This window comes from Coprococcus sp. AF102-57 (assembly GCF_027686195.1).
Lineage (GTDB): Bacteria > Bacillota > Clostridia > Lachnospirales > Lachnospiraceae > Allocoprococcus > Allocoprococcus comes.
On record NZ_JAQCSY010000015.1, the window covers coordinates 1 to 54133 of the forward strand.

General features: G+C 41.8%; 77 protein-coding genes, 1 tRNA gene and 1 pseudogene (1 of these 79 cut by a window edge). 67 read left to right on the forward strand and 12 right to left on the reverse strand.

Annotated features, from left to right (window positions below; genetic code table 11):
* Positions 1-224 precede the first annotated feature (224 nt).
* The 3 genes from PGZ10_RS10345 to PGZ10_RS10355 all read left to right on the forward strand — a co-directional run bounded on the left by PGZ10_RS10345 (position 225) and on the right by PGZ10_RS10355 (position 4502).
* Positions 225-1607 carry an NCS2 family permease gene (locus PGZ10_RS10345; RefSeq protein WP_055261967.1) on the forward strand — a complete coding sequence of 461 codons (1383 nt, stop codon included), beginning with the start codon at positions 225-227 and terminating at the stop codon, positions 1605-1607.
* A gap of 287 nt (positions 1608-1894) precedes the next feature.
* The gene (locus tag PGZ10_RS10350; RefSeq protein WP_270541350.1) at positions 1895-3718 is read left to right on the forward strand and encodes an ABC-F family ATP-binding cassette domain-containing protein; all 1824 of its coding nucleotides are present in this window, start codon (positions 1895-1897) and stop codon (positions 3716-3718) included.
* A gap of 79 nt (positions 3719-3797) precedes the next feature.
* Positions 3798-4502, forward strand: coding sequence for a DUF975 family protein (locus PGZ10_RS10355; protein WP_270541439.1), 705 nt, complete (start codon positions 3798-3800; stop codon positions 4500-4502).
* Between the two features lie 78 nt (positions 4503-4580).
* Here the strand turns inward: PGZ10_RS10355 and PGZ10_RS10360 are convergent.
* From PGZ10_RS10360 to PGZ10_RS10385, 6 genes and pseudogenes are all read right to left on the reverse strand, one after another.
* Positions 4581-5384: pseudogene (locus PGZ10_RS10360) on the reverse strand (ABC transporter substrate-binding protein); the annotation flags it as partial.
* 17 nt (positions 5385-5401) lie between these two features.
* Positions 5402-6793, reverse strand: coding sequence for a recombinase family protein (locus tag PGZ10_RS10365; protein WP_270541351.1), 1392 nt, complete (start codon positions 6791-6793; stop codon positions 5402-5404).
* A gap of 201 nt (positions 6794-6994) precedes the next feature.
* Positions 6995-7660: an NYN domain-containing protein gene (locus tag PGZ10_RS10370; RefSeq protein ID WP_173826528.1), complete on the reverse strand. Its 666-nt coding sequence runs from the start codon at positions 7658-7660 to the stop codon at positions 6995-6997.
* Between the two features lie 330 nt (positions 7661-7990).
* Positions 7991-8488: a hypothetical protein gene (locus tag PGZ10_RS10375; protein WP_270541354.1), complete on the reverse strand. Its 498-nt coding sequence runs from the start codon at positions 8486-8488 to the stop codon at positions 7991-7993.
* A 125-nt stretch (positions 8489-8613) separates the two neighbouring features.
* A complete protein-coding gene (locus PGZ10_RS10380; RefSeq protein WP_117835732.1) occupies positions 8614-9138 on the reverse strand; it encodes an NINE protein in 525 nt (174 codons plus the stop codon).
* A gap of 54 nt (positions 9139-9192) precedes the next feature.
* Complete coding sequence (locus PGZ10_RS10385; protein ID WP_082424145.1) at positions 9193-9822, reverse strand: LexA family protein; 630 nt, start codon at positions 9820-9822, stop codon at positions 9193-9195.
* 157 nt (positions 9823-9979) lie between these two features.
* Between PGZ10_RS10385 and PGZ10_RS10390 the strand changes: the two genes are divergently transcribed.
* Genes PGZ10_RS10390 through PGZ10_RS10400 form a run of 3 tightly spaced genes read left to right on the forward strand, consistent with a single transcriptional unit; the run spans position 9980 to position 10638 of the window.
* Complete coding sequence (locus PGZ10_RS10390) at positions 9980-10204, forward strand: helix-turn-helix transcriptional regulator (protein WP_118219649.1); 225 nt, start codon at positions 9980-9982, stop codon at positions 10202-10204.
* Between the two features lie 22 nt (positions 10205-10226).
* A complete protein-coding gene (locus PGZ10_RS10395; RefSeq protein ID WP_118219651.1) occupies positions 10227-10445 on the forward strand; it encodes a hypothetical protein in 219 nt (72 codons plus the stop codon).
* Between the two features lie 4 nt (positions 10446-10449).
* Entirely contained in the window at positions 10450-10638 is a 189-nt protein-coding gene (locus PGZ10_RS10400; protein ID WP_118219653.1) for a hypothetical protein, read from the forward strand.
* Here the strand turns inward: PGZ10_RS10400 and PGZ10_RS10405 are convergent.
* Both PGZ10_RS10405 and PGZ10_RS10410 read right to left on the reverse strand, forming a co-directional pair.
* A complete protein-coding gene (locus PGZ10_RS10405; protein ID WP_243034482.1) occupies positions 10635-10961 on the reverse strand; it encodes a hypothetical protein in 327 nt (108 codons plus the stop codon). The genes PGZ10_RS10400 and PGZ10_RS10405 overlap by 4 nt on opposite strands.
* 261 nt (positions 10962-11222) lie before the next feature.
* On the reverse strand, positions 11223-11831 hold the full coding sequence (locus tag PGZ10_RS10410; RefSeq protein WP_270541356.1) for a hypothetical protein: 609 nt from the start codon (positions 11829-11831) through the stop codon (positions 11223-11225).
* A gap of 245 nt (positions 11832-12076) precedes the next feature.
* Here PGZ10_RS10410 and PGZ10_RS10415 point away from each other — a divergent pair, with 245 nt between their 5' ends.
* From PGZ10_RS10415 to PGZ10_RS10655, 49 genes are all read left to right on the forward strand, one after another.
* Positions 12077-12313, forward strand: a complete 237-nt coding sequence (locus PGZ10_RS10415) for a hypothetical protein (RefSeq protein WP_270541358.1) — start codon at positions 12077-12079, stop codon at positions 12311-12313.
* Positions 12291-12521, forward strand: coding sequence for a hypothetical protein (locus tag PGZ10_RS10420; protein WP_270541360.1), 231 nt, complete (start codon positions 12291-12293; stop codon positions 12519-12521). Before PGZ10_RS10415 ends, PGZ10_RS10420 begins: the two co-directional genes overlap by 23 nt.
* A 28-nt stretch (positions 12522-12549) precedes the next feature.
* Positions 12550-12804 carry a hypothetical protein gene (locus PGZ10_RS10425; RefSeq protein WP_270541362.1) on the forward strand — a complete coding sequence of 85 codons (255 nt, stop codon included), beginning with the start codon at positions 12550-12552 and terminating at the stop codon, positions 12802-12804.
* A 31-nt stretch (positions 12805-12835) separates the two neighbouring features.
* Positions 12836-12967: a hypothetical protein gene (locus PGZ10_RS10430; protein WP_270203930.1), complete on the forward strand. Its 132-nt coding sequence runs from the start codon at positions 12836-12838 to the stop codon at positions 12965-12967.
* A gap of 16 nt (positions 12968-12983) precedes the next feature.
* On the forward strand, positions 12984-13640 hold the full coding sequence (locus PGZ10_RS10435; RefSeq protein WP_270541363.1) for a YqaJ viral recombinase family protein: 657 nt from the start codon (positions 12984-12986) through the stop codon (positions 13638-13640).
* 17 nt (positions 13641-13657) lie between these two features.
* Positions 13658-14551 (forward strand): DUF1351 domain-containing protein, encoded by an 894-nt coding sequence (locus PGZ10_RS10440; RefSeq protein WP_270541365.1) that lies wholly within the window; start codon positions 13658-13660, stop codon positions 14549-14551.
* Between the two features lie 3 nt (positions 14552-14554).
* Positions 14555-15490, forward strand: a complete 936-nt coding sequence (locus tag PGZ10_RS10445; RefSeq protein WP_270541367.1) for a recombinase RecT — start codon at positions 14555-14557, stop codon at positions 15488-15490.
* A gap of 24 nt (positions 15491-15514) precedes the next feature.
* On the forward strand, positions 15515-15970 hold the full coding sequence (locus tag PGZ10_RS10450; RefSeq protein WP_118199388.1) for a hypothetical protein: 456 nt from the start codon (positions 15515-15517) through the stop codon (positions 15968-15970).
* A gap of 13 nt (positions 15971-15983) precedes the next feature.
* A complete protein-coding gene (locus tag PGZ10_RS10455; protein ID WP_270541369.1) occupies positions 15984-16724 on the forward strand; it encodes a hypothetical protein in 741 nt (246 codons plus the stop codon).
* A gap of 110 nt (positions 16725-16834) precedes the next feature.
* The gene (locus tag PGZ10_RS10460; protein ID WP_195196634.1) at positions 16835-17269 is read left to right on the forward strand and encodes a RusA family crossover junction endodeoxyribonuclease; all 435 of its coding nucleotides are present in this window, start codon (positions 16835-16837) and stop codon (positions 17267-17269) included.
* 20 nt (positions 17270-17289) lie between these two features.
* Entirely contained in the window at positions 17290-18135 is an 846-nt protein-coding gene (locus PGZ10_RS10465; RefSeq protein ID WP_270541370.1) for a DUF4373 domain-containing protein, read from the forward strand.
* Positions 18136-18318: 183 nt separating this feature from the next.
* Complete coding sequence (locus PGZ10_RS10470) at positions 18319-18519, forward strand: hypothetical protein (RefSeq protein ID WP_270541371.1); 201 nt, start codon at positions 18319-18321, stop codon at positions 18517-18519.
* Between the two features lie 74 nt (positions 18520-18593).
* Positions 18594-19022 carry a hypothetical protein gene (locus tag PGZ10_RS10475; protein WP_270541372.1) on the forward strand — a complete coding sequence of 143 codons (429 nt, stop codon included), beginning with the start codon at positions 18594-18596 and terminating at the stop codon, positions 19020-19022.
* Between the two features lie 20 nt (positions 19023-19042).
* Positions 19043-19228: a hypothetical protein gene (locus PGZ10_RS10480; RefSeq protein WP_270541373.1), complete on the forward strand. Its 186-nt coding sequence runs from the start codon at positions 19043-19045 to the stop codon at positions 19226-19228.
* Positions 19215-19559, forward strand: a complete 345-nt coding sequence (locus tag PGZ10_RS10485) for a hypothetical protein (protein WP_270541374.1) — start codon at positions 19215-19217, stop codon at positions 19557-19559. Before PGZ10_RS10480 ends, PGZ10_RS10485 begins: the two co-directional genes overlap by 14 nt.
* The gene (locus PGZ10_RS10490) at positions 19549-20097 is read left to right on the forward strand and encodes a hypothetical protein (protein ID WP_270541376.1); all 549 of its coding nucleotides are present in this window, start codon (positions 19549-19551) and stop codon (positions 20095-20097) included. The genes PGZ10_RS10485 and PGZ10_RS10490 overlap by 11 nt, the downstream gene beginning before the upstream one ends.
* Positions 20098-20195: 98 nt before the next feature.
* Positions 20196-20396, forward strand: coding sequence for a hypothetical protein (locus PGZ10_RS10495; RefSeq protein ID WP_270541379.1), 201 nt, complete (start codon positions 20196-20198; stop codon positions 20394-20396).
* Complete coding sequence (locus PGZ10_RS10500; RefSeq protein WP_243014507.1) at positions 20374-20856, forward strand: hypothetical protein; 483 nt, start codon at positions 20374-20376, stop codon at positions 20854-20856. The genes PGZ10_RS10495 and PGZ10_RS10500 overlap by 23 nt, the downstream gene beginning before the upstream one ends.
* 173 nt (positions 20857-21029) lie before the next feature.
* Positions 21030-22841: an NACHT domain-containing protein gene (locus PGZ10_RS10505; protein WP_270541381.1), complete on the forward strand. Its 1812-nt coding sequence runs from the start codon at positions 21030-21032 to the stop codon at positions 22839-22841.
* 54 nt (positions 22842-22895) lie between these two features.
* A tRNA-Met gene (locus tag PGZ10_RS10510) sits at positions 22896-22967 on the forward strand.
* Positions 22968-22991: 24 nt separating this feature from the next.
* The gene (locus tag PGZ10_RS10515) at positions 22992-23342 is read left to right on the forward strand and encodes a hypothetical protein (protein WP_270541382.1); all 351 of its coding nucleotides are present in this window, start codon (positions 22992-22994) and stop codon (positions 23340-23342) included.
* A 106-nt stretch (positions 23343-23448) separates the two neighbouring features.
* Entirely contained in the window at positions 23449-23718 is a 270-nt protein-coding gene (locus PGZ10_RS10520) for a hypothetical protein (protein WP_270541384.1), read from the forward strand.
* Positions 23654-25087: a hypothetical protein gene (locus PGZ10_RS10525; RefSeq protein ID WP_173684942.1), complete on the forward strand. Its 1434-nt coding sequence runs from the start codon at positions 23654-23656 to the stop codon at positions 25085-25087. The genes PGZ10_RS10520 and PGZ10_RS10525 overlap by 65 nt, the downstream gene beginning before the upstream one ends.
* Complete coding sequence (locus PGZ10_RS10530) at positions 25087-26520, forward strand: phage portal protein (protein WP_270541385.1); 1434 nt, start codon at positions 25087-25089, stop codon at positions 26518-26520. The genes PGZ10_RS10525 and PGZ10_RS10530 overlap by 1 nt, the downstream gene beginning before the upstream one ends.
* A complete protein-coding gene (locus PGZ10_RS10535; RefSeq protein ID WP_270541386.1) occupies positions 26465-27637 on the forward strand; it encodes a VG15 protein in 1173 nt (390 codons plus the stop codon). The genes PGZ10_RS10530 and PGZ10_RS10535 overlap by 56 nt, the downstream gene beginning before the upstream one ends.
* Positions 27603-27827 (forward strand): hypothetical protein, encoded by a 225-nt coding sequence (locus PGZ10_RS10540; RefSeq protein ID WP_270541388.1) that lies wholly within the window; start codon positions 27603-27605, stop codon positions 27825-27827. Before PGZ10_RS10535 ends, PGZ10_RS10540 begins: the two co-directional genes overlap by 35 nt.
* Before the next feature lie 68 nt (positions 27828-27895).
* Positions 27896-28195, forward strand: a complete 300-nt coding sequence (locus tag PGZ10_RS10545; protein ID WP_270541389.1) for a hypothetical protein — start codon at positions 27896-27898, stop codon at positions 28193-28195.
* A gap of 115 nt (positions 28196-28310) precedes the next feature.
* Positions 28311-28757 (forward strand): DUF4355 domain-containing protein, encoded by a 447-nt coding sequence (locus tag PGZ10_RS10550; RefSeq protein ID WP_270541390.1) that lies wholly within the window; start codon positions 28311-28313, stop codon positions 28755-28757.
* A 5-nt stretch (positions 28758-28762) separates the two neighbouring features.
* A complete protein-coding gene (locus PGZ10_RS10555) occupies positions 28763-29659 on the forward strand; it encodes a phage major capsid protein (RefSeq protein WP_270541391.1) in 897 nt (298 codons plus the stop codon).
* 1 nt (position 29660) lies between these two features.
* Complete coding sequence (locus tag PGZ10_RS10560) at positions 29661-29942, forward strand: hypothetical protein (RefSeq protein ID WP_270541392.1); 282 nt, start codon at positions 29661-29663, stop codon at positions 29940-29942.
* Between the two features lie 8 nt (positions 29943-29950).
* On the forward strand, positions 29951-30328 hold the full coding sequence (locus PGZ10_RS10565; protein WP_055296986.1) for a Gp19/Gp15/Gp42 family protein: 378 nt from the start codon (positions 29951-29953) through the stop codon (positions 30326-30328).
* Positions 30321-30653 carry a hypothetical protein gene (locus tag PGZ10_RS10570; RefSeq protein WP_055296988.1) on the forward strand — a complete coding sequence of 111 codons (333 nt, stop codon included), beginning with the start codon at positions 30321-30323 and terminating at the stop codon, positions 30651-30653. Before PGZ10_RS10565 ends, PGZ10_RS10570 begins: the two co-directional genes overlap by 8 nt.
* Positions 30646-30870, forward strand: a complete 225-nt coding sequence (locus tag PGZ10_RS10575) for a hypothetical protein (protein WP_270541393.1) — start codon at positions 30646-30648, stop codon at positions 30868-30870. The genes PGZ10_RS10570 and PGZ10_RS10575 overlap by 8 nt, the downstream gene beginning before the upstream one ends.
* Positions 30851-31186: a hypothetical protein gene (locus tag PGZ10_RS10580; protein ID WP_055296992.1), complete on the forward strand. Its 336-nt coding sequence runs from the start codon at positions 30851-30853 to the stop codon at positions 31184-31186. Before PGZ10_RS10575 ends, PGZ10_RS10580 begins: the two co-directional genes overlap by 20 nt.
* A 15-nt stretch (positions 31187-31201) precedes the next feature.
* Complete coding sequence (locus PGZ10_RS10585; protein ID WP_270541395.1) at positions 31202-31756, forward strand: phage tail tube protein; 555 nt, start codon at positions 31202-31204, stop codon at positions 31754-31756.
* The gene (locus PGZ10_RS10590) at positions 31756-32019 is read left to right on the forward strand and encodes a hypothetical protein (RefSeq protein WP_270541397.1); all 264 of its coding nucleotides are present in this window, start codon (positions 31756-31758) and stop codon (positions 32017-32019) included. The genes PGZ10_RS10585 and PGZ10_RS10590 overlap by 1 nt, the downstream gene beginning before the upstream one ends.
* A 143-nt stretch (positions 32020-32162) precedes the next feature.
* Positions 32163-32402, forward strand: a complete 240-nt coding sequence (locus tag PGZ10_RS10595; protein WP_270541398.1) for a DUF5361 domain-containing protein — start codon at positions 32163-32165, stop codon at positions 32400-32402.
* A gap of 1 nt (position 32403) precedes the next feature.
* A complete protein-coding gene (locus tag PGZ10_RS10600) occupies positions 32404-34272 on the forward strand; it encodes a phage tail protein (protein WP_270541399.1) in 1869 nt (622 codons plus the stop codon).
* Positions 34269-35108 (forward strand): phage tail protein, encoded by an 840-nt coding sequence (locus PGZ10_RS10605; protein WP_173684927.1) that lies wholly within the window; start codon positions 34269-34271, stop codon positions 35106-35108. Before PGZ10_RS10600 ends, PGZ10_RS10605 begins: the two co-directional genes overlap by 4 nt.
* Positions 35099-36103 (forward strand): Gp37-like protein, encoded by a 1005-nt coding sequence (locus PGZ10_RS10610; protein ID WP_173684926.1) that lies wholly within the window; start codon positions 35099-35101, stop codon positions 36101-36103. The genes PGZ10_RS10605 and PGZ10_RS10610 overlap by 10 nt, the downstream gene beginning before the upstream one ends.
* Positions 36103-36987: a hypothetical protein gene (locus tag PGZ10_RS10615; protein ID WP_270541400.1), complete on the forward strand. Its 885-nt coding sequence runs from the start codon at positions 36103-36105 to the stop codon at positions 36985-36987. The genes PGZ10_RS10610 and PGZ10_RS10615 overlap by 1 nt, the downstream gene beginning before the upstream one ends.
* A 291-nt stretch (positions 36988-37278) precedes the next feature.
* Positions 37279-37692: a hypothetical protein gene (locus PGZ10_RS10620; RefSeq protein WP_270541402.1), complete on the forward strand. Its 414-nt coding sequence runs from the start codon at positions 37279-37281 to the stop codon at positions 37690-37692.
* Between the two features lie 58 nt (positions 37693-37750).
* Entirely contained in the window at positions 37751-37891 is a 141-nt protein-coding gene (locus tag PGZ10_RS10625; protein WP_172676495.1) for a CD1375 family protein, read from the forward strand.
* A gap of 13 nt (positions 37892-37904) precedes the next feature.
* Entirely contained in the window at positions 37905-38789 is an 885-nt protein-coding gene (locus PGZ10_RS10630; protein WP_270541404.1) for an Ig-like domain-containing protein, read from the forward strand.
* Between the two features lie 11 nt (positions 38790-38800).
* Positions 38801-39184: a PF13754 domain-containing protein gene (locus tag PGZ10_RS10635; RefSeq protein WP_270541405.1), complete on the forward strand. Its 384-nt coding sequence runs from the start codon at positions 38801-38803 to the stop codon at positions 39182-39184.
* Positions 39171-39437, forward strand: a complete 267-nt coding sequence (locus tag PGZ10_RS10640) for a hypothetical protein (RefSeq protein WP_173684920.1) — start codon at positions 39171-39173, stop codon at positions 39435-39437. Before PGZ10_RS10635 ends, PGZ10_RS10640 begins: the two co-directional genes overlap by 14 nt.
* Positions 39437-39598: a hypothetical protein gene (locus PGZ10_RS10645; RefSeq protein WP_172676494.1), complete on the forward strand. Its 162-nt coding sequence runs from the start codon at positions 39437-39439 to the stop codon at positions 39596-39598. The genes PGZ10_RS10640 and PGZ10_RS10645 overlap by 1 nt, the downstream gene beginning before the upstream one ends.
* Before the next feature lie 16 nt (positions 39599-39614).
* The gene (locus PGZ10_RS10650; RefSeq protein WP_270541406.1) at positions 39615-40088 is read left to right on the forward strand and encodes a phage holin family protein; all 474 of its coding nucleotides are present in this window, start codon (positions 39615-39617) and stop codon (positions 40086-40088) included.
* 29 nt (positions 40089-40117) lie between these two features.
* The gene (locus PGZ10_RS10655) at positions 40118-41461 is read left to right on the forward strand and encodes an N-acetylmuramoyl-L-alanine amidase (RefSeq protein ID WP_270541407.1); all 1344 of its coding nucleotides are present in this window, start codon (positions 40118-40120) and stop codon (positions 41459-41461) included.
* An 87-nt stretch (positions 41462-41548) separates the two neighbouring features.
* On the opposite strand, the gene PGZ10_RS10660 is transcribed toward PGZ10_RS10655, so the two are convergent.
* Positions 41549-41830, reverse strand: coding sequence for an ABC transporter substrate-binding protein (locus tag PGZ10_RS10660; RefSeq protein WP_243277277.1), 282 nt, complete (start codon positions 41828-41830; stop codon positions 41549-41551).
* Positions 41831-41951: 121 nt separating this feature from the next.
* Positions 41952-42296, reverse strand: a complete 345-nt coding sequence (locus PGZ10_RS10665) for a hypothetical protein (protein WP_270541408.1) — start codon at positions 42294-42296, stop codon at positions 41952-41954.
* 82 nt (positions 42297-42378) lie between these two features.
* Here PGZ10_RS10665 and PGZ10_RS10670 point away from each other — a divergent pair, with 82 nt between their 5' ends.
* The 6 genes from PGZ10_RS10670 to PGZ10_RS10695 all read left to right on the forward strand — a co-directional run bounded on the left by PGZ10_RS10670 (position 42379) and on the right by PGZ10_RS10695 (position 45704).
* Positions 42379-42756, forward strand: coding sequence for an SdpI family protein (locus tag PGZ10_RS10670; RefSeq protein WP_117558887.1), 378 nt, complete (start codon positions 42379-42381; stop codon positions 42754-42756).
* A 14-nt stretch (positions 42757-42770) separates the two neighbouring features.
* The gene (locus tag PGZ10_RS10675) at positions 42771-43319 is read left to right on the forward strand and encodes an alpha/beta family hydrolase (RefSeq protein ID WP_270541409.1); all 549 of its coding nucleotides are present in this window, start codon (positions 42771-42773) and stop codon (positions 43317-43319) included.
* A 203-nt stretch (positions 43320-43522) separates the two neighbouring features.
* Complete coding sequence (locus PGZ10_RS10680; RefSeq protein WP_055262281.1) at positions 43523-43891, forward strand: VOC family protein; 369 nt, start codon at positions 43523-43525, stop codon at positions 43889-43891.
* A gap of 175 nt (positions 43892-44066) precedes the next feature.
* Positions 44067-45023, forward strand: coding sequence for a ketopantoate reductase family protein (locus PGZ10_RS10685; RefSeq protein WP_117558891.1), 957 nt, complete (start codon positions 44067-44069; stop codon positions 45021-45023).
* Between the two features lie 128 nt (positions 45024-45151).
* Positions 45152-45412, forward strand: a complete 261-nt coding sequence (locus PGZ10_RS10690) for a hypothetical protein (RefSeq protein ID WP_008369481.1) — start codon at positions 45152-45154, stop codon at positions 45410-45412.
* 31 nt (positions 45413-45443) lie between these two features.
* Positions 45444-45704, forward strand: coding sequence for a hypothetical protein (locus PGZ10_RS10695; RefSeq protein ID WP_117558893.1), 261 nt, complete (start codon positions 45444-45446; stop codon positions 45702-45704).
* Between the two features lie 77 nt (positions 45705-45781).
* Here the strand turns inward: PGZ10_RS10695 and PGZ10_RS10700 are convergent, their stop codons facing one another.
* Positions 45782-45991: a hypothetical protein gene (locus PGZ10_RS10700; RefSeq protein WP_055262275.1), complete on the reverse strand. Its 210-nt coding sequence runs from the start codon at positions 45989-45991 to the stop codon at positions 45782-45784.
* A gap of 301 nt (positions 45992-46292) precedes the next feature.
* On the opposite strand from PGZ10_RS10700, the gene PGZ10_RS10705 reads away from it, so the two are divergent.
* The 6 genes from PGZ10_RS10705 (at position 46293) to glgB (ending at position 52525) form a co-directional block, all read left to right on the forward strand.
* Entirely contained in the window at positions 46293-47633 is a 1341-nt protein-coding gene (locus tag PGZ10_RS10705) for an MATE family efflux transporter (RefSeq protein ID WP_270541410.1), read from the forward strand.
* A 97-nt stretch (positions 47634-47730) separates the two neighbouring features.
* A complete protein-coding gene (locus PGZ10_RS10710; RefSeq protein WP_270205975.1) occupies positions 47731-47988 on the forward strand; it encodes a hypothetical protein in 258 nt (85 codons plus the stop codon).
* Positions 47989-48278: 290 nt separating this feature from the next.
* Positions 48279-48656, forward strand: coding sequence for a diacylglycerol kinase family protein (locus tag PGZ10_RS10715; RefSeq protein ID WP_008369472.1), 378 nt, complete (start codon positions 48279-48281; stop codon positions 48654-48656).
* Positions 48657-48689: 33 nt separating this feature from the next.
* Entirely contained in the window at positions 48690-49133 is a 444-nt protein-coding gene (locus PGZ10_RS10720; RefSeq protein ID WP_270541411.1) for a phasin family protein, read from the forward strand.
* Entirely contained in the window at positions 49126-50721 is a 1596-nt protein-coding gene (locus PGZ10_RS10725; protein WP_270541412.1) for an ABC1 kinase family protein, read from the forward strand. Before PGZ10_RS10720 ends, PGZ10_RS10725 begins: the two co-directional genes overlap by 8 nt.
* 19 nt (positions 50722-50740) lie before the next feature.
* A complete protein-coding gene (gene glgB, locus PGZ10_RS10730; RefSeq protein WP_270541414.1) occupies positions 50741-52525 on the forward strand; it encodes a 1,4-alpha-glucan branching protein GlgB in 1785 nt (594 codons plus the stop codon).
* 641 nt (positions 52526-53166) lie between these two features.
* On the opposite strand, the gene PGZ10_RS10735 is transcribed toward glgB, so the two are convergent.
* A protein-coding gene (locus PGZ10_RS10735) for a glycoside hydrolase family 2 protein (protein WP_270247251.1) crosses the window boundary here: on the reverse strand, positions 53167-54133 show its 3' portion. The gene runs 824 nt beyond the window's last position; the window shows 967 of its 1791 coding nt (coding positions 825-1791); its start codon lies off the right edge, out of view; the stop codon is at positions 53167-53169.

Sequence of the window (54133 nt, forward strand, 5' to 3'; positions counted from 1 at the left end):
CAATGGTACTTCCGCTCAGAAAGAAGATCAGAGAGAGCAAATAGTTGCGGTATACAGCTACTATGAACAGTAATAGCGAATAAGAGTTAGAAATCAGAGAGAAAGTAATGTGTTTACTTTCTCTCTTTTTTTTGCTAAAATATTCTCTGCTACAAGAAAATTGTACGAGGATATTTTAAGGAGTGAGAGGGAATATCCGAGACAGACAGCAGGAGGAAAACAATATGTTGGAAAAGGTGTTTAAGCTTAAAGAAAATCACACCGACGTCAAAACTGAGATTCTTGCAGGTATTACGACATTTATGACGATGGCGTATATCCTGGCAGTCAATCCAAGCATTCTTTCCGCAGCGGGTATGGATCAGGGGGCAGTCTTTACTGCAACAGCACTTGCATCACTGATCGGTACGCTGTGTATGGCAGCATTCGCAAATTATCCATTTGCACTTGCACCTGGTATGGGACTGAATGCTTACTTTGCTTATACTGTAGTAATCGGTATGAACTACTCATGGCAGACTGCACTGACTGCAGTATTTGCAGAGGGTATTATCTTCATTATTCTTTCCCTGACGAATGTCAGAGAAGCGATCTTCAATGCGATCCCGGCTTGTCTTAAGACAGCAGTCAGCGTTGGTATCGGATTATTTATTGCATTTCTTGGACTTCAGAATGCCAATATCGTTGTCGGAGGATCTACTCTGGTACAGCTCTTCTCTGTAGATGCATATAATCAGGCAAATGGAGTGGAAGCAAGCTTCAATAACGTTGGAATTACTGTACTTCTTGCAATCATAGGTGTGCTGATCACAGCAATCATGGTGATTAAGAACATCAAAGGAAATATCCTTTGGGGTATCTTGATCACATGGATACTTGGAATCATCTGCCAGATAGCAGGTCTTTATGTACCGAATCCGGAGATCGGATTCTACAGTCTGCTTCCGGATTTCAGTTCCGGACTTGCAATTCCAAGCCTTGCACCGGTATTTGGAAAGCTTGATTTTAAGAATGTATTTTCACTGGAATTCGTTGTTGTAGTATTTGCATTCCTTTTCGTAGATCTTTTTGATACACTCGGAACTCTGATCGGTGTATCTACAAAGGCAGGCATGCTTGACAAAGACGGAAAGCTTCCGAGAATTAAAGGGGCACTGATGGCAGATGCAGTTGCAACTACAGTTGGAGCAGTACTCGGAACTTCTACAACAACAACATTCGTAGAGAGTGCTTCTGGTGTAACAGAAGGAGGACGTACAGGTTTAACATCCCTGACAACAGCGATCCTGTTTGGAATTTCCCTTTTCTTATCACCAATCTTTCTTGCAATTCCGTCCTTTGCAACAGCTCCGGCACTGATCATCGTCGGCTTCTATATGCTGAGCAATGTGGCAGGAATTAACTTCAGTGATTACAGCGAAGGAATTCCGTGCTTTATCTGTATCGCGGCAATGCCATTCTGCTACAGTATTTCAGAAGGTATTTCCATGGGAGTGATTTCTTATGTAGTAATCAACGTACTTACAGGAAAAGCAAAAGAAAAGAAGATCAGTGTACTGATGTATGTACTGGTGATACTGTTTATCCTGAAATATATTTTCTTATAAGATGATGATACCAGGGTCAAAAAGGCCAGAAAGCCGATGCAAGCTTGCTTAGCAATGGAGCAATCTGATTACACCAGTGAGCGGCAAAATTTATTTTTGACACTCACATCATAAGATAAAAAGAATATGGGGATATGTGAAAGCACAGGGACTGTCCGGTAACGGATAGGATTCTGTGCCTTTTGCGTGTCAGAATCGGTGCCGGGTGAGATACTTTGGATTGACTAGGACCCGTACAAATTGCTATAATGGAAAAAGACAAAACAGAGAATCACAGGGGAAAATATATGAATTTACTGACAATGGAACATGTATCCAAAGCCTATACGGATCGTGTGCTTCTGGATGATGTGGGATTTGGAATCAACAAAAATGAAAAAATCGGTGTGATCGGAGTCAACGGAATGGGTAAATCCACTTTGCTGAAAATCGTTGCCGGAATCGAAGAAAGTGATGCCGGAACGATCAGCATGGGGAATCAGGTGAAGATCTGCTATCTTCCGCAGACGCCGGTATTTGAAGCAGGAACAACAATTCTTCGCGCGGCAACAGAAGGAAATTATGATGAGCTGAACCGCTGGACGATCGAGGCAGAAGCAAAGTCTATGCTGAATCAGCTTGGATTTACCGATTATGATGAAAAGATTGAGCATATGTCCGGCGGACAGAAGAAAAGAGTGGCACTTGTCCGGGCACTTTTAACACCGGCAGACATGCTGGTCCTTGACGAACCGACGAACCATTTGGACAATGAGATGTCCGAATGGCTGGAAGAATATCTGATCCAGTTCCGGGGAGCGATCCTGATGGTTACGCATGACCGTTATTTCCTGGACCGTGTGGTAAATCGTATCGTGGAAGTTGATCATGGGAAATTATATAACTATCCAGGCAATTATTCCGAGTTTGTGCGTCTGAAAGCCGAGCGTCAGAACATGGAGCTTGCCGCAGAACGTAAGAGAAAAAGCCTTTTGCGTACGGAGCTGGAATGGCTACACCGCGGCGCAAGGGCGAGAAGTACCAAACAGAAAGCGCATATTGACCGGATTCATGCTATGCAGGAAATGAAAGATATTCAGGAAGAAAAGCGAGTAATGCTGGATTCTGTGGCTTCCCGTATGGGGAATAAAACAATCGAACTTTCCGGAATCTGCAAATCTTATGGAGAAAAGAAGCTGATCGAAGATTTCTCTTATATTTTTCTGAAGAAAGACCGAATCGGAATTATTGGACATAATGGATGTGGAAAATCGACGCTGCTCAAGATTATCAATGGGATCATAAAACCGGATGTCGGAACTATTGAAATTGGACAGACAATCAAGATTGGCTATTTCTCGCAGGAGAATGAATATATGGATGAATCCGAGCGTGTCATTGATTATGTAAAAGAAGCAGGTGAGTACATTGCAACTTCTGACGGGAAGATTACCGCGTCCCAGATGCTGGAACGATTTCTTTTTGACGGGGCAATGCAGTGGTCGAGGATCGAAAAGTTATCCGGAGGCGAGAAACGGAGACTTTATCTACTACGTGTTTTGATGGAAGCACCAAATGTACTGATCCTGGATGAGCCAACCAATGATCTGGATATCCAGACGCTGACAATCCTGGAGGATTATCTGGATCATTTTGATGGTATTATTCTGATTGTATCCCATGACCGGTACTTCCTAGATCGTACTGTCAGTCGTATTTTTGCATTTAATGGAGGTGGAAAAATCCGCCAGTCGGAAGGTGGATACTCCGATTATCTGATCCGTGTGGAGCTTGAAAAACCGAAAGACGGACAGACAATTGCAGAAAATATGTCAGATGCAGCTTCTGCACAGACCGGTGAGTCTGACAGCAAAAAGACCTGGAAGCAGCGGGAGAAAAAGCTGAAATTTTCTTATAAAGAACAGCGGGAATACGAGACGATCGATGAGGATATCGCAAAGCTGGAAGAGAAGATCGAAAAGCTGGATCGGGAGATGGTTAAGAATGCCACCAATTCCGTGAAGTTGTCCGAACTTATGAAAGAGAAGGAAGAAACAGAGACAACACTGGAAGAAAAGATGGACAGATGGGTGTACTTGAATGATCTTGCTGAGCAGATAGAAAACCAGTAAAGTGATTGACAGATTTACAGATGATAAAGTATAGGTAGTGAGAATCATATCAATGTATTCAAAGGAGGAGAGGCATATGATGTGGAATAGAGCAGAACTTAAAATGAGAGGTAATATGGCATTTAAGAAGAATTATGTGTCAGCCGTTGTAGTTGCGCTTCTGATGGGAATCTTTGGCACAGTCTCTGGCGAATCCAGTGCAAGACGGGTAAGTGAGAATTCAGATATATATAGTGGAAATTTATTTAATGTGGGAATGATTACCGGATTGCTTGCAGGAATCGCAACGGTAGTAATACTGATTGTCCTTGTGGCAAAAGTATTTGTAGGTAATCTCCTGAAAATGGGTGGATACCGGTTCTTTATCCTGAACCAGACTGCACAGCCGGGAATCGGAACATTGCTTGACGGTTTCCGTTCCGGACATTATGTTAATATTGTTCTTACCATGTTTTTAAGAGATTTATTTACTGCACTTTGGAGTCTGCTTTTGGTGGTACCTGGAATCGTTAAGCATTATGAATATCTGATGGTGCCATATATTATTGCTGAGAATCCGGAAATGGATTACAAAGAAGCATTCCAGATCAGTAAACAGATGATGGATGGAGAAAAAATGGAAGCATTTATCATGGATCTGTCATTCCTTGGATGGTATCTGCTGAGTGCGGTTACCTGTGGACTTCTTGCAATTTTTTATGTAAATCCGTATGTACAGGCATCCTTTGCGGAGATGTACACATTCAATAAGCAAAAGGCTTATCAGGAGGGATATATCCGGTAAGAGTTTCAGAAGGATAAATTTTAAAATGTAAGAATAGAGCGCAGACGCTGGCTTAAAATGAAGCGTCTGCGCTTTTATTTAGTGGGCGGCCTTCTCCGCAAAGGTAGTCGTAACTAGTTCTTCATAAGGAACACGCTCTTTCAGCTCACCGGAGTTTTCCAGAATATCCTGCAGCAGATTGAAGCTTTCTTCGTTGAAGATCAGATCCGATTTCCAGGTGTCTTGTTCGTAGTAACGGCTGACAATGGTTGTAATTGTAGCTAGATCGGTTTCCTTGAACTGTGGTGCAATGACTTTTGCAATCTCTTCCGGAGTATGGGACTGAACGAAATCCATTCCTTTTTGCAGGGCATTGGTGAATTTCTGGATGATGTTCGGATTAGCATTCAGATAACTTGTTTTGGCACTATAGGCGGTGTATGGGACATAGCCGGAATCAACGCCGAGAGAAGCAACGACATAACCGGAATTTTCCGCTTCAAGGGCAGTAGCGCTCGGTTCAAATTCGATGGTATAGTCTGCCTGCCCACCGGAAAATGCAGCAGCGGTTGAACCGAAATCAATACTCTGGTTGATAGAAAGATCCTTCTGTGGATTAATTCCGTTTTTTTTCAAAATGTATTCAAAGACCATTTCCGGCATGCCACCTTTTCTTCCGCCAAGAACGTCTTTTCCTTTCAGATCATCCCATGAAAAATCCGGCATTTCTTCACGTGCGACCAGAAAGTTTCCGGCGCGCTGCGTAAGCTGCGCGAAGTTTTTGATGACATCATTTGCACCTTCCTGGTAAGTATAAATCGAAGATTCACTTCCCATAAAGCCAATATCTGCCTCACCGGAGAGGACGGCGGTCATAACTTTATCCGCCCCAAACGGAGTCAACCAGTTAGTACAAGACGCTATAAGAAATCAACAGAGTCGACAGTATGATCAGTGTTCAGGTGAATCTCCCGGATAATAGAATGCCAGAAAGCTCTGCGGTTTTCTTGGGTTAAATTGTAGTACATTGTTCTAAAGTCTGTATTCAGCAGCTCTTCCAGATAAGCATAATCAGGTTCTAATTCCGGAGCCGCATTTAACAATTCATTCAGTTTGTTTTCAATCCGGTCATATTCTTTGCTGTAATAATCCCATTCGATTCTTCCTTTCTGGAAGAGAAGATTTAATCGTTCTAATTCTTTCTGGAGCTTTTCAGGAGTCTGAATTTTCTTCTTTTTTTCTTGTTCCTTTTCAATTTTTTCACATTTTATTTTAAATTTATTGTATTCGTATTCCAGATGATCAATCAGGTATTGTTCTATGAGATTTTGACTTACCATGTGCTTGTACGTACATTTGTGATCAATAAAAGCTTTGTTGCATCGGTAATAGCAGTATACTTTTTTTGCACCGGTTTTCCTGTTGATAATGGACGAACCGCCTCTTGCGCTAAGCCTGCGTCCACAGATCGGACAATTTATCATGCCACTGAAAAGATAAATCCGGCCAGAAGGAGCACGCTTAACATTTGCGTTCTGTATTTCCTGCAGATTGTTCCATTCAGATTCTGTCAGGTAAGCAGGGCAGTATGGAATCCCGCGATAGGTTCCTTTGTAAAATTCACTCGACAGCAGTGTTCGCATATTCGCCCATGTAAAATCCGGATCATAATTTTCCTGAATATAGCGCATGGAAAGCCCTTTTGCATGGTGCTTAAAGAAAAAACGATAAAAGGCATTTACAGTGTCTTCTCGATCAGGATCTTTTACCATGCGTTTTACGCCGTCAATGATTCCAGATTTGTAGCCGTACCCCATATTCACATCACCGAAGATCAATTTTCCCTGCCGGATAGATGCTTCGTTTACGAATTTGATACGTTCGCTGGTGGTATCGACCTCATTCTGACCGATAGATAGAACTACATTCAGCTGCAGTCGACCGTCTCTGGTTTCCATATTGATTCCGGGTTCACTGGTGCTGATCCAATGGACGTTATTATCGTCCAAGACTTCCTGTACCTTGTAAAAATCAGACAGGTTACGGAACCATCTGTCAATCCGCCAGAAGATGATCACATCAATTTTCCCGGCTTTTACGTCCTCAAGCAGGGCATGGATGGCTTTTCGCTTTTTTAATTCTTTACGGGCAGTTTTACCCTCGTCAGCATAAACTCCAGCAACGGTCATATTATGTTCTTTGGCGTAATTGGTCAGGTATTGCTTTTGTGCTTCCAAGGATTTACCATGCATCATCTGTTCAGCGGTAGACACACGGATGTAAATGGCACAGCGTTCAATTTTACTTGGCATATTATATCACCTTTCTTTTCAATATACGTAAAAATGAGTACAAAAATAACAGCCTGAGAACTTTTGTTCTCTTGCGTGGCTGCTCCGGAGATGATACAATATTATTCGGAAATCAGTGTATCTCTTCGGAGTACTGAAAGAAACATATTGGCGTATGTTTCGTCCTATGACCGTTCCTGTTGGCGCAGGAGCGGTTTTAGTTTATTTGTGTGTATGTACAGTATATCTATTATCGCATGTTCTAAGCCCATCAATATGTTCGAAAAGATCAGGTTTAATAGGAGCTCCTAGTGGATCGAGAATAAAATCAATACCTTCTCGACGAGCGAGTTTAGCAGCAGGAACAAAATCGCTATCCCCGGATATCAAAACAATTTGATCGACCTGTTTTTTATATGCCATTGAAGAAATGTCTAAACCTATTTTCATGTCAACACCCTTTTGATCAATATTTAGATAGAAGTCGGATTCTTTTAAATCAGAAAAAGAGATAGAACCATTACAAAGTTTTTTGACCGTTTTTGGGTAGATGGTATAATGTGCTTGCTCTTCAGCAAGTTTTCCGAGTCTAATAGCAAATTTTCTCTTTTTCTTTAATTCACTTAAAAAGCTCATAGTCCATGTATAAAGCTCTGTTTTCGAAAGATCAACTTGTTTTTGTGTGAATGGATGAAAGATGCGTTTGCTCGACGGTGCACAATCATAGTAAAAGATTCTGTACAGGCTATTATTTTCTCCATGAGAATTTAAGTGACGTTTACAGTAATTTGCAAGTTCTATAGCACGTTTTTCAGCTGTTTGGTCGCCTAAAACAGCTTGAGCTCTTCGACGGTAGAAACCGCCATCAACAAGTATTGCAGTTTTCATATGCACTCTCCTTTAAATATAAAAAGCCCTAGGGTTCGGTCATTCCCATATATTGAGAGACGTACAACCTAGAGCAGTATTAGTATATTTTTCTTTTGTGTCTTTTATGATAGCTCATATTTATTAAAAAGTCAACATTTTTTTGAAAAAACATTTGACAATTATATAAGTAAGTGATAAAATGAGCAATCTGTCATAAGAAATTATGAAAAATATTACTAAAAATCTTTTGGTGTAACATCATCTTTTTTTGTATAATCATTTATGCAGTTATACTAACCGCATTATTCAACTGTTCCTGTTGGTGCAGGAGCGGTTCTTTTATTTATATTATTCTGTCTGCTCAAGGGCTATAGTTTTTGTTATTCCGGAAACTGTTACCTGATAGGTAATCTGCTTGCTTGAATCGGAATAAGAAAACTCTTTTGTATCGTCCAGAGAGGCGAGAAGAGCGGAATCGGTTGCTTCCCTATCTCTGATGGATGTCCAAGTGTATTCTTCAGAATATTCTGTAGGAGCAGTATAGGTTCCAACCCAGTAAACAGCAGTCGTGTTTCCTTCATCCATAATCCAGTTTATTGTGATGGTATCCTCTGTAATATCTGCCTGCATCCAAGTACCGTCATCATCTTTGTACTCCCATTTTCCAGTAAGCACAACAGGATCTTTGACTTCTTCCTTTGCTTCCTCTTTTGGAGTTTCGGCAGATGCTTCTGTCTTCTTGGATGATTCTTTTGTTCCTTTTGATGAATCGGAGCTATTGCCACAGGCTGTAAACGACAGTGCCATGCTTCCGATCAGAATCAATGCTACAAGTTTCTTTTTCATAATTTTCCTCCTCATAAAAAGTGTTTCTATATAATCGCATATGCGGTTATACCAATTTCATCACCGATAACTGCGGTATAAAATACACTACATAATTATCCACTTGTTTACAGATCCCGTACTTATTACTTTTTTTTATAAAATGACAGAGTGATCATTACATTTCCGCAATCTATGGATTCGTATGTTGCTATTACATAACGGTTCGGAGAAAGATAATCGTGTATCATGTCCTGCAATTGACCTTTATGGATATAACCGATATTTGTATTTTTCCAAGTGAAAAAAATTGCACGGCTATCGTATTTGTTTGTTGGTTCCGGCTGAATACCAAGCGAAGAACCGAATGGAATATCGAAATAAAAAGGTTCTTTAGTGTAGAGGTTAACCTGATTATAATTGTACGCTAAGTTATAAGAATTATCATTAATATGTAATATTCCAGGAACAGAAGGCGCGATATACTGCTTTAACTGGAACGATGAAGGTGAAGAAGAAAAAGCTTTAAATATATCGTAAATCCATCCAATTCCGAATAAACCAAATGTGAAAAGGTAAAGAATCCCCATTCCAATTTTTTTATCAATAAATTTATGAAGACCAAACCATCCACCCAAAATAGTTACAATAATTCTAACTGTTTTATTCATAAAATCCTCCAATCTGCGTTAAAAATAAATACATGAATGTGTGTTTGTATCCGCTTAAAATTTTCGCCGTAGTTCTACAACTTTCCCGATAATTTTAACAGGCTTCTCGCTGATTTCTTTTTGGCTGAAATACATAGGTTCGTAATTAGGATTTAGCGAAATAAGAGCAATACTATCTGCATATTTCTTTAGCCTTTTACATACGCCATCGTTTCCGTTGATAAGAGCAATAACGATTTCGTCAGACTCGGCATCATCTTGTTTTCTAACAATTACTGTGTCTCCGTTATGAATATCTGGTTCCATTGAGTCACCACTAATTTTTAATCCAAAAAACTCACCTGTTTTTGCTAATTCTTCAGGGATTTCTTCTTCATCTACAATATCCGTAATGGCTTCTAGTGGAATGCCGGCGGCAACGCGTCCAAGAACTTTTATTATATTAGATTTAGGAAAAGGTTGCTCGGTATGTTCGTCTATTAAAAAAGATTTTTCAATATGGAAATAATCGGCAAGTCGTTGAACTTTTCCCATTCTTGGCAAAGCTATACCTTGACACCATGTATTAAATGTTTGTGGAGAAACAGATATCGCATCAGCGACTTCTTTTTGGGTTTTATTTGCTTTGGACAAATAAAAGTTTAAGTTCTTAGAAAAAATTTTTTTCTGTTCTATATCAGTCATATTTTGTCACCTCTTTCATAATCACATACTACAATATAATTTGACTAAAATCAACTAAAAATCAAAAAAAATTGTATTTTAGTGTTGACATCAAATTAAATTTGATTTATAGTATAAGCGTAACGAGGAAAAATAAGATTTGTGGGAGGTGAATAAATTGAATAAGTTAAAAATTTCCCTTGCGGCGGCTAGAGTAAATGCTGAAATGACTCAAGAAGATGTAGCAAAGGAGATGCATGTCTCGAAAAATACAGTGGTAAATTGGGAAAAAGGTAAGTCAGAGCCTACAATTTCACAAAGCAGAGAACTTAGTAAGCTTTACAATATGCCATTGGAGTATATTTTTTACCCTAATAATCAAATTAAATTTGATGCAAAATAGATAGAGGGAGAGCGGTAAGAATGTGAAACTAAGAAAAATAATTGGTTGGATACTGGTTTTTACGCCATTACTTCTTGTGACTGTTGGCGAACGTTATTTTCCAACAGATATAAGCATTATGGTGATGCGGATATTGATGGCGCTTGGTTTATTGAGCATCAGCGTTGTGGGAACGTGCCTTATATCAAATGAATTGCCGATAAGAATAATTGTTGAGAAAGATGAAGAGGGAGAGAGGTGAGAAAATGCCTGAGACAGTAGAAAGAAAACCATTCAAATCAATTCACATCAACATCGATAAAGGAATTTGCTTATTAAATGGTGAGGCGCTTTCAATGGTGAGCCGGTGCTGTTTGGAATTCAACAATGGGAAATGGTCACTTTTAATCACGAGGGATGAGCTTTACAGCCAGGAAGTAAGCGAGAAAAACTAATGTAGCATCGATACAATTTTGCTGATTATGTCAAAAATTAGATTCACTTTATTTTGTAAACGATTTTCCATGTAGATAATGGCAGAATCTTTCAGTAAAAATCCAAAATCAGAATAAAGTTTTATCAAACCGTTTGTGGATAATTCGGTAAGGGCATCAGCAATATCGTCTTCGAGAATTCCTTGAAGAAATTCTGTTTGAAGAGCAGAGGGATAAGAAAAGAGAATAGCCTCTGTTTTAGACATACCGATTTTTCTTCGGTTTTGATATTCATCGTAGATAAGACGAAGAATTCTGTATGTATCGTTTGTAAGTTGCATCATAATGTCTCCTTTTATAATTACTCAGCATGGTAGTGCCGGTATTTAAAGTATAGGAGAAAATACAATTATTTGCAACAGATGAAGAGGGAGCGCAGATTACTTCGGCGTAACCGTGGATTATTTTCTGGAAGAGTAAGGAGGGATGAGATGGAAATAGTGGTTGTCCTGTATATTGTTGGAATTGCTTTAATAATGGGATACCTGATAAATAGATATCCCAGAGAAAGAGTAGCTATTATATTCCTTTGCGCAATCGTTGTATTACAAGTTATCCAAAAATGTCTTCATCAAAAATAAAAAGAACAATGCATATGTAACAGCTAAAAGACGTGGAGATGCGAAACCGAGTAATAGGCTAAAAAATGCAATTGCTGGTAGTTCAATCCATATAAGAGCGAATATCATACGAATTTTTGAACGATATTGCTTGTAGTTAATCCGATAAGAAATACTGCGAACAGGGAGATGAGCTTGTTTACATAGTTTGTCATATGTTTTGGAAATCTGATCGCAAATTCGGAACCATTGATTATAGCCATATTTATCCTCTTGCAGAGCAGATGGTTTTTCAAGCCAGCGAATCTCTTGACGTAAAACAGGATCAATAAGAAGAGAATGTGAGTTTTCTAATTCATAGTATTTAGAAAGAAAAGCATTTATGTCGTTAAGAGATACTTTTTTGTATAAAAAAGGTTCGATTTCTAAAAAGAGTGGATGGTATACCTTATCTAGTCTTTCACGAGCTAAAGTAGATAAATTAGAGTTTCGACTAATTAGTAATGTAAAGATGCCAAGAGTAAGAGTGACAGATGGCTCTAATAAAATATTTATAATTTTTTCTAAATCGATATTTGATACAAACGAAAGCATGATGATTATCCTTTCATAATTTGATACGGAAATTATACCAGACAGTAGCAGGACAAATCAACAAGTACAACCAGCACCGCATAAACTTCAATAGAAAGTAGGTGATAAATATGAAACTCGATATCGAAAAAATCATACAGGTGATGATTTCTTTATTGGAAGAACAGGAAAAAGTGAAAATTACATATACCATTGAGAAAACCGCGTAAGCGGTACCAGTTGGACAAGCAAAGGAGGGATAAGAGATGTTTTACAAGATCGCAAAGACACTCAGCGTAACGGCAAGTATTATCGGAATCTTGATGATGGCTGGTGCGTGCTCAGTGAAAAGTCAGGAGCTGTTTTACTTATATGCAGCACTTGGAATCACAACACTTACTACCGGAGCATTTGCACTGGAATATTTCCGGATGCGGGAATGGCAGTACCGGAAAAGGAAAATAAGGGAGGCGAGGGAGCATGCCAGAAGAGAAGCAGCGTAAGAGCATGAGAACGTCAGAGCTTGATAAGATGATCAACAAACTGCAGTCGCTGGAAAGGGTTGACGGTACATCCGAGTATTACAAGAATAATGCGATTGCATACTTGTCGGATCTGGCAAATCATCTGGATAGGATAGGCGTAAAGACAATAAAAATGCGCCCGGAAGTTGCAGCTTCCATTGGCGCACATAACAAAAATACCAATTAAATTATAGGAAAGTCGGAGGAGAAAGTCAATGATCAAAGTTGAAAATGGAATGTGTGAAATTAAGGCAGTGGATGGAGTTCCGGATATAATGACGGATCTATCATGTATTATCCGAAGCATTAGAACAGCCATGGTGGAGAAAAGAGACTATAGCGAAGCTGAAACAAAAAAACTCGTTGAACAGGCAGTAAGGCTTGGCTTTGCAACAGATGAAGAAGTCACACAGGAAGCAATGGCGGTAATGGGTAAAGTGATGATGCTTCTGAAAAATCTGCCACTTTAGAGGAAGATGTGTACCTAAAGGGGGCGTGATAATGGAAAAGAAACCATTGATTATTCGGTGCTCTGATGGGTGGATCTACGGCTTGTTCGGTTATTACGAGGAAGCGGTAGAAGTGGCAGAACAGCATATAGACGGAACAGAACATACATATATCATCATATGAAAAGCGTGAGGAAAAGATGGAACCTTATAAAATCTATGATTTTGAAGATGAAAAAGCCTGGCTGAAGGGGCGGTTAAACGGAATCGGCGGAAGTGATGCAAGTGCTGTGGTTGGAAAGAACCCATACAAAACAAACATTGAGCTGTTTGAAGAAAAGACCGGCAGAAGGATTGCACCAGACATTTCAGAAAAGCCTTATGTGATCTATGGGAAAGAGGCGGAGCAGTTCATCAGGGAGCTGTTCCGCCTGGATTATCCACAGTATCAGGTCGCGCACCATGAATTCCGGATCTTGCAGAGTCTGGAGTATCCGTTCATGCAGGCTTCTCTGGATGGGGAGCTGGTTGATCAGGACGGCCGGAAAGGGATTCTGGAGATTAAGACCACCAACATTCTGCAGTCTATGCAATATGAGAAATGGAAGGACCGGATCCCGGATAACTATTATATCCAGATTCTGCATTATCTGCTTGTCACCGGATATGAGTTTGTTGTCCTCCGGGCGCATTTGCGGAGCAACTGGGGAACAGACGTCCGGACACAGGTGAAGCATTATTTTATTGAAAGAGCAGAAGTCCAGGCTGATCTGGATTATCTGCAGGAGGAAGAAATCAAGTTTTGGAAGTATGTGGAAAGCGGACGGAAACCGCCACTGATACTTCCAGAGATCTAAAAAAGAAGGAGGAGCGTATGGAATTACGGATCACAAATCCGCAGGAGAATTGGCTTACAGAGCAGATCCTGTGGAACAACGAGGAATTAAAGGCTGCGATTGCCGAGAAGGTAAAGGATTACAAGACGATTGCCTACACAGAAGATTCGCTCAAAGATATGAAAGCAGACCGGGCGGATCTGAACAAGTTAAAGAAAGCTTTTGAGGACGAACGGAAACGTGTCAAGAAGATCTGCATGGAGCCGTATACCAAGTTTGAGCAGCAGGTCAAGGAGATCACAGCACTGATCGATGAACCGATCGGACTGATTGACTCCCAGATCAAGGAGATCGATGAAAGCCGCAAAGCTGTAAAACGGGAAGAGATTGAGGAACTGTTTTTGACCATCGGATTCCAGAGCTTTGTGAAGCTGGACATGATCTGGGATGAAAAGTGGCTGAATGCAACGGTTACGCTGCCAAAGATTGAAGAGCAGATGAAGAGCCGGATGTACCAGATCGGTACGGATGTGGTGACGATCAGCAAGCTTCCGGAGTTTAAGTTTGAAGCAATGGAAGTTTACCGGAAGACACTGGATATGAACCAGGCGATTCAGGAAGGGCAGAGGCTTGCCGATATCCAGAAGAGAAAGCTGGAAGCAGAACGCATGGAGGCAGAGCGGAAAGCAAGGGAAGCGGAAGAGGCAGCGAAGCAGCAGACTGCAGCTGAACAAAAGGAAGAACCTGCAGCAGAGGAGGAAACAGCATCCGGATCTGTACCGGAAGCTTCGGCAGAGGAAACTGCTTCAATTCCGGAAGAGGAAGAACCGGTATTCCAGCTTGATTTCCGTGTATGGGGAACCATGGAGCAGATCATGGCGCTCCGTGAATATATGTTAAAGAATCAGATTCGATTCGGAAAGGTGGAATAAGATATGGCAGTAAATAACAGTCTGGCAAGACAGGACCAGTCAATGAAGTTATCTGTTTACCTGCAGAACGATGCAGTAAAGAAGCAGATCAATCAGGTCGTTGGTGGAAAGAATGGGACAAGGTTCATTTCCAGTATTGTAAGTGCGGTGCAGAGTACACCGGCGCTGCAGGAGTGTACAAGCCCGAGTATCGTAAACGCTGCATTACTCGGAGAAGCGCTGAATCTTTCACCGTCCCCGCAGCTTGGTCAGTTTTATATGGTCCCGTTCGATAATAAGAAGAAAGGCTGCAAGGAAGCACAGTTCCAGCTTGGATATAAAGGGTATATTCAGCTGGCAATCCGTTCCGGTTACTACAAAAAGCTCAATGTGCTTGCAATCAAAGAAGGGGAGCTTGTCCGGTATGATCCTCTGGATGAAGAAGTGGAGGTTAATCTGATCGAGGATGATATCCTTCGGGAAGAAGCTCCGACCATGGGATACTTCGCAATGTTCGAGTATGAGAATGGTTTCCGGAAGACCTTGTACTGGTCAAAGAAGAAAATGCTTGCACACGCTGAGAAGTATTCTTTTGCGTTTTACAAAAACGGTGGAGCAAAATCTCTGGAATTACTGGAACAGGGCAAGATTCCGGAAAAGGATATGTGGAAGTATTCTTCATTCTGGTTTAAGGATTTTGACGGAATGGCACTGAAAACCATGCTCCGTCAGCTGATCAGCAAATGGGGAATCATGAGTATTGATCTCCAGAATGCTATTGACAAGGATATGGCAGTGATCCATGAGGACGGAAAGACAGACTATGTGGATGCAGTGAAGGCGGAAGATGATGGAGTGGTATCCGATCAGGAGTTACAGGAGGTCCAGGAAGACCAGCCGGCAGCGCCAGGAACACAGCAGCCGGATCCGAAGGGTATTGAGGCATCATTTTTTGGATAGATTTAAGAAAGGGGAAAAAGAATTATGCAGCACATTAACTTAGAAACATTTGCAAACGGAGCATTTACCGCGCAAGTAAACCGGGCAATCGAAGAGGTCACGAAGAACATCCAGGATCCGAACACGGATGCCGGCACAGCGAGAAAGATTACGGTAACGATCGCATTTAAGCCGAATCAGGAAAGAAACTTCATTGCAACCGGAGTTCAGACGAAGACAACCCTTGCACCGGCACTCGGAGCAGTCACTGCATTGAGCATGGGAAAAGATCTCCGCACCGGCGAAGTGGAAGCAGTCGAGATCGGCAACCAGATTCCAGGACAGATGTCTGTACAGGACGTTCCGGGAGTTGTACCAGAAGCAGGAACTACAGTGGTAGATGGAAAAGTAATTGATAAAGCTACTGGAGAAGTTGTGGCGGATTCAGTTCCGGAACACGCAGGCAAAGTCATTGATTTAAGAACAGCAAAACAGGCATAGGAGGAGTAAGACGATGGAAGGATTAAAAGAAGCAATTGAATTTATCACAAATCTGAAAGAAGGCAGCATGGAGCCGAAGGTGCTTGATATCAACGGTAATACATACTGTAATAAAAATCTGACAAGATACCATTATTTCCCGAAAGCAGATTCCCTGAGTGTCAACACTCTGACATCCATTGTGGACTATATCAAGGGAAAACCGGAAGAACTCCGGGAGACCATGATCCTGCATGTGATCAGTCCGACAGAAGTAAGACTGTATTCCGGACTGGTGGACGAACGCAACAGGGAGGAGCTTATGAGGGCAGATGCCATTGTAAATGAATTCCGGTTTGACCGTTATTATGACCAGGAACGTTTTCTGATCGAGCTGCAGGCAAACTTCATTGAATCCGATGATCTGACTGTCCTGAAGCAGGTTGCCGGAAATATCGAGTCAGGAACAACGGCGAATTATGATGATGATGGTGTCAGCCAGAAAACCACAATTAAGAGCGGGATTGCAAATAAGACGGATGTGATCGTACCGAATCCGGTGAAGCTCAGACCGTATCGTACCTTTGCAGAAATCGAGCAGCCACAGAGCAGTTATGTATTCCGGATCCAGGACAGTGACCGTGGACCATCCTTCAAGCTTGTGGAAGCAGACGGCGGTTTATGGAAGAATGCAACCATGAAGAAAATCAAAGAATATCTGGCATATGAACTGGCAGAGGAACTTGAAAAGTACAACATTACGATTATCGCGTAGAAAATAGCATCTCCTTAAAAATAATATATCACACGTAACCTGATAACAAGAAAGCAAGCCGGCATTATGCAGCATCTGTTGTGTAAGTGCCGGCAGAAAGGAAAAAGGGAATGACATCGGTAATGTTTACAGTTCCGGGCAAGCCGCAGGGAAAAGCCAGGGCGCGGACGTATTATAATGTATCGACAAAGAAGCACTGTTCCACTACGCCGGAGAACACGGTTCTGTATGAGAACTTCATCAAGGATCGGTATCTGCAGATGGCAAAGGGAGCGTTCCTGGAAAGAGAAAAGCCTGTGACGCTCCGGATTATTGCAAGGTATCTTCCGCCAAAGAGCGTATCGAAGAAAAGGAAGCTTGATATGCTAGAGGGAAGAGAGCTGCCGCTGAAGAAACCGGATATGGACAATATTGTGAAGGTGGTAGCAGATGCACTGAACGGGGTTGCTTATCACGATGATACGCAGATCGCGCTGGTTCAGGCAAAGAAATGTTATTCGGCGGTAGAAGGACTGGATGTGACAGTTGAGGAGTATACCGGATAAAAAGGAAGGAAATGTAAGAAGTGGCAGGACGACCAAAACAAGGAATTGATTATTCCGGATGGTCGGTTGACATATTCGATGGTGATAAGAAAATAGACAAACTTCTCGATGCAAAAGGATGGAAGGGATTCGGGATCTACTTCTTTTTGTGTCAGAGGGCATATAAAGTAAACGGGTATTTCTACGAATGGGGCTATGACGACTGTGCAACGACAGCAAGGCGGATGGGCGGCGGCATCGGTTCCGGTACAGTAAAAGAGACTGTGGATTACTGCCTGCAAGTGGATCTTTTTGACAAAGGGTTATTTGACAGGTGGGGGATCTTGACCAGTAGAGGTATCCAGCGTCGTTTTTGGGCGGTACTATCCGAGCGGCGGAGTAAAACAGTATATGGTGAGTATTGGCTTTTGAAACCCGAAGAATGCAAAGGTCTAGTTAAAGTCAGCTTATTTTCGGATGTGCAACCGACAAATGATGATGTGCAAGGGACAAATGAGGATTCGCTTTATAGAAAGGAAAGTAAAGTAAAGAAAAGTAATGTATATAAGGGCGCTTTCAGCGATTCTTCCCTTGAATCAGCTTTTCAGTTCTATCTCCTTGTCCGATCACAGAACTGGGGAGAGATCTCTGAAGAGCAAGTAAATGCTTTGAGAGAGGATTTATTATCATTGTCCTCTGATCTGGCTGAACAGAAAGCAATCCTGAATAAAGCTGCAGCTGGTGGATGGAAGAATTTATATCCTGTTCAAAGCAAGAGAAAGCCAAAAACAAAGAAGCAGCCAGAGAAACAGGGAAAGTTTAAGAATTTTGAAGAGCGTGAATATGAGGACATGACAGATCTTACAAGGAAGTTGATGCAGCGATGAAAAAAGAAGAATGGGAAACGGAGTACGTTCCTGAGAACTGGAAGCAGGAAGAAACGGAAGATTATTAAGCGTGGGAAGTAGTCAAAGATAGTCGAAAAAGATCGAAACAGTACGTTGACAATTGAATAGTGGTGGTTGGAATGGTATAATTTCTGTATCAAATATGCGAAGGAGGATATCGATATGGGAACTTGCTTTTGGTGTGAAGGAACCGGGAAATTCAAAAAACCTAGAGATGAAGAAAAATATTCAGAAATATTTGACAGGTATGATGCTCCTGGAACGTTATCAATGGGAGAGTGTAGAAAAAGAGCTCTCGAGGAAGTTGGATACGACTTGGTAAAATGCAAGCATTGCAACGGAACTGGAATTCAAAAAGATTAAAATTGTTCTTGCCAACCATCAATATTCGGTGGTTGGTATTTTTTTACGCATTTTTAAGGAGAAAGGAACGAATTATGAGAAGTTACAAAGTTGAACTACCAAGAGGAATTGAAGTAGATATTTTTAATCTGCCGGAGGATTTTGAGGGAAGAGTAAAACAGGCATTTCGGGAATATACAGCTGAGACGGCGAAAGATTATAGAGACTGCGACAAATTAGGATTTATTGACTGTTGCGTAAGACATATTAACGGAGACAAGTATTCGTACGATGTAGTTGACGAAAAAGTTAAAAGTTTTATCTCTTCGCAGTGGGAAGAATACGGACAGCTTGACAACAAAGATGATGTATACAGTGTTGACTTTATGGCTGATTGTTACGCAGAAGGTGTACAAAACACAGTGCTGTGTTCTCATTTTGGAAGTGATGACCACCACATTTATGACCAGATTCAGAAAGTGCTGGTAAAAGTAATTACAATTGTGATGAATTATGAGGACTGATGAAGAAAAGGAGAAATCACATGAAAGGAAAGAATACACTGATTCATAAAATCCTGAGGAAACTCGGTTTTATCAAGGATATTGAGGATGATAGGGAATTAAAAATGGAGATGTGCAAAAGAGCAATAAAGGCAAATGTATGCCCAGAGGATTGCGACATTTGCGCATGGGATGTGAAAGGTGGATCAAGTTATGAGAATCATTAGTCAGGACAAAGAGTTTGATTTACCTTACGAGGAAACAACGATTCGAGTTTTTACAAATGGAACAGTAGCTGCATTTCCATTAACCGATTTGGAAAGTAATGCTTTTATTATAATGGCGGAATATTCCACCAAAGAGAAAGCGATTAAGGCTATGGAGATGTGCAGAAAACAGTATATGGACGGTGAATACAATCGAAATTCACTATCTGGAGTTGCTGAGAGCATTGGACGGTTAAGTGAGGGACTTGCTTCGGTTTTTAAAGAGGGCGTTTGTCAAACATTTGTTTTTAAATTTCCGGCAGATGAAGAGGTGCAAGAGTATGGAAAATAAGAAATTAAAAGAATATCTGGATGAATTCAAGGATGATGCAGCACTCCACGTTATTGTCGCAAATCCACAGGACAGAAAAATATATGTACCGTATGAGTTAAATATGATCTGTGATAAGGGACAGAAAGATCCGGTGTTATGTATTGAAGTTGGGCAACCTCAGGATATGGATGCAGAATTGGTAGAAGCAGCTATGGAAGATGAGAGGGCGGCACAGCCGGAACTTCCAAAACTCAAAAACAATGAGGAGAGAAAAGAGTTTCTGGCGAAATACCGGGAGTGGCCGGTATGGTTTGAAGTTCCGCAGGCAGAGGAAACCTATTATAGATATATTCTTCCAGATGGATCAGCAATCGTTATCTGCGAGTATAAGCATTATAACGAGTGGTGGGAGAACAAATATGTTCCGGGAGAACCAGAAGGAACGCTGACTGTAGAGTATTTGCTTGAACCGGGATATAAGCATCTGCATAATTGCAAAACAAACCAGACTGCGTTGATCAGAAAGTTGATGGAGGTGCAAAGAAATGGGCAATAGATGGATTCCAACAACAGAACGTCTTCCGAATCAGCGTGGTGCTTATGGGCGTTTCTTATCCCGGCATTATTGGAATGACAAGGATAGAAGGTGATAATTTGCAGGAGAAACGAAGCAGAAAAGAGCAGCGGAGGGATAGACAGCAGCATTATGAGGAACTGGAAAGCCGGCATGATGCAAAGGCGTTGGAGAGATTCCGAAGGCCAGCATACCAGAGTGTGAGCGTTGCGGAATATCTGGCAAAGAAGTATGACATTACAGCGGAGGTGGATACCGGTGGACAAGGGCATTTTGATTGAGTACGCGGATATGAAAGAAGAGATTAAGGATCTGCGCCGGAGAATTGAAAAAATCCAGAAAGAATTGGATAAACTGCATGGACAAATTGTTGTGGATTCGGTATCATGTGGTAAGAAGGGCAAGAAGCCACTTGGCACGGTGAAGATCACTGGCAGACCGGTTGGTGTGATCTCCAGAAAAGAGCAGTTGCTGAAAAAGCGGAACAGAAGGCTTGAGGAGCTGGAGGAAGAACTTCTGGAAATGACAATCCAGGTGGAAGAGTACATAGAATCCATTGAGAAGAGTGAACTGCGGATTATCTTCCGGCTGTATTTTCTGGATGACTTATCGTATCCAAAGGTTGCAGATCAGATGAACAAAATGTTCCCGAAGCGCCGGATCCGGTACACGGACGAGAATATCAAGAAAAAAATTCAAAGATATTTTGAAAATGTCCCCCAATGTCCCGATAAAAAGTGATAGAGTATAAACTGGAATTGATGAAATGTAACAAGGTAAGACATTTTTGATGGTTCCTCCTCTGATATTTAAAACCATGAAGAGACACCTGGTAGTGCTGGGTGTCTTTTTGTTGCGTAATGTCGAAAAATGGGATATTATGGAAAGAGATTCGATGCATACGGAGGAAAAAAATGGATAATATAGATAATAAAGAAGTGCTTACAAATGCAGTGGCAAAAGTAGTTGAGGATGCAGCACTTGGAATGTGGAACAAAGTGAAAGATTATTTTTCAGAAGTTAGCGCCCATGAACAAATTGAATTGGGATATGCGTATGAAGAATATTTGAAAAATACTAAATCTAAAAACAGTAAGATAAAAACGTTGATATATAGACATGTGCCTAAAGATCTTTACTCATTTTATGAATGTGTAGGAGTTCAATATGATGGAGATACAATAGATACAAAAACAATTAATAATATCATAAGCGAAGGTAATAAAATAATTATAAGTGGAACCGGTGGAATTGGAAAAACAACGATGCTGAAACATTTTTATTTAAATACAATAGAGGATACATCTTATATTCCTGTTTTGGTAGAATTAAGAATGGTTAATTCCATGGAAGTGGATAATATCTCTATGTATGCTATTGTTTTCGATAATTTAGTTAATAATGGTTTCCGGATGGAAGATAAATATTATAGATATAGTTTGGAGGAAGGGGGATATGTTATATTATTGGATGGGTTTGATGAAATTAACCGAGAGAAAATTCCAAAATTAACAGAGGAAATAATTAGTTTTAGTGGGAAATATCCACAAAATAAATATATTATCACTTCAAGACCTACAGATAGTTTTATGGGGTGGAACGATTATATTGAAATGAGCGCGATGGAGCTAACGAAAGAGCAAGCATTAAGTTTAATTAGCAAAATTGATTTTGATGAAAAAGTAAAGAAAACATTTTATAGAGAATTAAATGAAAAACTTTACGATAAATATAAGTCATTTGCATCAAATCCGCTATTATTAACGATAATGTTGTTGACTTTTGATAATAGAGCTTCAATTCCTGATAAATTGAATGATTTCTATGAACAAGCATTTGCGACATTATTTAATATGCATGATGCAACAAAAGAAGCGTATGTTAGAGATATAAGAACAGGATTAGGATGTGAGGATTTTAAGTTAATTTTTGCTTATTTTTGTTTTAAATCATATTTTGCAGGGGACACAGAATTTACGGAAGTAAAATTGAGACAATATATAGAGATATGCAAAGCAAAGTTTCCTAATATTTCTTTTAAGACAGACGACTTTTTAACGGATTTGACTCAGTCAGTGTGTATGCTTGTTAAAGAAGGAATAAATTATAGATTTACGCATCGATCTTTCCAAGAGTATTTTGCAGCATGGTACACATGTAAACTAGTTGATAAAGATCAAGTGGATTTGTTAACAAATTGGATTAAAGAAACAGATAGAATTCAAATGGATTCATATTTTGCGATGCTATATAATTTGCAAAGCGAAAAGGTAAATAAAATAATATTATATCCTGGATTAAAACAAATTAGAAAAAAGTATATGGATACAGGTTATTCACTTAAATTTTTAAAATATATGTTTTCTGGAGTTTGTATTGAAAGACAAATAGAAGATGGAGGCGAAAGAAAATATTCTTTTTCGTATAGGATAAAAAATAGATATTTATGCAATATATTACGTGCTACTTGCCAACTGAATGGTTACACTTATCCCGAACTTAATAAAGACTTTGAGAATGAAATGGCTGGTAAATTTGAAGATAAGTGGAACGGTTCGGTAATTTATTTTGGGACAGTATTGAAAAAGATAAGTGAGCAAGATTTATTAATGGCAACAGAATGGTTAAAACAGCAAGTTGAATTTTCAATAAATCTCGCAAGATCATTTGAAAATGATGGAGAAAAAAGTGGGAAAAAAGTAAGTGATATACTTGCAAGATTATAATAGTAGAACATTAGAAAGGCACCCTCCGGGGTGCTTTTCTAATACACAAAATCCGGATCATTAGTTCAGTGGTAGAACATTCGCCTCATAAGCGGTATGTCACATGTTCGATTCATGTATGGTCCATTGCAGAACAGAAGGTGAAAATATATGGCAGCAGGAAACCCTAGAAGCGCGAACGGCAACCTAAGAAGAAAGCATCGGGCAAGACTCAAAGCAATAGGCGGTGAGTGTGGAATATGCAGAGGCAGGCTTGGTCCCATACATTACAATGAACCAAGCGATAGCAAACATCCGTTGTCTTTTGTTATAGATGAAATCAAACCGGTGTCAAGGTGGCGTGAGTTTGGCTATAGCTCACGTGAAGCAGCGGCACAGGACTGGAACAATCTGCAACCGGCGCATTACTGTTGCAACGCAGCGAAAAGCAATAAAACGTTGAATGAAATGCAGAGGAGCCAGCAAAAACCCAAAATGAACGTTACAGATGGGGAATGGTGAGAACTGCAAACAGAGGGTGGGGAGGGTACCCCGCCACGCGGCGACGGCGACCACCGCTGTCCAGCGCCGATTTACACACAGGAAAATTTTTGAAAGGTGAATTTAGATGGGAAGAGCTAAGAAAATGGCAACTGTAACAAGCGAGGGAAGCCGCTTGGAACGCTTGGAAAATTTAGCACTGATTCTCGCAAAACAGATTGATATATGCGCGAAAGATGCTGTTGATGGTCCAAAGACAATGTCACAGCTCTCCAGGCAATACAGAGAAACAATCAAAGAAATTGAAGAAATAAAAGGAATGGAGAAAGACGATGACGAAATCGGAGAAATCCTGTCGGCACGAAAAGCTGATGGGAAGCCAGACACCGTCCGATAGAATTGTTCCGGATTACGCTTATACGGATGGCCCAGATGCGGTAAAAGTGCTTGCGGTCGGGAAATTGATTGTGGATCCGTGGCAGAGTGAAGTGCTGAATGATTGGATGGGGCGTACAGAGGATGATGTTTGGTCAGCGCCGACATGTGGCTTATCTGTTCCAAGACAGAACGGGAAAACACTGGATACTTCCGGGCGGATTGCATCCGGAATGATTCTGTATGCAGAATGGGTTATATACACAGCTCATCTGCAGAAAACTGCAACAGAAACCTTTATGGAATTGCGCGGCTTGTTTGAAAGCAGAGGACTCCGTAAGTATGTAAAAGAAATTAAGGCGGCACTCGGAAGAGAACAGATTATTCTAAAAAATGGTGGAAGAGTAGTATTTGTTGCCAGAACAAGGAATGGTGGTCGAGGACTGCATGGCGACTGTCTTGTGTTTGATGAAGCACAGGAATTGACAAGCGAGCAGCAGGCATCTTTTTTGCCGGCAATATCAGCGTCAAGGAATCCACAAACGATTTATCTTGGAACACCACCGGATGAAAATTGTACCGGCACAGTATTCCGGAAGATAAGAAAACGGGCAACGGAAGGTGAGAGCAAATCCACAGCCTGGACAGAATATTCTGTGAAAGAGATTGGAGATGTTACTGATCGTCAGAGATGGGCGGATTGCAATCCGGCACTGGGGCGAAGAATGACAGAAACAACCATAGCTGCAGAGTGCGAACAGATGGATGCGGACACGTTTGCAAGAGAGCGTCTCGGCTGGTGGTCGCCAATCAACAATGATCAGGACTATGCAATTGATAAGAAGAAATGGGAAGAATGTGCTTCGGAAAAAGAAAAACCGGAAGGGAAAACTGCTTACGGTGTAAAGTTTTCGCTTGACGGTTCGGCGGTAGCATTATGCGGAGCTGTCTGTCCAGAGGTAGGGGAAGCGAGAATTTCACTGATCGAGCTTAAAACAACGGACAGAGGAATCCAGTGGCTTGCGGACTGGCTAAATCAGAGATACAAGATGGCAAGCTGTGTGGTGATCGATGGAAGAAATGGAGTTGACTTCCTGATAGAGAAGATAACACCGGTGTGGAAATATAAGCAGTCAATTGTTCGACCGGCAGCAAAAGAAGTGATAGCAGCGGCGAGTCAGCTATCACAGGAAATCAATGAACAGACTGTAACATGGTATAAATACCAAGAAATACTGAATGAATCAGCAATTACGTCTGTAAAAAGACCGATTTCCGGTGGCTGGGGATTTGGTGGAGAAAACTCAATCCCGATCGAAGCAGCAGCACTTGCACTTTGGGGATGCAGAACATCGAAACGAAATCCGAACAGAAAGATGAGGATAGGATAATGGAGTTAAATTTTGGAAGAGTAGAAGGATTACCACCGGAAGAACAACAGTGGCTTCAGGAATTGAAATACATATATGATTATCACAGAAGTGCAAATAGGAAAAAGCGCCGTTATTATAACGGAAAAGTCACACTGAATGAAGTGAATCTTGGGATTGCATTGCCAGCAGGTCTTGGAAAACTTGAGATTGGATGTGCCTGGGGAGCAAAAACCGTTGATGTACTTGCGGGAAGATCGATGTTTGATGGGTTTGTTACAGAAAATGGAACGAAGTCAGAAGATATGGATCAGATTATGAAAAGGAATCATTTGATAGCGGAATACAATAAAGCGGTCAAAGAAGAACTGAAATACGGTTGTGCATTTGCGGCGGTATCCGGAGAGGAAGATGATGCAAGAGTACGGTTTTACTCTCCACATTGTGCTGCAGCTTCGTGGAATGCACACGAAGGACGCATCCGATATGGATTTGCCTTTGAAGATGCGCGAAGAGACGAGTCGGATGTTACATGGTCTCCGGAACATGTAAATTTCTATACAGACACAGACATCTGGGAACTGGATCGGATTGGAGGTACATGGTATGCTACGCAGAATCCCCATGATTTCGGAGAACCCCTTATGGTGGCTCTGATCTGGGACGCAACAAACGATAAACCATTTGGTCAGTCAAGGCTAAAAGAGCCGGTCCGCAGACTAATCCAGGGATATGTAAGAACAGTCGCAAATGCAACGATTGGACTGGAATTTGCCACTTCTCCACAGAAATATCTGCTCGGGGTGTCAGATGAACAATATGATATGTTGATTGATAATAAATTCAAACAGTATGTTGGAAGTATTCTCTACAGTACCAATAATCCGGAGACTGGGGAAAAGCCGAATTTCGGGCAACTTTCGCAGGGAAATATTGAACCACATGTTCAGATGCTCCGGATGCTTGCTACACAGTATTCAGCGGCAACGGGGTTGGCGGTTACGGATGTTGGTGTGATAAATGATGCAAATCCGACTTCCAGTGAAGCAATTATTGCACAGTCACAGACCTTGATCCTTATGGCAGAACAGCTGAATAAATCAAATGGTGATGCATTGTATCGGATTGGACGGATGGCACTTGCAATTGAACTTGGAACGATTCCGGATGAGCTTCCGGAAGAAACACATGAGCTGATTGCACATTTTAAGAATCCGGCAATGCCAAGCGTGGCATCTACTACAGATGCAGCACTCAAAATTGCGACAGCGCGACAAGGATTTGCACAGACAGATATTTTCCTTGAAATGATTGGTTTTGATCAGGCAGATATCCGTAGAATCCGAGCACAGGAACAAAGGGCAAAAGGTGACAGTATCTTGACGGAGGAATTTGGAAATGCAGATAACGGAGAAAGCGTGGCTGGAGTACATAACGAAGATGTCACAGATTAGCCAGAAAGCAGCGGATCTGATGCAGTCCTGGGTTCAGAAGAATGGATTGGAAAACGATAAAGCACTTTTGGACTACGCCTATGCATTGTCACAACACTATGGACAGGCTATCGGTGCATTATCGTGTCAGATGTATGAAGCGACAGCGGCGGCACAGGGAGTAATAGTCCCTACGGCAGAAGTAGCAGATCTCCCGGACTATGGGGAAGTGGCGAAAGCAGTAAAAGGAACAAAAAAGCAGTCTCCGAACAATATTCCCGGAACGCTTGCAAGGCTTGTAAAACAGGTAGGTGCAGATACGACACTGAAAAATGCAGAGCGTGACGGGGCACAGTTTGCCTGGGTACCGCATGGAGACACCTGTGCTTTCTGCATTGCACTTGCATCCAGAGGATGGCAGTATAAGTCAAAAAAAGCTATGCGGAATGGTCACGCGGAACACATTCATGCACATTGCGATTGTGAGTATGCAGTCCGGTTTGATGGAAAAAGCACAGTGGCAGGCTATGATCCGGATAAATATCTGGAAGAATATTACGATGCCAACGGGGATATCAATGAAATGCGGAGAAAGCGATATGTACAGAATAAAGATGTGATCAATGCGAGAAAACGAGAATTATACGCAAGTAAAAAAGCGGAAAAACTTGAAAAATTGAGGCGGTCTGATATACTGATATCAGGAGCGAGAATCACAGATCTGAATAGTGCAGAAGCTGATGAATTTGCGGAGATGTACTATGAAGAGATTAGACATTTTTCAACTGATTCAAAGAAAATAGCAGATAATCTTGGTAAGGAAGAATCTGACATAAGAAAAATTAAGGCATATTTATTTGAAGATGATTCTTTGATAGATCCGGATACGGGAGAAAGCAGGCAGTTTGATCCAGATTGCGCGATTGCACAGAGCTGGCAACGCTTGATGAATGGAAAAGACATTAAACTTCATGACAAAACTTTGATAGAGCATGAGTTGTTGGAAATGAAAATTAAGCAAGAAAATCCGGGCATAGATCATGTAAAAGCACATGAATTGGCATCGGAAAAATATAATTATCCAAAGGAGGCGCTGGAATATTATGGTAACCTTAAAAAACATAAAAAAAGTCAGTGATAGTATTTCGGCAGATTACTATCCAGAGGGAAAAGAGCCGGCAGGTTTTATGGAAATACGAATTCCGGATGGAGAGATTGTAGAACATGAAAATGCAAGCATGTTTGCAGCACCACACGTGAGGCGAGAACTGAAACGGATTGCGAAGATGGATAATCCACCAAAAGAAAAAACGGTAATATGGTATTAAAAGCCACTGATCGGAAACGGTTGGTGGTATTTTTATACTCATTTTTAAGAAAGGATAGGGTAAACGGTATGAAAAAATTATTTATCAGTCAGCCAATGAGAGGAAAGTCTGATGAAGATATTCTGACAGAGCGTAAGAAAGCAATCGAGAGTGCAGAGAAGGCGATTGGCGAGCCAGTAGAAGTGATTGATTCATTCTTCCAGGAAGCACCGGTAGATGCAAAGCCACTGTGGTTCCTTGGAAAATCTCTGGAACTTTTAGCAGGTGCAGATATCGCATATTTTGCGAAAGGATGGCAAGATGCAAGAGGATGTAGAATTGAGCACACTTGTGCTGTTGAGTATAACATTGATCGAATCGAACCGTAGGAAGGCGGTGATCCAGATATCTCCCTTTAAGGCGCAGGGTTACGCGTCTTATTTTTATGGCAACACGTGCCTTAAACGTGGCAACTAAAAACACTCAAATCAGGAGGGAAACAAGATGGCAGATGACAAAACATTCACTCAGGCAGAAATGGATTCAATCATAGAGGGACGCCTTGCGAGAGAAAGACAGAAATATGCAGATTATGATGACCTGAAAGAAAAGGCAAGTAAGTACGATGAGTACCAGGCGCAGAATAAAACGGAACTTCAGAAGGAAAAAGAAAAGTCCGATGCGCTTCAGGCAAAATTAAGCGCACTTGAAAAGAAAGACACTGTAAGACAGGTAAGAGAAAAAGCAGCAAAAGACACTGGTGTGCCGGTAGAACTCCTTACAGGTGAAGATGAGGAAACCTGTAAGAAACAGGCGGAAGCGATTATGAAATTTGCGAAGCCGAAGAGTTATCCGGGGACTAAGGGGAACAGAAAAAAGACAACAGAGTACAACTCAACGGATGATGCAATGAGGGAATTTGCACATCAGATTTTTGGTAAAGGAGAATAAAGAATATGGCAGCACTCATTAGTTCAGATTTTGAAATTCCGGCAGAGATTTCGCAGGGGATTTTTGAAAAAGCACAGAAAGGATCTACTCTGGCGCAGTTATCCGGAGCAAGACCGCAGAAATTTGGAAAGCAGCAGGTGTGGGTACTTACATCGCCACCGAAAGCAGAACTCGTAGGAGAGGCAGGGCAGAAATCGCCAACCCCAACTGCATATGCTTCTAAAACAGTAAATCCGTTCAAATTGCAGGTTACCATGAGATTTTCGCAGGAAGTACAGTGGGCAGACGAAGATGTACAGATCGGCGTACTGCAGGATCTGGCGTCAAATGCGTCAATCGCGCTGGGAAGAGCATTGGATCTTGTTGGAATTCACAAAATCAATCCGCTTACAGGAACGGTATCAAGCCTTGTAAAAGAAGGGTTGGTTGACACGAAACAGAGTGTGCAGCTTGCAGGCACAAAGTATGATGAAGCAATCGAGGCGGCAGCAGGAATGATCATCTCATCTGGCTATGTACCGAGTGGTATTGCAATGGATCCAACACTTTCCTTTGGCCTTTCCACTATGAGGGATGCGGATGGAAGAAAGATTTATCCGGAAATTGGATTCGGACAGAATCTGACAAATTTTGCCGGAATGACTGCGGCAGTATCTGATACAGTTTCTGCAAAAAATGAAATTACACCGGATACGAAGTTACTTGGAATCGTAGGACAGTTTGATGCGTTCAGATGGGGAGTGCAGAGATCAATTGGCGCTCACTTGATCGAATACGGTGATCCGGATGGACTTGGAGACTTGCAGAGACAGAACCAGATTGCAATCCGTGCAGAAATTGTATACGGAATTGGAATAATGGATCAGGCAGCATTTACAAAGATCGTGAAGGCGGAAGGGTAATATGAAATATTTATACAAACAAACTGGAATAGTAGTGGAGTCTGACGATGTGTTAGACTCCACAATGTTTAAGCCGATTATTGAAGAAAAAACCGAGGATTTGATCGAGGATAGCGAAACAGAAACAGGAGTTACAGAAGCTGAAAATACAGAAGAACCTGTGGAAGAACTCAAAGAACCGACAGAAGACTCAGAGATTCCAGATATAGAAGAACCAGTCGAAGCAAAGAAAGAGGCATCAGCTAAGAACACCAGAAAGAGAACACAAACAGCGAAAAAGTAGGTGATACAATGATATACGCATCAATCGAGGATATTTGGAAACGAAAAGGAACAGATATTTCGGATACAGATTATGTAACGGCACTCTTGGAGGATGCCGCGATTATCATTGATGCATATAACCGCAATGCTACAGACGAGGCAAAGAAATTAGTGTCATGTAATATGGTTATCCGGACACTCGGAAGCAGAGAGGAAGGTGTACCTATTGGAACGACACAGACAACTACGACAGCAATGGTATATTCGCAGACCTGGACAAATGCAAATGGAAGCGGCGAATTGTATCTGACTAAATTGGATAAGAAAATCCTTGGTGTCGGGAATCGAATTGGCTATTTTAATCCATATTCGGATTTGATGCAGGAGGAAGAGGCTAATGATTAAAGGAATACCGGTGAAGCTCTACGAACGGACCGCAAGTGGGACAGATACATTCGGACATCCGATATATACAGAGACACCTGTGACCGTGGAAGACGTGTTGGTTGCTCCGGCATCGACAACAGAAGTGCTGGATATGCTTAATATTACTGGAAAAAAAGCAGTCTACAATATCGCAATTCCAAAAGGAGATACGCACGACTGGCAAGACTGCAGAGTGGATTTTTTTGGCACATCATGGCGGGTAATTGGATTCCCACAGCAAGGAATTGAAGAAAATATTCCGGGAAGATGGAATCAGAGATGGATGGTGGAGCGTTATGGATAAAACGAAAGTTGAGTTAAATCGATCCGGTGTAAGAGAGTTGATGAAATCTGCAGAGATGCAGGCAATTTTGCTGGAACAGGCAAATCAAATATCATCAGATGCAGAGAAAGAGTCGTATGTGGCGCAAACGAGAGCGATTGTAAAAATAAATGGAGACGACGGAAACAATAGCTTGCTGAAAGCAATGGGTAGAAAAAATGATCGAGGAAAAAGTTAGAGAATATCTGGAAGACAAGCTTGATATTCCGGTAAGGATGGAAGAAGAACCGGGACTTCCGGAGGAATATGTACTGATTGAAAAGACTGGATCTGGCAAAGAAAATCATATTGCATCAGCAACTCTTGCTATCCAGTCTTATTCAGGATCCCTTTATGGGGCGGCATCACTCAATGAAAGAGTGAAAGAAGCAATGGAAAAAATTGTTGAAATGGATGATATCAGTAAGTGCCAGCTTAACAGCGACTACAACTATACGGATACAACAAGGAAGAAATATCGGTATCAGGCTGTATATGATATGGTTCATTTCTGATGAAGGAGGATAAAAATGTCAGATGCTAAAAATGTAAGTACAGGCAAGCCGAAAGTAGGCGGCGCGATTTTTAGAGCACCGCTCGGAACAACATTGCCAACAGATGCAACCACAGCATTAGATGCAGCATTTAAGTCACTTGGATATTGTTCGGAGGATGGACTCACTAATTCTAATAGTCCGGAAACTGACAACAAAAATGCTTGGGGCGGCGACACTGTATTGAATATGCAGACCAGTAAGAAAGATAATTTTAAGTTTACGATGATCGAAGCCTTGAATGTAGAGGTCCTGAAGAGCGTTTACGGAGATGATAATGTTACCGGAACACTTGAGGAAGGGATTACGGTAAAAGTAAATGCAGATGAAGCGGAACAGAATGCGTGGGCTGTGGATATGATTCTGAAAGACGCAGTGAAGCGTATCGTTATTCCGTGTGCAAGCATTACGGAAGTCGGAGACATTGTATATAAGGACGATGATGCGATTGGATACGAGACAACGTTATCGGCAGTACCGGATGCGGACGGACAGACACATTACGAATATATTAAGGGTGATAAGAAATAATGAAGGGAAAAACAAGCAGTGGTTTTGAGTATGAGTTAGATGAAGCGGCGTTGGATGATTATGAACTTCTGGAAGATCTATGTGAAATGGATGAAGGAGACATGACAAAAACAATCAGCGTATTAAACCGTCTTCTTGGAACAGAACAGAAAGAACGTTTGAAAGAACATTTACGAATGGAGAACGGAAGGGTACCGGCGTCGAAAATGATGAATGAAATTGGAGAAATTTTCGGAAATATAAAAGAAGGAAAAAACTCTTAGCCCTCGCCTACATGCTTAATTTAGATAAGGACGCACTTTTGTGTGATCTTGCAGAAACATATCATATCTATGATTATAAGTCGTTACCGTGTAGAATGGTAGCGACTTTTTCTTGTGGGTTGAGGGGAAATTCGAGAATTAAAATGAAAATAGCAGGGATTGAGCCGATACCGGAACAAATGCTTATGGCGGCTATTGCGGATGGAACGCGCACGACTGCCTGGTTGCAATCTGAGGATGGAGCGACCGGGAAAAACCGTCCGAAGTCATTGCTTGGAATGATCCTGGGCGATGGAAAGGAAAAATCTAAAGAAATTCAGACGTTTGATTCTGGAGAAGATTTTGACAGAGAATGGGCGAGATTGACGGGAAAGGAGGGATAAGATGGCTACGGAACTTGCAAAAGCGTATGTGCAGATCATACCATCGGCGGTAGGAATTCAGGGAAGAATTCAAAAAGAAATAGAGCCGGAAGCAGACTCAGCCGGAAGTTCTTTTGGCGGGAAAATGGTTGGCATGATCAAAAAGGTTATTGCCGCAGCAGCAATCGGGAAAGCTCTGTCAGCAAGCATCAGTGAAGGTGCAGCACTCGAACAGAGTCTTGGTGGAATCGAAACATTATTTAAAGATTCTGCCGATAAAGTGAAAGCAAATGCGGCAAAAGCCTACCAGACAGCAGGAATGAGTGCAAATGACTACATGGAACTCACTACAAGCTTTTCAGCGAGCCTTCTTAGTTCCCTTGCTGGCGACACCTCCAAAGCTGCAGATGTGGCAGATATGGCAATGGTAGATATGTCTGATAATGCGAATAAGATGGGAACCAATATGGAAGACATCAAAAATGCATATCAGGGATTCGCCAAACAGAACTATACAATGCTGGACAACCTGAAGCTTGGATATGGTGGTACGAAGTCGGAGATGGAGCGTCTCTTGGCAGATGCACAGAAAATCAGTGGCGTGGAATACAATATTGATAATCTATCAGATGTCTACAGTGCAATTCACGTGATCCAGGGACAGTTGGATATTACCGGGACGACAGCCAAAGAAGCGGCAACGACTATATCAGGATCATTTAATCAGATGAAAGCAGCGGCCAAAAACGTAATGGGAGAAATTGCTCTGGGGATGGATGTAGGACCGGCACTTAATGAACTGGCGAATACGATCATAACCTTTGCAGTTGGAAATCTGCTTCCGGCAGTATGGAATGTTATATCTGCACTTCCATCAGCAATCGTTACATTTGTAACGGCACTCGGTCCACAACTGTTTGTTGCAGTGTCTGGACTGATTCCGCAAATTGCAAGCGGAATCACAACAGGAATACCGATTCTTTATCAGAGCGCAATGCAGCTTATGGATCAGTTTAATATCGGAATCCAGGAGCAACTCCCGATCTTGTTGCAGAAGGGTGTGGATTTCATAACAAACATTGTGAATGGAATCTTGCAAAATTTACCGCAAGTAATAACGATGGCGGGCAATATTATTACATATTTTGCCAACACAATTATTTCTATGTTTCCGACTGTTTTGAGTGCAGGTGCATCATTGCTGCTGAAACTTGTAAATGGCATCATAAATAATTTGCCACAAATTGCTCAGGCTGCAGCAACTGCAATTGTGCGTTTTGTAGCGTCAATTGGACAGAATCTTCCACAGATTCTCCAGAGTGGTATTACAATTATCGGCAAACTGGCGGCAGGTTTGATACGTGCCATTCCGAATTTGGTTGGACAGATACCGGCAATTATCAGCGCAATTGTGAATGCTTTTACGAGCCAGAACTGGGGAAGTATTGGAATCAATATCATAAGCGGTATCGCATCCGGACTTCGTTCGGCGGCACATATGCTATGGGATGCTGTAAAAGGTGTTCTTGGTGGATTTAAAGAAAATGTTCTGGCATTCTTCGGAATTCACTCACCGTCACGTTGGGGAATGTTTGTTGGAGAGATGATAGACACCGGTATTGCGAATGGACTTACCGGAAACACATCGTTGATCTCTAATGCTGCAGAAGAACTCCAAAAATCACTCAAGAAACCTGTCGGGACAAGCTTGGATTTTGCGGTTTCTGGAAGAAATAGCACTGAAAACGAGAACAATGCGCTCATTGAAAAACTGGAACAGTTGTTGGAGTATTTGAAAACAACATCCAAACGAGGAGAAACTATCGTGATCAATCTGAATGACAGAGAGGTAATGAGAGTATTAAGAGAAATGGGGGTTGTGCTTGAATGATTGAGATCAAATATGTGTGTTCCAATGGAGAGGAATATAATCTGATTGGTGATAAGATGAGAGCAACCTCCGGATATTTCCACGCTTACGAATGGATACCAAATACTACAGAAAAAGAAATGGGAGTGGCGGTAAATTCTTTCACGAAAGAACCGGTGGTGTATGATATTACACTTACGGTGCGAGGGAAAGAATTTGAGAGAAAGCAGTTTCTGAATAAGCTTACCAATGCGTTTGAATATGATGTGGTGAATCTGTCACCTGGAAGGATTTATTATGGAAAATATTACATTGACGGATATATAAAGAAATCGAGCAATGAGGTTTCAGGTGAAAATAATAGCAGAACAGATTGCAAGATAGAAATATACTGTCCGTACCCGTTTTGGTCAATGGAACAGGAACAGAGCTTTTATCCGGATTCGGCAAACAAAGGAGAAGCATACGGATTTTTGGAATATCCGTATGACTATCCATATGATTATTCAAGAAAAAGCGCTGGCACACAGAACTGGTTTATTGATCATTTTCGTGATAATAATTTTGAAATTGTGATATATGGACCATGTGCAGATCCAAGAATCATTATCAATGATTATCCATATCAGATATATGAGACTTTGGAAAATGGAGAATACATTTTGATAAAGAGCAGGGATAAGACGATTACGAAACATCTTGGAAATGGAACGATCCAAAACATTTTTGCGAAAAGAGCAAAAGATAAAAGTGTGTTTTCTTTAATTCCGTCAGGCATGCTGACATTGAACTGGAGTGGCGAATTTGGTTTTGATATCAAAGTGTATAAGGAGAGGAGCGTGCCGGAATGGAGTTAATCTACACAGATCCAAATGGTAAAGAACTTGGATATATCCTAAATGCAAATATTGATATGGAAATCGGAGAGGATGAAAAGAACTCCATAAATGATTTTGAAATTGAATTTAAACGGTCAGGTTGGGATGGAACGATTGAATTTGGAAGCCAACTGTATGTTCCTGATACGGAGTATGGTGGGATTGTACAGGAAATCTCGACAAGTACAAAGGCGAATAGCATTACCACAAAAGGGTATACGTGGCGTGGAATGATGACAAAGAAGATTATTCAGCCTGGAAGTGGACAGGACTATGCAACGGTAGAAGGCGAACTGAATACAATCGTAAAGCAGAAAGTGCAGGAGGCTTTCCCAGGGCTTTTTTACGGCGTGAGTGAAGATACCGGTGTAGAAGTAACGAATTATCAGTTCGATCGGTATTGCACACTTCATGAAGGACTCCGAAAAATGCTGCAGTCTGTTGGATATCGTATGGAAATTAAGTATATCCAGGGCGATAAATACGAAATGGGATACGTGCAGGTAAAAGCAGTTCCTATTGTAGATTATTCATCGGAATATGAATTTTCAAATGATCAGAATATGAACTTCAAAATGGATGATAACAGAAGAGGCGTTAATCATTTGATTTGTCTTGGAAAAGGAGAATTGAAAGATCGCCTGGTAATTCATCTGTATGTTGGCCAGAATGGGGAAATAGGACAGGAGCAGTATTTTAAAGGGACGGATGAAATTGTGGAAATCTACGACAGTTCAGGATCGGAACGAGATGATCTCCTGAAAAATGGGATAAAAAAACTGGAAGAATCAAAGAATAAAACGGAATATGATATGACTATGGAGAAAATCGAAGGAAACATGGATGTTGGAGATGTTGTAGGTGGACGAGATTATCTTACCGGTGCAAGCATGAAGAAACCAATCGGACGTAAGATTTGGACAATTTCAGAGGGTAAAGAAAAAATAGAATATAAATTGGAAGGAGAGTCTTAATGGATATCATCACAGGATATACAGGAAGTCCACATGTTACTGCTGAACAGGACAGAGATGTGAATATAGGAATTTTTGGAGCAGAATCATACGTTTTGCGAACTGGATCACAGTTAAAGGCTGAAGTGTCGTCAAATAATGAAATCAAGGTACGTGATGGAGTTATCATGCATCAAGGGTGTGCTGCATCAATCAAAAAGAATACATATGATTCACTAACGATTGCAAATGGGTCACAGGGAATGAAGAGAGTAGACCTTATCGTGGCACGATACAGCAGGGATCAGAACACAAAAGAAGAATCACTTGTGTTGAAAGTAATTCAAGGAACGCCAAAAGAAAGCGGTCCGGCAGTACCAGGATATACTATAGGAGATATCCAAGCTGGGGATTTGATTGCGGACATGCCGTTGTATCAGGTAACTCTTAATGGACTTAATATTACAGAAGTGAAGCAGCTGTTTGCGACACAGGATTCGATTGCTGAATTAAGTAGCAATTTGACAAAAGCAAATTCCAAAATAACGACCACGAATACGAATCTTGCAAAAACCAACACTGTTTTAGAAAACAGAAAACCAATAATCGAAGATTCAACTGCGCAAGGAACAGTAAATTGGGATACTAATAAATTCTTGAAATCTGGTGTTACATATGCTTTTGTTGTTACGGTTTCCTCGAATCTTAACAGCGAAAACTATAAGCAAGAAATTTCTTGTGCATTAAACAGTGTAAATATGGGAGACAACGGAAACTATTACAAACTAACATCTACCTTTATGGGGAAATGTTCCAAGGGCGATAAGCTTCATATTACTTCGTACAAAAATGGAGGCACATGGACTCTTTTTGCGACAAGAGCTATTTTTATACCAGTTAGCTAAAATAAGCCGTTGTTGCAATCATTACGAATGAGGCACTATCTGTACCGACGATATATACTCCACCATTATGCATAACTATCGGAATAAGACACTCGTATACGTTATAACTCATTTTAAATATTTAAGTGCATAAGTAAATAAACTTATTTATTTACACTCGGCATTAGTCGGGTGTTTTTGTTATGCGCTTTTATATATGTAACTTTATCAACCAGTCAAAGGAGGGATTCTGAACTAAGTTGCTATTTAGTTCAGAATCCCTCTAAAAAGAAGAAAGGGGCAAACAGAAAAATGAAAATCACATTCAATGATGGTCAGGAACTGCAGATCCAGCAGGTCACTGAGCAGACGGATGGCGCACTTCTGATCAAGACCATTTCAGCATCCGAGGATCAACTGAAGACTTTATTCTCTGATCAGACAACAACTAAGAGAATGTCTGTGAGCGAACGGGATGCAGATACCGTTGTGTATGAAAACTACACAAAGCTCGATGCAATCGTGAAGTACACGGCCGGCATTCTTGGTGTGTTAATGTACCGGGAAGGAGAAGATCCGGACAGCCGGATAGCAGCTCTGGAGGCAAGACTTAAAGAGGCAGAAGAGAAAAATACAGACCTGCAGTCAAGAGTCGGAAAAGCGGAGGAGGAAAATGAAATGCTCAAAGGATGCATTCTGGAAATGTCTGAAACGGTATATCAGTAAAACGATAATTGTATTAACCATTTTATTCATATTATTACAAATTTCAGGAGGAAAAGAAATGATGGCAATGTTATGGGCACAGCAGATTATGTTAGGAAAGAAAACTTATTCACAGGTACCGAGACTTTTAAAGGACAAGGTAAAAGAGGTCCTGATTGATTCCGGAGCAGAAGATCTGGTAACAGAAGACAAGCAGTAGAGGTGAAGCGTAGATGGCAGTAAAAACAGCTCAATATATATTTAATGGTCAGGCATACAATCTGACCTATAATTCGACCTCCGGGAAATGGGAAGCTACGGTTACGGCTCCAAGTAAGTCGAGCTATAATCAGCCGGATCATGTTCTTGGCGGAACAGTAAAGGCTACAGATGAGGCCGGCAATACTACCACGGTAGATCAGAGTCATACTACTCTCGGCGCACCACTTAAACTTCGCGTAAAAGAAAAGACAGCACCGACTATTACGATCACGGCACCGTCTGCAGGAGCGTATATCACAAATACAACTCCGACAATCGAATTCCAGGTAAAAGATGCGGATTCAGGGGTTAATGCAGGAACAATCGCAGTCACAGTTGATGGTACAGCCGTATCGACGGTAACAAAGACTGCTATTGACGGTGGATATAAGTGCACATGCACATCACCGACGTTAAAAGATGGATCGCATACGATTTCGGTCAAGGCATCCGACAACGATGGTAATGCAGCTGCAGCTAAGACAGCAACATTTACAGTTGATACAGTGCCTCCGACACTGCAGATCACGGCTCCATCAAATGACCTTGTAACCAATAAGAAGACAGTGACGATAACCGGTAAAACGGATGATGTTACATCTAAGCCAGTGACGGTAACGGTAAATGGAGCAACCGTAACAGTTGGAACAGATGGAACATTTACGAAAGAAGTGACTCTTGTTGAGGGTGCAAATACCATCACGATCGTGGCGAAAGACAAAGCCGGAAAGACTACTACAGTCACACGTAAGGTTACTGTCGATACGTCAGCTCCGGTGATTAAGTCAATCACTCTTACTCCGAACCCAGTAGACTGTGGAAAGACATTCATTATCGCTGTTGAAATTACAGACTAGGCGGTGAGCCTATGATAGTAAAGGTAAGCGGTAAGATAGACGGAAAAGAAGTAATATTTGAAAGAGCTGAAGGGGACCAGTGGAATGTCGAGGTCCCTTATGATTTGGATGGAATGTATGTGGTGGAATTGACGGCAGAAAACGATGCTGGCAATATTGCATACTGCACGAAGATGCTGTTGATCGTTGATCCAGCTACTCTATGCGTAAGACTTGTTCCACTTGATTATATGGTGGAAGTTGTTCCGGAAGACTGTAAGGTTACAGTTATTCCGGAAGATTATGCTGTAGAGGCAGTTCCGGATCAGTATCAAGTTATCGCAGAGCCAGATCCGCTCTTTGTGGAGGTAATTTATCCGATACACGGAAGGGGGTGTTGTTGTGAACAAAATTAGATTTATCCTGGGCGAAGACAAGCACGTTAAGCTATTGGTGCGAAGTCCTAACGATGAGCCATTTACGATTCTGACAGCATCTTATGAGCTGGCACGTTACACAGACATCGTGGTGCAAGGAGAGTGTGATATCAATGGTCATTATCTCGATTGCAAGATTGCTCCGAAAGAAAAAGGAACACATATATTGGAAGTAACGTATACGGTTGCGGATTCGATCAGGAAGGCAAGGATAGAAGTAGAGGTGGTTTAATGCTTAAAATTACAGATGTGAAATTAAGTAAAAATACGGTTGCGACCGGGGAAAAATTTACGATTTCTGTACAGATCCAGGAAACGGTTGATTATCCGTATGACTATCCATACGATTATCCGATATCTTATACCGGAACAGCAAAGCCGGTAAATTCATAAAGAAAGAATGAGGAATATGAAAGTGGAACAGGCAAATTATATCAAAGCAATTTTTACGGCAGTATTTGCTTTCCTGTCGGCGCTTCTTGGAGTGCTTGCAGTGCCGGTGATTCTGCTGGTGGCATGTAATCTGATTGATTATGCTACCGGACTTATGGCAAGCAAATACAGAGCACAGGATATCAATTCCTATAAAAGCATCAGAGGAATCTTCAAAAAGGTATCCATGTGGCTATTGGTTGTTGTAGGAGCAATAATTGACGAAATGCTTCTATATGCGTCCGCCTCAATCGGCTGGAAGTCACCGGTTACATTTCTGGTGGCGTGTGTCGTGGCAATGTGGCTGATCTGCAATGAGATTATCAGTATTTTAGAGAACATTCAGGACATGGGAGTGAATATCCCGGCATTTCTGCAGCCACTTGTGAAGCACATCCGATCGCAGGTGGAAGACCAGGTGAAAGTAGATAATGATTCAGAGGGTGAATAGTTGCCCTCTTTTTGAAAGGAGTAGATATTATGGCGCATTTATTTGTTATAGCTGGTCACGGTGCCGGCGATTGCGGAGCCGTAGGTTATGGATATACGGAGGCGGAGAGGGTAAGATACCTTGTAGCAAGACTGGCTGCACTCGGCGGAAGTAATGTAACTGTAGCAGATATGAATCGTAACTGGTATGCAGATAACGGGATCATGTCGCTTAATATCCCAAAAGACTGGCAAATTGTGGAGTTTCACATGGATAGTGCTTCAGCAGCTGCGAATGGCGGACATGTAATCATTAAAGAGGGATATAATCCAGATCAGTATGATACCGCTCTTTCAAATTTTATTGGTAATTTCTTTCCGGGACGTGCAAATAAAATTGTGGAAAAAAACGATCTTGCCAATGCAAATAGAGCAGCCTATAAAGGTTATAGCTATCGTCTTCTGGAAAACGGTTTTATTACAAACTCCGGCGATTTGAGCAAATTTAACAATCGGACAGATGAGTTGGCAAGCGGAATCCTTAGTGCATTTGGCATCTCTGCTATTGCTCTGGTAGCGTCAACTGATCAGATCGATGGAGCTATTAAGTCCGGTGGTACGTTCCAGGATAAGAAAGATGTATTTGGATCCGTATCATATCAGGTCCATGCAAGAGATATTGGCTGGTGCAACTGGCAGTCTGACGGAAAGATGGCTGGATCTACTGGTCAGAATCGCCGAATTGAAGCTTTTAGACTTAATCCAGTAGGAGAAACAAATGTAGTAGTACATATCAAAGACATTGGAAATAAAGAGTATAAGAATATTACAAAAGATACAATCCTTGGAACAACAGGTCAGAACAAGCGTATTGAATCTATCAAGATTACCGGTAAGGACACCTGCTATCTGTACAAAGTCCAGCAGAAGAATATTGGCTGGTCAGACTGGATGAGCAATGGTGAATGGGCTGGCACGCAAGGAAAAGGTCTTCAGATCGAAGCGATTGAAATCAAGAAAACTATGTTCACGGTTAATCCGCATGTTCAGAATAGAGGATGGCTTGGAGATCGCGCTGCAGAAACTGTAATTGGTATTACTGGACATAATCTCCGGCTGGAAGCATTTAAGGTCAATCCGGGTGATAAACGGATTGGAGTGAAAGCTCATATCGAGGGAAGTGGTTGGAAAGACTACGGCGTAGTTACAAAAGATACTGTAATCGGAACTGTAGGACAGAACAAGCGAATAGAATGTCTATGCTTTAATGGCGACTTCCAATATCGTGTCCATGTTCAGAATTCAGGCTGGACAGATTGGACAAAAGCTGATGGTGTTTCTACACTTGGTACAGTTGGTCAGGCATTAAGAATTGAAGCTATTCAGTTTAGATAAACGGATAGTTGAGAAGCTATTCAACCCGAATTTAATTTACACAGGACAGAGATTACGGGTGAAATAATAAATATTGTCTTGTACTAACTAAACTACCCCAAAACCAGTAACAAGAGTCAAATTAATTCCTTCATCCGCAAAATACCCATTTTCAATAGCAACGTATTGCGGGGCATAGAAGATAGAATGGGCGACTTCGTTCAGTGTCACAGAGACAGGAGAAGAATTGGTGTCATGATTGGCTTGGGAAGTGACGGTTTCAGCTTTAGGATTCGTAGCATTATCATCGGCAGGTGCAGAGCTGCAGGCTGATAAAAGGCCGACAGTTATAGCAGAAACAAAAAGTAAGGATATAAAATTTTTTTTCATAAGTCCTCCTGGGTGGTATAACATTCTCATTTAAGATATGCAAAAAATGTGAAATTGGTGTTTTTATCTGATAGCCAATCGCTCTCCGCTGAAGATTTTGAAACTCCAGAACAACCTGCAACTAAAAGTCCCTTGTTTTATCATATAATTTATCCGAGTAATATGGAAGATAAATAATAGCAAAAGTATAAGCCATATGTTTCGCTTCGGTTAAGTCATTTGTCCTTTTTTCACCATAATATTTGCTCATAAGTGGCTGACTTCCATCACCTATGCTCTGCAATATCAGGTTGATGATCACCAGTGAAATATTAGGAGTCAGAGCAAGTCCGAAAGGAGCGAGTCCTGCCTTAAAAATTGATTTGTATAGAGAACCGAATTCACCAGCATTTGCACAAATTTCCAGTTTTTTTTTACCACAAAATGCACAAGAACCGAAAACGGCTTGTTGATTAATTTGTCCCAAGAGAGTAAACTGAAACATAAGACATTTGGGGTGTGTGTATCTGAGAAAAACTGAAAAAAGATAAAATAATGGAGGTGCGGTTATGGGATTCTGGATTTTTATGCTTATAATGGATTTACTGATTCCGTTTACAATGATCGGTTTCGGAAAAATGTTTTTGAAAAAAGCACCGGATCAGATCAATTATGTGTTTGGTTACAGAACATCAATGTCAATGAAGAATCAGGACACCTGGGTATTTGCACATCATTATTGCGGAAAGATCTGGTATATCTGTGGACTTATTCTTTTGGTGGTATCTTTAATTGTGTTACTTCTGGTTATGGGAAAGTCTAATGATGCCATAGGAAATGTCGGTGGAATTCTGTGTGTATTTCAGATGATTCCACTGGTGGGTTCGATCATACCGACGGAGATTGCACTCAGGAAAAATTTTGATAAATATGGAAATAAAAGATAAATCAGGAGGATGCCATGAAAATAGCAGTATTTTTCCCAGGCATTGGTTATCATTGTGATAAGCCACTTTTGTACTATGCAAGAAAACTGGTTCAGGAATATGGATATGAAAAGATAGTCATGCAGGAGTATTCCTATAATGGCAAAAATATACGCGGCGATAAAAAGAAAATGCAAGAGGCATTTGAGTGCTTGTATGCGCAGGCAGAAAAGAAGCTTGAAGAAATCGCATTTGACGAGTACAGTGAAGTTTTATTTATTTCCAAAAGCGTAGGAACCATTATTGCATCCGCTTATGCTGAGAAATATAAGATAAAATGCTGCCAGATTTTGTATACCCCGCTTGAACAGACTTTTATGTTTGAACATGATGATGCAATTGCATTTATTGGAACTGCGGATCCGTGGAGCGATGTAAAAAAAGTAATTGCATGTTCAAAGAATCAGGCAGTTCCGATTTATGTGTATGAGGATGCCAATCATTCATTGGAAAAAGAAAATATTTTACAAAACATTGATATCCTGAAAAACGTAATGGAAAAGACACAGAAGTATTTGTGGTAGCTATTCCAGGAAAGCGAACCTATTTGCACTGGAGGTGTCGAATAAATCCCGTGCAATCCGGATAACGTCGTGTGCATAGGATGGAAGATATCCTCCATGGCGGTGTGCCACTGGGAAGGGGAGTTGAATAGGAAAAGCCTATTTTTTACCAGGAAGATCAGAAAAAACTGATAGAGTAAAAAAATCAGGTTGTGGAGGAGAAGATGAGATTAAGGAATATCTTGATTGTCGTAAAAGACATTGAAAAGTCAAAAAAATTCTATCATGATCTGTTTGGTCTGGATATCATTCTGGACAATGATGGAAACGTTATTCTGACAGAAGGACTTGTTTTACAGGACGAAAAAGTCTGGAAGGATGTTACAGGAAAAGAAGTTGTCCCGGAGAATAATTCCTGTGAACTTTATTTTGAAGAGCGGAATATTGAAGCATTTACTGAAAAATTAGAAAAACTGTATCCGGAAACCAAATATGTCACCAGGCTGATGACGTACAGCTGGGGACAGAAAGTGATCCGTTTTTATGATCTGGACGGCAATCTGATTGAAGTCAGGACACCGATGCGGGGATAAAGAGAAAATAACATACATCAGGAGGACAACAAAATGGCAGCGGTACTTTTACATGCAGCATCGCTGGTGTTTGTCATGGTTCTTGGAATTTTATTGAAAAAGACGGGAATCGTCGGCAATCCGGCAAGGGTACTCCGAAAGGTTGAAAAATAGAAAATTTGCGAGGTGAGAGAAGATGAAGATAAAATCAGTTGCAGTTTTAGGTGCGGGAGCAGTAGGCTCTTATGTGATCTGGGGTCTTTCTGAAAAATCAGATATCCGGCTTGGAGTGATCGCTGAAGGAGAAAGAGCAGAACGTCTGAAAAAGAACGGATGTGCGATCAATGGCAAGACTTACCATCCGGAAGTGTGGACTCCAGATGAGGCACATGACGTGGATCTGATGGTGGTTGCTTTGAAATACGGTTCACTGGAAGGTGCTTTGGAGAGTATACAAAAAGCAACAGGCGAGCATACGGCGATCATGAGTCTGATGAACGGTATTGACAGCGAAGAGATCATTGGCAGAACAGTGGGAATGGAGCATGTGTTACCGGCACTGATCAAAGTGGCTTCACATAAAGAGGAAGACGGTTATCATTTTGATCCACCGACCACACTTGGAATCATTTTCGGAGAACCGTCCGCACCGTTCGACAGCGAGCGGGTGAAAGCAGTGGAAGAGTTATTTGCAGATACCGGGATTCATTTCCGCTCCACAGAGTATATTCAGGAAGAGATCTGGTGCAAGTTCTGCCTGAATGTGTGCAGCAATCTGCCGCAGGCGATTCTGGGAGCAGGCGTTGGATGTTACCGTGACAGCGTGCACATGAAAGCAATCAGTGACGGATTAAAAAGAGAGCTGGAAGCAGTCGCACAGGCAAAAGGAATCGATATGAGCAAGACCGAAAGCTCGTCCGGACGTGGAAGTGCGGTTCCACCGTCAGCCAGATATTCCACCTTGCAGGATCTGGATGCCGGATGCCACACGGAAATCGATATGTTCTCCGGCGCGCTTGTTCGGATGGGAAAAGAGCTTGGAATCCCGATGCCGTATAATGAATACACCTATCATATGATCAAGGCGCTGGAAGAGAAAAACGATGGTAAATTTGATTATACCGGGAAGGAAGAACTGACCTGGTCAAAGTAGAAAATATAGAGCGGGTATGTTATGCTGAAATCAGCATAAATTAAAATGTGCGATTTCGGGACGAGATGTAAGATCTGATTCTCGTAAAAAGAATAATATAAAATGAAAAAAAGAAAGAGAGAGAAAGCATGAACGAATTATATGAAGCAATTGAAAAGAAAATCAAATCATCCGGATATCCGAGACTGATTTCCGGAGAGGATGTATACGATGATATCTGTGATCAAATTGAAGGAAAGGAAAATGGAGAATATATTTTACTTTCCAAATTTGATGATGATGTCGTGTTTGAATATCATATCACGATTCAGGATGATGATTTTAATCTTGGAATCCTGACCATGAAGACACCAGAAGGCGTATTTGAAGTAGATTTTGATGAGGAATAGAAGATGAAGATTACCGTTTATCTTGGTGCAAATGAAGGAAATGTTTTCCGAACGTCTGGAATTTCTCCAGAATAATTTTTATTCTTATGGCGAATATGCCATGGTTGGAACAAAGGGCTATTGCTATGAAGGAAAAGATACGATCGAACATTTTGAAAAGCTGCGCAGCCGGGAAATCGAGCGCCTGAGGGTTTCTTTGGAGATGGCGAAAAAGGCAGGATACCAGAAATTTACCGGGATGATTTTTGTAGAAAATGAGACAAAGGATGTTCTATGCTTTTTCATGTTATAGTAGTAGTTACCAGCGTAAATATAAGGAACGGTTTCGGACAAAAAGAGCGAAACCGTTCCTTATTTGGTTGATAGAAGTCACTCACATTTCTCCGGATCAATTTTCGGCGGCTGATAATGATAGACTTCTTCGTAGGATTCCAGCTCTGCTCTGTTTGTGGGACCGACAGGAATCAGACCGGTGCAGTCCTGCGCAGATGCTGCATTAGACAGATAATCGTAGGAATCGATGATCTTCTGATTGGATTTTTTGCGGGATGAAATATCAGAATGTTTTTCTTTTTTCATAGGGACCTCCTTATTTGATATGGCACAGGCAGAAAAAAGTGAAAATCTTAAAAACTGCCGGCAGGATAAGATAAGTATGTGCTGATAGGTAGAAAGTATGTATGAAAAAAACGGTTTCTGTCTCATTTGGGTTTGAAAACTATGTGAGATAGAAAGAAAGCCGTCTGTTAAACGCATCAGGGCAAAAAATACTTGCATTCTGAGTTTAAGAAGACCATAATAGCAAAGGGATTTTTTTGAAATTATTTGAAATCAGGAATGAAGTAAGAGAGAAGCAGAGGAAAAAGGGAGTTAAAAGAAAATGGAACAAAAGCATATGTTCACAAATAAAATGATTGCAAATCTTCTAATACCGGTCGTTCTGGAACAGCTTCTGAATTCCATCATGGGAACAGCGGACACAATGATGGTAAGCAATGTGGGATCTGCGGCGATTTCAGCAGTATCGCTGGTGGATTCGATCAATGTGCTGGTGATCCAGGCGTTTTCTGCGCTGGCGGCAGGAGGTGCGATCGTCTGTGCACAGTATATCGGACAGAAGAATGTGAAGCGGGCAAATGAATCCGCAAGGCAGGTGCTGTTTATTATTACGGCAATTTCGGTTGTGATCAGCCTGATCTGTCTTGTTTTCCAAAAGCCGATGCTGCGTCTGATATTTGGATCAGTGGAGGCGGAGGTCATGCGTGCGTCGGAAATTTATTTCTTCTACACGGCACTGTCCTTTCCGTTTATCGCAGCTTATGATTCGGCAGCATCGATTTTCAGGGCACAGGATAATACGAAAGGTCCGATGCTCATTTCCATGGTATCCAATGTGATGAACATTGCAGGAAATGCAATGCTGATCTGGGGATTTCATATGGGTGTTGCAGGGGCAGCACTTGCAACTCTGATTTCACGTGTTTTCTGTGCAGTTGTAGTTCTGGCCCAGCTGCGTCAGGACAGGCAGCCGATCGTGGTGCGTGATTATCTGAAAATCCGTCCAGACTTCCGGATGATCCGGAGAATTCTAAGTATCGGTATCCCGTCAGGGATAGAGAACAGTATGTTCCAGCTTGGAAAGCTTGCGATTCAGTCCTCCGTATCAACGCTCGGCACAGTGGCAATCGCGGCACAGGCAATGACGAGTATTCTGGAAAATCTGAATGGAATTGCAGCAATCGGAGTTGGCGTTGGGTTGATGACGATTGTTGGACAGTGTATTGGGGCTGGCAGAAAAGATGAAGCGGTTTACTATATCAAAAAGCTTTGTATGATTGCGGAAGTGATTCTGATCATCAGCTGTCTGAGTGTATTTGTACTGACAAAACCGATCACGATCCTTGGTGGTATGGAAAAAGAAAGTGCGGATATGTGTATCCATATGACGATGTGGATCACGATTGTAAAGCCATTGGTATGGATTATGGCATTTATCCCGGGCTATGGTATGCGCGCAGCCGGGGATGTGAAATTTTCAATGCTCACATCTTGCACGACGATGTGGCTGTGCCGTTTTTGCCTCAGCGTATTTATGATCCGGGTAGTTGGTGTCGGAGCGATGGGCGTGTGGATCGGAATGTTTTCAGACTGGACACTCCGTGGGATTATTTTTTCGTGGAGATTTCATAGCAGAAAGTGGCTGAAGCATCAGGTGATTTAAAATTCTTACATAGATTTTACATGGCAGATCCTTTGGATTTTACATACCTTTGTTAAGATTCTGTTAAAGGTAAGGAATTTGGAAAGGAAGATGTAAAATGAGAAAGCTGTGGGATTTCTGGAAGAATAAAAAATATGGAAAAAAGAGTATGACAGGATGGTTTCTGCTGACGAATGCATTATTGTGTGGGGTTATAGGTGCAGCACTTTGGGGAGTTGTCAGTCTGGTGGCGTTAAAAGAAATATCCTGGCTGATCATATTTGCAGGATATGCGATTGTTTTCCCGGGATTCCTCGGAGGTGTACTTTTTGCAATGAATGCGGAAACAACGATGGATGAATTAGAGATAAAATAAACTGACAGAGAAGCGGAAATATCAGAAATGGTATTTCCGCTTTTTTCGATACAAATGATGAGAATTGCGAGAGTGCAAAGCACGTAGCAATCTGGTATCAAAGGGGTCAAAATACCTTTTGCCACAACATTAAATGATGTGAATGTCAAAAGTGAATTTTGATTCTTACATCATACAAATACAAATTTACAATTTTTACAGATTGTATAGAAAGAAAATACGGAAAAGACTGGTTATTATAGAGCTGATTTGGTAAAATAAAGACAATAATAAGAAGCAGGTGATGAAATATGGACAGTCAGAAGAAAGATCCGCTCTATAAAAGTTTTGGATACGCATTTGAAGGGATTGGTACCTGTATCAAAAAAGAGCGGAATATGAAGATTCACTGTGCGGCAGCGATTCTGGTAGTGATTGCCGGAGTGATATTGAAGATCTCATCGCTGGAATGGTGCATCTGCCTGACACTTTTTGGGCTTATCATGGCGCTAGAGCTGGTCAATACCGCAGTAGAAGCGGTGGTCGATCTGGTGACGGAAGAGCGGAAGCCACTTGCAAAGATTGCAAAAGATACAGCAGCAGGTGCGGTTCTGATTGCAGCAATTATGGCAGCGATCGCCGGGATTATTATTTTTCTGCCAAAGGGACTTACATTCCTTGGGTTTTAAAGCAGATTGAAATTGTGAAAGGAGATAGACGTTATGGGAAGTTTAGGAGATGGAGTTAAGAAAGTATTACTTGCAGGGATTGGTACAGCAGCAGTAACTGCAGAAAAGTCAAAAGAGGTTCTGGATAAGATGGCAGAACGTGGAGAAGCAGCTGTAGAACAGGGAAAAGTTCTGAATCAGGAACTTCGCCACAATATCAAGAAGACTGTAAAAGAAAATGTCAATGTTTCTGTTAAGACATCTTCACCGGAAGAACTGGACGAGCTGCTTGATAAGATGACACCGGAGCAGATTGAACAGCTCAAAGAAAGAATTTATGAGCGTGAAGCAGCAGTTTCTGAAGAAGAAACAGAAAAAGTAGAAGAAGCTGTAGAACAGGCAGGAGAGACGGCTGAAACTGTTGAAACAGAGACGACAGAGGAAGCAGCAAAAGAAGTTGAAGCAATCGAATCTGGCAACGAGGGCATGAATGAGTAACAAAAACCAGCCAAAAGAGTCAAATAAATATGGTTCCAGACTGCGGGAGATGACAGCAGTCCTCAGAAAACATGGGATTACCGGTGGACTTACCCCGGAAAAGCTCCGGTTGATCCTGGAGGATCTGGGACCGACTTATATTAAGCTTGGTCAGATCATGTCACTGCATTCCGACATTCTTCCGAAAAGCTATTGTGAAGAACTAATGCGGCTTCATTCCGAGGTGACACCGATGCCATTTGAACAGGTAACAGAAGTGATCCGCAAGTCCTACGGTTATGAGTGGAACGAAGTGTTCCAGAGCATTGATGTGCATCCACTGGGATCGGCATCGATCGCACAGGTTCACCGGGCGGTTCTGAAGACTGGGGAAGACGTTGTCGTCAAAGTTCAGAGGCAGGGCATCTATAAGGTAATGTCCAGAGATATCAGTCTGCTCCACAAAGCGGCAAAGCTGGTTCCACCAGGTACGATCAAGGACATGGTGGATATTAACATGGTTCTGGACGAGCTCTGGACTGTCACCCAGCAGGAGATGAATTTCCTTCTGGAGGCAGCCAGTATGGAAGAATTTGCCCAGCGCAATCAGGATGTGGCTTTTGTTACAACGCCTCGGCTCTATCGCGAATATACGACGAACCATGTGCTAGTGATGGAATATATTGATGGATTTGCAATCAACGATAAAGAAAATCTGCTGGCAAATGGCTATGATCTGAATGAGATTGGAACAAAGCTTGTAGATAATTACATTCGCCAGGTTATGGAGGACGGTTTTTTTCATGCTGATCCACACCCGGGCAATGTGCGTATCCGTGATGGAAAGATTGTCTGGATCGATATGGGAATGATGGGAAGACTTACCGAGCGTGACCGGGAACAGATCAGCAATGCAGTCAAAGGTGTGGCAGAGAATGACATCGGTCTGATCCAGGAAGCGGTGATGGCACTTGGCGAGTTCCGCGGAAAGCCGGATCAGAGCAAGCTGTATGAAGATATCAATAATCTGATGGCAAAATATGGAACGATTGATATGGGTGATATTGATATTGCGGAAGTTATGCAGGATCTGATGGAAGTGATGAAGGAAAATAAAATTTCCATGCCTCATGGACTTACTATGCTTGCAAGAGGACTCGCCAATATGGAAGGTGTGCTTGCCGAGATCAGTCCGCAGATCAACATGGTTGAGATTGCGGCGGCACGGATGAAGGAGAGCTTTCTGACGAAGGAACAGTGGAAAAAAGAGATAAAGAATGATGCAAAAAGACTGTATCGTTCTCTTCACAAGGCAATGGATATTCCTTCCCTTGCAGCAGACATCCTGCAGGGTCACATGAAAGGACAGACCAGAGTCAATCTGGATCTTCATACTTCGGATGAGCTTTCCGGGTTGCTCAGGAGGTTGGTGCGGAATATTGTAATGGGGCTGTGGGTGATGGCACTTCTGATCAGTTCCAGCATTATCTGTACAACCAATATGCAGCCAAGGTTGTGGGGGATTCCGGCAATCGGTGCGTTTGGATATCTGATGGCATTTGCCATTGTAATGTATGTTTTTATCAAACATATCTTTTCAAAAAAATAAATAAACAGGGGGAAAAGAGATGCGGAAGGAGTTTTATACAGGGCATCTTTTTGATGTATATCGTTATTTTGGAGCGCATAAAGAGGGTGAAAATTTTATTTTCCGTGTGTTTGCGCCATCGGCAAAAGGAGTGTGCGTATTTGGAGAATTCAGTAACTGGACAGAGATCCCGATGTATCAGGAGGAACAGAGCGGTGTATATGTGTCAGAGCCGATTCCGGCGAAGACTGGTCAGCTGTATAAGTACTGCATTTACACAGCAAATGGCGGAAGGGTAGAGCACTGTGATCCATATGGCTTCCAGATGGAATTAAGACCAGGAGATTGCTCAATCTTAACGGATCTTTATAGTTATAAATTTAAGGATGAAAAATGGATGAAGAACCGGACAGTCGGATTTGACAGTCCGGTCAATATCTATGAGATCCATGCAGGATCCTGGAGAAAAAAAGGAGAAGGGCAGACCGACTGGTATACTTATATTGAGCTTGCAAAGCTTCTGATTCCTTATGTAAAAAAGAATCATTATACTCATATTGAGATGATGCCGCTTTCCGAGCATCCTTTCGACGGATCCTGGGGATATCAGAATACCGGATTTTTTGCGCCGACCGCACGTTATGGAACACCGGATGAGCTGAAAAAATTTGTGGATGAGTGTCACCAGGCAGGAATTGGTGTGATCATGGATTTTGTTCCGGTACATTTTGCAGTCGATTATTATGGACTGAAAGAATTTGACGGAACCTGTCTGTATGAATATCCAAATGCGGCAGTAGGTGAAAGCGAATGGGGAAGCTGTAATTTCATGCATTCCAGAGGGGAAGTACGATGTTTCTTACAGTCGGCAGCAAATTACTGGCTGAGTGAGTTCCATTTTGACGGAATCCGTATGGATGCAGTCAGCCGTCTGATCTACTGGCAGGGTGACGAGGCCAGGGGTGTTAACGGAACGACACTGGATTTTCTGAAGGTGATGAACCAGGGACTAAAGTCCCTTCATCCGACAGCCATGCTGATCGCAGAAGATTCCACCAATTTTCCAGGTGTTACCAAACCGGTTGACCAGGGAGGACTTGGTTTTGATTACAAGTGGGATCTTGGTTTCATGCACGATACACTGGAATATTTCCAGAGTGCACCAGAATACAGAAGCAGAGATTATCATAAGCTGACATTTTCGATGATGTATTATTATAATGAGCGTTTTTTGCTGGAATACTGTCATGACGAAGTGGTACATGGAAAGGCAACGATTCTCCAGAAGATGAACGGAGAATATGAGGATAAGTTCCCGCAGGCAAGAGCTATGTATCTGTATATGATGGCGCATCCTGGTAAGAAGCTGAATTTCATGGGAAATGAATTCGGTCAGCTTCGCGAGTGGGATGAAAGCCGCGAGCAGGACTGGGATATCCTAAAATATCCGCTCCATGATGCATTTCACCGTTATATGATCGAACTGAACCGTATCGGTCAGGAAAATGATGCATTCTGGCATGATTATGATCCGGAGAATTTCAAATGGCTGGACTGCCATCAGGAAGAACGCTGTATCTATGCGATCAAAAGAAAAGGAAAAAATAAGAACTTTATCGCGATATTCAACTTCTCAGACGAAGAACAGGAAGATTACGAACTGGATACCGAAGAAGAAGGAAAACTCAGTGTGATACTGGATACGGACTGGGACGAATATGGAGGAAATACAAAAAAGAAAAAGACATTGCCGGCAAAAGCAAAAAAAGGGACGCATGTGACGCTGGACCTGCCGCCGTTTTCGGGGATTTTGCTGATGAGTTAGGTGGTGGGAAAGGGACGCCCGGGGCAGAACGATATTTCTGCTTTCGGGCGCGCTTTCGCTCCGCAAAAAACGCAGCGGTACTAAGTTCGGTGATCCCGCAAGCGTTATCCCCTCACTAAGTGCCGGCGTTTTTTGAGGGCCCGCCAGCAGAATTATCGTTCTGCCCCGGGCTGTGCTATGACACCAGAACCGCATCGGCGAAGGGAGAAGACGGCACCATACTAAGCGCACAAAAAACTGATACCAGAGGGACGGCATCCGCTGCGCGTCGCCTGATATGTTGTCTGACGGGAAGTGGTGGCAATGGATTTATGTAGGATGCCAATTAGTAGATACTATAAAATTTAATATCGGTACTGGAAAAGTATAAGTGAATGATATGAAGTTTACGTTCCTGAGCAACCTATCCCACTGAAATTAAAATAGTATTTTCCCAGTGCGGCAGCGAAGCGCCTCCGCACAACTTGTACTGGAGCGACAAACGCAAGCACCCATGCATTCGGAATGAACCCCATCGGAAACGTCGGTACTTAGTGAGAGGATGTCGTCAGACATCATCGAACTTAGTATCCGCTACGTTTGCGGACTAAGCGCGAGCGGGGGTGAATCCGAATCCATGGGTGCGTAACTTTGTCAACCACCTACAACTTACAAACCTCCCTGTCGTAAGTCATCAGCCCGTTTATTTCATCTTCGATGTCGGAGAGTTGTGTATATACTGCTCCGCACAATCCTTGTTCTTTGAGGGGGTCGATTTCTTCAGACATAAGTTTATGATAGGCTGCCTGGAATTCTTCCTGTGAAGAGCAGATTTTATATCCGTATGTCTTGCCGGAGCAGGTATGTCCTTTAACCTGGCAGGTGTAGCCTCCGTATTCGGAGATGATGAAAGCGCGGTCAGATGGAGTTACGAACTGCTTTGCAAAGTAGTTATGTTCACTTTTGAAATCTCCCTGCCGTCTGTCAAACCAGCCACTGGCGGAATCGATGAGCCGGGTGTCATCCAGTTCGCGGAATAAGGCAGTGAGCTTTTTTGAATCAAACTGTCCCCAGCCTTCATTGAAGATTACCCAGGTGCTGATGCATGGGAATGCTTTTAGGGCAGTGACAGTTTCTTTGCATTCACGGATGAATTCTTCTCTGCCATGTACATTTTTCCTGCCGAAGAGAGGATGAATCCGGTCACTGGTGTGAAGCTTGAATTTTGGAAAGAGTGCAGGCAGCCAGGTCATGAACGGAGCATTGTAGGTGCCACCGTTTACCATGTCCTGCCAGACGATCATTCCAAGGCGGTCGCAATGATAATACCATCTTGCAGTCTCGACTTTTACATGTTTACGGATCATGTTGAAGCCGAGATTTTTCATGGTCTGGATATCATAGATCAGCGCTTCATCAGATGGCGCAGTGTAAAGCCCGTCCGGCCAGTATCCCTGATCCAGGACTCCATTCAGAAAAAGTGGTTCATGGTTCAGGCAGAAGCGGGGAAGTCCTTTTTTATCCGGTTCGATGGTAAAGGTACGCATTGCAAAATAGCCGGTGACTTTATCTTCGCCTGCCTGTATCTCAATTGTATAAAGATAAGGATCATCAGGATTCCAGGGATGC

Coding starts and splice junctions, on each gene's coding strand:
- PGZ10_RS10345 (WP_055261967.1), top strand. CDS start 225: ATGTTGGAAAAGGTGTTTAAGCTTAAAGAAAATCACACCGACGTCAAA.
- PGZ10_RS10350 (WP_270541350.1), top strand. CDS start 1,895: ATGAATTTACTGACAATGGAACATGTATCCAAAGCCTATACGGATCGT.
- PGZ10_RS10355 (WP_270541439.1), top strand. CDS start 3,798: ATGTGGAATAGAGCAGAACTTAAAATGAGAGGTAATATGGCATTTAAG.
- PGZ10_RS10365 (WP_270541351.1), bottom strand. CDS start 6,793: ATGCCAAGTAAAATTGAACGCTGTGCCATTTACATCCGTGTGTCTACC.
- PGZ10_RS10370 (WP_173826528.1), bottom strand. CDS start 7,660: ATGAAAACTGCAATACTTGTTGATGGCGGTTTCTACCGTCGAAGAGCT.
- PGZ10_RS10375 (WP_270541354.1), bottom strand. CDS start 8,488: ATGAAAAAGAAACTTGTAGCATTGATTCTGATCGGAAGCATGGCACTG.
- PGZ10_RS10380 (WP_117835732.1), bottom strand. CDS start 9,138: ATGAATAAAACAGTTAGAATTATTGTAACTATTTTGGGTGGATGGTTT.
- PGZ10_RS10385 (WP_082424145.1), bottom strand. CDS start 9,822: ATGACTGATATAGAACAGAAAAAAATTTTTTCTAAGAACTTAAACTTT.
- PGZ10_RS10400 (WP_118219653.1), top strand. CDS start 10,450: ATGCCTGAGACAGTAGAAAGAAAACCATTCAAATCAATTCACATCAAC.
- PGZ10_RS10405 (WP_243034482.1), bottom strand. CDS start 10,961: ATGATGCAACTTACAAACGATACATACAGAATTCTTCGTCTTATCTAC.
- PGZ10_RS10410 (WP_270541356.1), bottom strand. CDS start 11,831: ATGCTTTCGTTTGTATCAAATATCGATTTAGAAAAAATTATAAATATT.
- PGZ10_RS10415 (WP_270541358.1), top strand. CDS start 12,077: ATGTTTTACAAGATCGCAAAGACACTCAGCGTAACGGCAAGTATTATC.
- PGZ10_RS10420 (WP_270541360.1), top strand. CDS start 12,291: ATGCCAGAAGAGAAGCAGCGTAAGAGCATGAGAACGTCAGAGCTTGAT.
- PGZ10_RS10425 (WP_270541362.1), top strand. CDS start 12,550: ATGATCAAAGTTGAAAATGGAATGTGTGAAATTAAGGCAGTGGATGGA.
- PGZ10_RS10430 (WP_270203930.1), top strand. CDS start 12,836: ATGGAAAAGAAACCATTGATTATTCGGTGCTCTGATGGGTGGATCTAC.
- PGZ10_RS10435 (WP_270541363.1), top strand. CDS start 12,984: ATGGAACCTTATAAAATCTATGATTTTGAAGATGAAAAAGCCTGGCTG.
- PGZ10_RS10440 (WP_270541365.1), top strand. CDS start 13,658: ATGGAATTACGGATCACAAATCCGCAGGAGAATTGGCTTACAGAGCAG.
- PGZ10_RS10445 (WP_270541367.1), top strand. CDS start 14,555: ATGGCAGTAAATAACAGTCTGGCAAGACAGGACCAGTCAATGAAGTTA.
- PGZ10_RS10450 (WP_118199388.1), top strand. CDS start 15,515: ATGCAGCACATTAACTTAGAAACATTTGCAAACGGAGCATTTACCGCG.
- PGZ10_RS10455 (WP_270541369.1), top strand. CDS start 15,984: ATGGAAGGATTAAAAGAAGCAATTGAATTTATCACAAATCTGAAAGAA.
- PGZ10_RS10460 (WP_195196634.1), top strand. CDS start 16,835: ATGACATCGGTAATGTTTACAGTTCCGGGCAAGCCGCAGGGAAAAGCC.
- PGZ10_RS10470 (WP_270541371.1), top strand. CDS start 18,319: ATGGGAACTTGCTTTTGGTGTGAAGGAACCGGGAAATTCAAAAAACCT.
- PGZ10_RS10475 (WP_270541372.1), top strand. CDS start 18,594: ATGAGAAGTTACAAAGTTGAACTACCAAGAGGAATTGAAGTAGATATT.
- PGZ10_RS10480 (WP_270541373.1), top strand. CDS start 19,043: ATGAAAGGAAAGAATACACTGATTCATAAAATCCTGAGGAAACTCGGT.
- PGZ10_RS10485 (WP_270541374.1), top strand. CDS start 19,215: ATGAGAATCATTAGTCAGGACAAAGAGTTTGATTTACCTTACGAGGAA.
- PGZ10_RS10490 (WP_270541376.1), top strand. CDS start 19,549: ATGGAAAATAAGAAATTAAAAGAATATCTGGATGAATTCAAGGATGAT.
- PGZ10_RS10505 (WP_270541381.1), top strand. CDS start 21,030: ATGGATAATATAGATAATAAAGAAGTGCTTACAAATGCAGTGGCAAAA.
- PGZ10_RS10515 (WP_270541382.1), top strand. CDS start 22,992: ATGGCAGCAGGAAACCCTAGAAGCGCGAACGGCAACCTAAGAAGAAAG.
- PGZ10_RS10520 (WP_270541384.1), top strand. CDS start 23,449: ATGGGAAGAGCTAAGAAAATGGCAACTGTAACAAGCGAGGGAAGCCGC.
- PGZ10_RS10525 (WP_173684942.1), top strand. CDS start 23,654: ATGACGAAATCGGAGAAATCCTGTCGGCACGAAAAGCTGATGGGAAGC.
- PGZ10_RS10530 (WP_270541385.1), top strand. CDS start 25,087: ATGGAGTTAAATTTTGGAAGAGTAGAAGGATTACCACCGGAAGAACAA.
- PGZ10_RS10535 (WP_270541386.1), top strand. CDS start 26,465: ATGCAGATAACGGAGAAAGCGTGGCTGGAGTACATAACGAAGATGTCA.
- PGZ10_RS10540 (WP_270541388.1), top strand. CDS start 27,603: ATGGTAACCTTAAAAAACATAAAAAAAGTCAGTGATAGTATTTCGGCA.
- PGZ10_RS10545 (WP_270541389.1), top strand. CDS start 27,896: ATGAAAAAATTATTTATCAGTCAGCCAATGAGAGGAAAGTCTGATGAA.
- PGZ10_RS10550 (WP_270541390.1), top strand. CDS start 28,311: ATGGCAGATGACAAAACATTCACTCAGGCAGAAATGGATTCAATCATA.
- PGZ10_RS10555 (WP_270541391.1), top strand. CDS start 28,763: ATGGCAGCACTCATTAGTTCAGATTTTGAAATTCCGGCAGAGATTTCG.
- PGZ10_RS10560 (WP_270541392.1), top strand. CDS start 29,661: ATGAAATATTTATACAAACAAACTGGAATAGTAGTGGAGTCTGACGAT.
- PGZ10_RS10565 (WP_055296986.1), top strand. CDS start 29,951: ATGATATACGCATCAATCGAGGATATTTGGAAACGAAAAGGAACAGAT.
- PGZ10_RS10570 (WP_055296988.1), top strand. CDS start 30,321: ATGATTAAAGGAATACCGGTGAAGCTCTACGAACGGACCGCAAGTGGG.
- PGZ10_RS10575 (WP_270541393.1), top strand. CDS start 30,646: ATGGATAAAACGAAAGTTGAGTTAAATCGATCCGGTGTAAGAGAGTTG.
- PGZ10_RS10580 (WP_055296992.1), top strand. CDS start 30,851: ATGATCGAGGAAAAAGTTAGAGAATATCTGGAAGACAAGCTTGATATT.
- PGZ10_RS10585 (WP_270541395.1), top strand. CDS start 31,202: ATGTCAGATGCTAAAAATGTAAGTACAGGCAAGCCGAAAGTAGGCGGC.
- PGZ10_RS10590 (WP_270541397.1), top strand. CDS start 31,756: ATGAAGGGAAAAACAAGCAGTGGTTTTGAGTATGAGTTAGATGAAGCG.
- PGZ10_RS10595 (WP_270541398.1), top strand. CDS start 32,163: ATGAAAATAGCAGGGATTGAGCCGATACCGGAACAAATGCTTATGGCG.
- PGZ10_RS10600 (WP_270541399.1), top strand. CDS start 32,404: ATGGCTACGGAACTTGCAAAAGCGTATGTGCAGATCATACCATCGGCG.
- PGZ10_RS10605 (WP_173684927.1), top strand. CDS start 34,269: ATGATTGAGATCAAATATGTGTGTTCCAATGGAGAGGAATATAATCTG.
- PGZ10_RS10610 (WP_173684926.1), top strand. CDS start 35,099: ATGGAGTTAATCTACACAGATCCAAATGGTAAAGAACTTGGATATATC.
- PGZ10_RS10615 (WP_270541400.1), top strand. CDS start 36,103: ATGGATATCATCACAGGATATACAGGAAGTCCACATGTTACTGCTGAA.
- PGZ10_RS10620 (WP_270541402.1), top strand. CDS start 37,279: ATGAAAATCACATTCAATGATGGTCAGGAACTGCAGATCCAGCAGGTC.
- PGZ10_RS10625 (WP_172676495.1), top strand. CDS start 37,751: ATGATGGCAATGTTATGGGCACAGCAGATTATGTTAGGAAAGAAAACT.
- PGZ10_RS10630 (WP_270541404.1), top strand. CDS start 37,905: ATGGCAGTAAAAACAGCTCAATATATATTTAATGGTCAGGCATACAAT.
- PGZ10_RS10635 (WP_270541405.1), top strand. CDS start 38,801: ATGATAGTAAAGGTAAGCGGTAAGATAGACGGAAAAGAAGTAATATTT.
- PGZ10_RS10645 (WP_172676494.1), top strand. CDS start 39,437: ATGCTTAAAATTACAGATGTGAAATTAAGTAAAAATACGGTTGCGACC.
- PGZ10_RS10650 (WP_270541406.1), top strand. CDS start 39,615: ATGAAAGTGGAACAGGCAAATTATATCAAAGCAATTTTTACGGCAGTA.
- PGZ10_RS10655 (WP_270541407.1), top strand. CDS start 40,118: ATGGCGCATTTATTTGTTATAGCTGGTCACGGTGCCGGCGATTGCGGA.
- PGZ10_RS10660 (WP_243277277.1), bottom strand. CDS start 41,830: ATGAAAAAAAATTTTATATCCTTACTTTTTGTTTCTGCTATAACTGTC.
- PGZ10_RS10670 (WP_117558887.1), top strand. CDS start 42,379: ATGGGATTCTGGATTTTTATGCTTATAATGGATTTACTGATTCCGTTT.
- PGZ10_RS10675 (WP_270541409.1), top strand. CDS start 42,771: ATGAAAATAGCAGTATTTTTCCCAGGCATTGGTTATCATTGTGATAAG.
- PGZ10_RS10680 (WP_055262281.1), top strand. CDS start 43,523: ATGAGATTAAGGAATATCTTGATTGTCGTAAAAGACATTGAAAAGTCA.
- PGZ10_RS10685 (WP_117558891.1), top strand. CDS start 44,067: ATGAAGATAAAATCAGTTGCAGTTTTAGGTGCGGGAGCAGTAGGCTCT.
- PGZ10_RS10690 (WP_008369481.1), top strand. CDS start 45,152: ATGAACGAATTATATGAAGCAATTGAAAAGAAAATCAAATCATCCGGA.
- PGZ10_RS10695 (WP_117558893.1), top strand. CDS start 45,444: ATGAAGGAAATGTTTTCCGAACGTCTGGAATTTCTCCAGAATAATTTT.
- PGZ10_RS10700 (WP_055262275.1), bottom strand. CDS start 45,991: ATGAAAAAAGAAAAACATTCTGATATTTCATCCCGCAAAAAATCCAAT.
- PGZ10_RS10705 (WP_270541410.1), top strand. CDS start 46,293: ATGGAACAAAAGCATATGTTCACAAATAAAATGATTGCAAATCTTCTA.
- PGZ10_RS10710 (WP_270205975.1), top strand. CDS start 47,731: ATGAGAAAGCTGTGGGATTTCTGGAAGAATAAAAAATATGGAAAAAAG.
- PGZ10_RS10715 (WP_008369472.1), top strand. CDS start 48,279: ATGGACAGTCAGAAGAAAGATCCGCTCTATAAAAGTTTTGGATACGCA.
- PGZ10_RS10720 (WP_270541411.1), top strand. CDS start 48,690: ATGGGAAGTTTAGGAGATGGAGTTAAGAAAGTATTACTTGCAGGGATT.
- PGZ10_RS10725 (WP_270541412.1), top strand. CDS start 49,126: ATGAGTAACAAAAACCAGCCAAAAGAGTCAAATAAATATGGTTCCAGA.
- glgB (WP_270541414.1), top strand. CDS start 50,741: ATGCGGAAGGAGTTTTATACAGGGCATCTTTTTGATGTATATCGTTAT.